This is a genomic window from Helicobacter sp. WB40 (assembly GCF_027859275.1).
In the GTDB taxonomy this organism is placed as follows: domain Bacteria; phylum Campylobacterota; class Campylobacteria; order Campylobacterales; family Helicobacteraceae; genus Helicobacter_D; species Helicobacter_D ibis.
Map to the genome: position 1 here is coordinate 229297 of NZ_JAQHXS010000001.1, position 45760 is coordinate 275056.

Consider the following 45760-nt stretch of genomic DNA (forward strand, 5'->3'; position numbering starts at 1 on the left):
CGTATTTGCAATTTTTCTTATACCTTTTTTATTTTTTATAAACAATCTTATGAGTAATTATTCTGATGACTTATTAAATCAAAGGTTAAATCAAATAGCACAAATAACAAATAAGAGTTTTCAAGTTTTTTCAAACCAAATAATTAGTGAAACAAAATCTGCTAATAATGTATTTGAGGAAGTAATATCACAAAATTTTGGAACATATCATACCGGAAGTTATACTTTGGGTGATAAAAGTGATACTACTTATGTGGGAAGCAAAGAAGTAAGGAATCTTTATTATAATGGACATGCATTAGCTGGCAGTATAGGTGTTGTGGATAGATTTTCTACTTTGATAGCTGGTGTTGCTACTATTTTTGTAAAGAGTGATGATGGAGATTTTGTGAGGATTTCTACATCCTTAAGGGATACAAAAGGAAATAGGGTAATAGGAACTAATCTTGGCACAAGCCACCCTGCATTTAGTGTTGTAAATAATAAGCAGACATTTTATGGGAGGGTTTTGCTATTTGGTAAAGAATATATGTCAAGTTACAAACCAATTATAGATTCTAAAGGAATTGTTATAGGAATCTTATTTGTAGCATATGATCTATCACCACTTTATAATTTATTCACAAAAGATATAGAAAATATCAAAATAGGTGAGCATGGCAGAATTTTGATTGTTGATAAAGTATATGATAAGTTTATTACTGGAAATTCAAATAAAAAGCCTAGCGAGTTTGAGATATTTAATAATTTACCTTCAGATTCATCTATAACATACGATATTGAAAATAAGAAATACAATACATATAGTATATATAATGAACAATTAAATGTGTATGTATTAGTAGAGGCTTTACAAGATGATTTTGTTGGTGCTACAAATTATATAAAAAATGTAATCTTGTTTGGAATTATTGTATTATTAATATTTGTCTTAATTGCTTTATCTATAGCTATAAAGAGTATTATAATAAATCGTCTTGAATCTATTTCTAAGTCTGTGCTTACATTTTTATCATATATAAACTATGAAACTCAAAATAGACCAGATCTAATCAAAAATAATGGCTATGAAGATGAATTAGGAAAAATGGCAAATGGTCTTAATGTATCTATCAAAAAAATAAGCCATAGTTTTGAAAAAGATGAAGAAACAATAAAAGATGCTATAAAAGTTAGTGAATCTTTGGAGAAGGGATATTTACATACGAAAATATTAGCAGAGCCACATAGTCCCGGATTAATAAGACTAAAAGATGTAATTAATAATGCATTAACTCATATTGAAAACAATATCGGAAGCGTTTTAGAAGTATTGAAAAACTATGCCAATAATGACTTTAGAAATAAGCTTGATACCAATGAAGTGCAAGGTGATATTTTAAGTCTTTATGAATCTTTAAATACTCTAAGAGATTCTATTGCAAGAACGGTTAATACTAGGATTAATACAAGTGATAAGCTAAAAAATATATCAATTGGCATGCTAGATTCTGTGCAAAAAATATCCGATGGTGCGACTTCTCAAGCTTCACAACTATCGCAAACAAGCTCTATTTTAGAGGAGATTAGTAGCCAAATTGGTGGAGTATCAGATAAAACATTAGAAGTAACCAAACAAGCAGAAGATATTAAAAACATAGTAGGTGTAATTAAAGATATAGCAGATCAAACAAATCTACTAGCACTTAATGCTGCAATAGAAGCTGCAAGAGCAGGAGAACATGGTAGAGGATTTGCAGTTGTTGCAGATGAAGTAAGAAAGTTAGCAGAGAGAACTCAAAAGTCTCTAGGGGAGATAGAAGCAAACACAAATGTGCTTGTTCAAGGAATAAATGAGGTAGCAGAATCAATAAGAGAGCAATCAAGTGGAATCTCTCAAATTAATGAATCTGTAAGTTCGCTAGAGTGTGTAACTAGAGAAAATGTTGATATTGCACATAATTCTCATGAGATTAGCGAAGATTTAAAGAGTATATCAATTGGTATTAGCGAAGATGCAAGGAAGAATCTAATTTAGATTTTTCTCTTGCTTTTGCAAATGTGGTTTAAGAAGCATTCATTGCATTTTGGGTTTATAGCCTTACATATATATCTACCAAATAGAACCATTGCTTGATGTAAGATTCCTAAATTATCCTTAAAAATTTTTGATAAGTCTTCTTCTGTTTTTAGAGGTGTTTGTGCCCTACTTAGCCCAAGCCTATGAGATACGCGAAAGACATGTGTATCAACTGCTATATAATTTGCACCTTTAGATTCTATTAACACAACATTTGCAGTCTTTTGACCAACTCCGGGCAAGTCTTTTAGTTTGTCCCTGTCTAGTGGTATTTCTCCGTTATGTTTTTTATAAACTTCATTTGCCATTGCTAGAAGATTCTTAGCTTTATTATTAAAAAAAGAGCAGGTTTTTATTAGTTCTTTTATGTCTTCTAGGTTTGCTTTTTTTAGTGCTTTTATATCTGGGTATTCTGCAAATAATGCTGGAGTTATTATATTTACCCTTTTATCTGTGCATTGGGCTGATAGCATTACGGCAATTAGTAGTTCATAGTCGTTTTTGTATTGTAATTCGGTTTTTGCTTCTTTGTAGTTTTTCAGGAATACTTCTTTTATTTCATTTATTTCTTTTTTGGTTGCTTTTTTTGGTAGTTTTTCCATGTTTATGCCTTATTTTTTAAATATATCAAATGGGCTTGTTATAGTTCTTTTTAGAATATTAAATGGGGCTATTAGTGCATCTTGTGTGGCTTGGGTATGGATTTTTGGATCTCCTATTGTGCCTCCGATTCTGAAGCTTGTTGATATATTTCCATCTTCTCCTAATAATATATAATTTACCCCCGGAATCTTGTTTATTATCCCACTTAAATTTTTAGCAGTGATTAGTTGAGCATGAAAATCTATGCTTTTATCATTTAGTGCAACTATTCCTTTACCTTTTATATCCATAGATGAACCATTGAAGTTTAGAGATTCAATTGCTACATATTCTTTGTCTATACCGAATTTTACCTTGCCACTCTCTACATAGTATCCTTTATCATTAAAGCCCGGCATTTTAAGAGATAGCAAAGAAGGCACAGAATCTATAAAGGTAAAAATATTATGCAAGGTTGCAAGATTGTTTATAGAGGTGCTTGCAAGGCTAAATTCACCGATGATAACGCCATTATCATCTGTATTTGCCTCAAGGTAGAATCTACCATTATGAAATATCTTTTTGTTTCCTAAAGTATTTAAGAAGTCATCACCAAATTCAGAAGCCTTTATCATTAGGTATTCATCTTTTTTCTTTAGGTTTAGCACACCATTTTTGTGTTGCAAGTTTGCTACTATTAGCCCATTATTTATTGATATATTAAAGTTATCGCTAAGTAGATAAAAATCATCATTTACGATTATATCTGCGTTTGTGCCTTTTATAATTATATTTGTTTGATTGTTACTATCATTTGCTAGTGTGCTTTTGTTTGCATTTAAAATTGCATTGTGCAGATTTATTTCTTGGCTTTCTTTTGTGCCTACTATTCTTAGCTTGCTATCGCTTGATCTTATTGTGTATTTTGTTGGTGTATATGATAGAGATAGTTGTGTTGTTTGGATTGGTGCTTTATTTTGTTTGTCTAGTAGGATTTCTTGTTGTGTTTGCAAATCAAAGACTGCGTGATATTCTATAAAATCTTTTGTTATTATTTGTGCATTACCGCTTGTTACTTTATAATCATTTAGAATTTTTGAAAAATGTTTTAGGTTTTCTAGTGAATTTAGTGTTATTTTAGATTCCAAATCTCCAAAGATACCTGTAATTTGTAATGTTGGTAGGTTTAAAATTAAGCTGTCGTTAAAGTCTATATTAAATGGTATGTTGCTATTTTGTATTAATAATATATCTTTGTTTTCTTGTGAGAGTGTGGATTCTATTACTTCAAGTTCACCACTTATTATTTTATTGTCTAGTTCTATTGTAAAATTAGCATTAGCATTTAGCATATCTTTGTATTTTGCTTCTTTTATGTGTGTTGTTACTATATTATTGTCTAGTTGTATTTCGGCGGTTTTTGTTTGTATTGGTATATTGTTTATTAGAATTTCATTGTCTGCTGTTTTAAAGATCCCATTAGTAAGCACTTTGTGATTTTTTAAGTTTATATATAGGTGTAAATTTGATTTTATGTTTGAGTGTTTTGCAATTATTGGTAAGTTTATCTCATATGCTTGTAGTAGAGAGATTATTTCAGAATCTAGCTTTGTGTTTGCATTTATGTTTATTTTTAGCAATGTTGGTCTATCTAGGTGTGAAAGGTCTTCAAGTATCACGCTTGAATCTTCAAGTGCATGGTTTTTGTATGTTGCATTTTTGGGGTAGAACTCTAAGTTGTGATTTTGGAAGATTAGTTTTACTGATTGTGCATTTATTGTTTGTAGAGATTCGTGGAACTTTACTTCTGCATTTCTTGCTTCACCTATTATGTATAGGCTATCTATGGATTCTTGAATTATATTTTTGCTCTTTAGTGGTATATTTATATAGAAGTCTTGTATTATGGCGTCTTTTACTTGGTAATTATCATAAATCCATGAATCTACGAGTTTGTCTTTTGCAGTTGGAAGTATGTTGCGTAAAAACTTTATGTCTTTAAATTCGCTACTATTTCCTTTTAGTGTGATGTTTTCTAAGTCACTATTTATATCTAGGTTTATTGTTATGAATTCTTTATTGTTATCTTTATCCCAAAACTTTAGAGTTCCATTGGTATTTAGGATTTTGCTATTTATGTCATATTCTCCATTTGCTTGATAGTATATTGCATATGGCTTTATAAAGAAATCTTCAACAAAGATTTTTATTTTTGAGTTTTGTTCTTGCAGTTTTGCTTTTGTGTATAGCAAATTTGAATCTAAAGAAAAGTTCTCTCCATCATATGCGAGTTTAGCCTTGTAATTCTCAAACGAAATTGTATTTATTTCTATTTGCTGGAAATATTGTAATGTTAGATGTATGTTTTTTATATGATGTAAGTTTGATTTTAAGTCAAAATCAGAATCTTTTTTGCTTTGCGTAAAATCTATGTCATTTATTTTTAAAATTAATTTTTTATCTAAGCTTAGATAAAATCCGCTAATTTTGATTCCATTGATGTTGAATCTATCAATTGCAATACCATTATAAAGGACAATATAAAACGATATGAGTATAGATGATAAGAGAGTAAAAAATATAAATATTTTTAGTAATCTTACAGATGTTTTTTTCATTTTGTTAATTGCTTTATGTTTTTATCTACAAACGCCTATGAGCTCTAGTAAGGTTGTCTATATACCTCAAGGCGGTATTAATGAGATTATAACATACCTTAAGAAAAATAATTTCGATCTTACCTATATAGATAAATATTTATTGCGAATTTTTGGTTATCCTCAAAGTGGTTGGCTTGATATTAAAAAAACAAGGCTTAGTAAGGGAGATTTTTTATATTCATTAACGAGTGCTAAAGCTGCCTTAGAAGATATAAAGCTAATTCCGGGAGAGACTTTGTATTTTTTTATAAAAGATATAGCAAAGCAAATGAATCTAAATGAAGAGAAATTATATATCGCATATTATAAATATGCTCCATATATCGATGGTGTAATACTTGCAGATACATATAAAATACCAAAAGGCATAAGCGAAAATCATCTTATGTATTATTTGGTAAATAATTCGCTAAAAGAACATAGAAAATGGGCTATCAAATTTCTAGGAGAGTATGATGAAAAGCAGTGGTTTAGGTATGTAACTATAGCCTCTATTATCCAAAAAGAATCTGCAAACGAAGAGGAGATGCCACTTGTCTCTGCTGTGATACATAATAGATTGAAATTAAAAATGAAATTACAGATGGACGGGACTTTGAATTATGGCAAATACTCTCACACTAAGGTAACTCCTAAAATGATACAAAATGACACAAGCCCATATAACACATATAAAAAAGAAGGAATCCCAGAAGCACCTGTTGGCAGTGTTAGCTTCAAAGCTATCTTATCAGCCATTTTTCCGGCAAATGTGGATTATTTGTATTTTGTAAGAAACAAACAAGGTGTTCATTCTTTCTCAAAAACTTATAAAGAACACATTAATAATTTCGATAAATAGATATGAATTTAATTTTTTATGTGAATCTAAGACTTATTTAAGAAAAAATAATCGAAAATATCTCATAAGAAGTTAAAAATATCTTTAATTTTTTGAGATATTTTTGACTTGCTATGTCAAGGAAAACATATGGAAAGAGTTAAAAAGGTTGGTATTATTGGTGCTGGGCATGTTGGTTCTACTCTTGCATTTATCTTATCATCAAGCACACCTTATGAAATAGTTTTGCAAGATAAGGATAAAGATAGAGCTAGAGGTATGTTGCTTGATATGTTTCAGGCTTCTTGTATTGGGACAAAATTTACAAAGCTTGGAGTTATCACAAATCCAAAAGATCTTAAAGGCTGTGATTTAATTGTTATTGCTGCTGGTTCTCCTAGATTGCCGGGCATGAGCAGAAATGATTTATTATTTGCAAATGCTAAGGTAATAAGCGAAATATGCAAAGATATTAAAGAAAATTCCCCTGAATCTATTTTGCTTTTAGTAACAAATCCGCTTGATGCAATGGTATATACTGCATTAAAAGAGACCGGATTTAAAAACAATCAAATACTTGGAATGGCTGGTGTGCTAGATAGTGCAAGAATGGCTAGTTTTATATATGAGAAGTTACAATGTGCCCCAGGGCAAATTGTAGCACCAGTTATGGGTGGTCATGGAGATGATATGGTGCCACTAGCTAGATTTAGTAGCGTTAATGGTGTTCCGCTAAGCGAGTTACTAAGTGAGCAAGAAATAGAAGAAGTAGTGCTTCGAACTAGAAATGCAGGAGCTGAGATAGTATCATGCCTAAAGAAAGGCTCTGCATATTTTGCACCTGCTAGAGCTACTGCAGAGATGGTAATTGCAATTATGAGTGATAGTCATAAGATTCTGCCAAGTGCGGTGTATTTAAATGGCGAGTATGGATATAGAGATGTTGTTGCAGGTGTGCCAGTTGAGCTAGGTAGGAATGGGGTTGAGAGAATTGTTGAATTAACTCTAAATGAAAAAGAAAGTAGTCAATTTGCAAATTCAGTAAATTCTGTAAAAACTCTAATTGATGAATTAAATAGCAATTATTTTAAATAGTCTTCCAAAAGGAGTGCATTGGTTAAAACTAAATATTTTATCGTTTTTAAAATAAATTCTAAAAGGAGAAAGAAATGGGATTGTTAAAAGCACCAGAAAATACACCAGTTTGGATAAATGAGGATCGCTGTAAAGCATGTGATTTATGTGTTTCTGTATGTCCTAGTGGCACTTTAGCTATGAAGTTTGATGAACATAAGGTCTTAGGAAAAATGGCTAAAGTCATTAATCCTGAAAGTTGCATTGGTTGTCAAGATTGTGAGTTGCATTGTCCTGATTTTGCCATTGCTGTTGCAGATAGAAAAGAATATAAGTTTGCAAAGCTAACAGACGAATCTAAGCAAAGAGCACAAGCCATTAAAGAGAATGGCTATATGGCTTTATAAGGGAGGTTTTATGAGTAGAGAGTTTATATCAAATGGAAATGAATTGGTTGCACATGCTGCAATTGATGCTGGCTGTAGGTTTTTTGGTGGTTATCCAATTACTCCTTCAAGTGAAGTGGCACATGAAATGAGTGTGCTATTGCCTAGGGAGAATGGTAGCTTTATCCAAATGGAAGATGAAATAGGTGGAATCTCTGTTGCATTAGGTGCTTCAATGAGTGGTGTAAAATCTATGACTGCTACTTCAGGTCCCGGAATATCACTAAAAGCAGAACAAATAGGACTTAGCTTTATGGCAGAGATTCCTCTTGTTATTGTTAATGTTATGAGGGGAGGACCTTCAACTGGGCTTCCAACAAGGGTAGCACAAGGAGATATAGCACAAGTTGCACACCCAACTCATGGTGATTATCAATCAATAGCATTGTGTCCAGGTAGCTTAGAAGAGGCATATACAGAGACAATTAGAGCGTTTAATTTAGCAGAAAAGTTTATGACGCCTGTATTTTTGCTACTTGATGAGACTTTAGGTCATATGCATGGAAAGGCTATAGTTCCAGATGTAAATGAGCTACAAATTATAAATAGAAGAGTTTATAGTGGAGATGCAAGTTCTTATAAACCTTATGATGTGCCAGATGATGAACCAGCTATTTTAAATCCATTCTTTAAAGGTTATAGATACCATATAACAGGGCTTCATCATGGACCTACTGGATTCCCTACAGAAGATGCTGTTCTTTCTCAAAAGCTAATAGATAGATTATTTAACAAGATTCTTAGCAAGAAAAATGAAATAATCTCTTATGAGGAATATAAATTAGATGATGCAGAGATATTGCTAATTGCTTATGGTTCTACTTCAAGGAGTACTAAAGAGGCAGTTGATAGATTGAGAGATGAGGGTGTTAAGGTTGGTTTGTTTAGACCTATTACAATATGGCCAGCACCAAAAGAGGAGTTAGCAAAATTAGGTGCTAGATTTAGCAAGATTCTTGTAGCGGAGTTAAATAAAGGACAATTCGCAAAAGAAGTTGAACACTCAATGAAAAAAGAAGTTTCGCTTTTAGCTAAGGCTAATGGTCGTCCGCTCTCACCAATTGAAGTTATAAATAAGATTAAGGAGTTGTAATATGGCATTTAATTATGATGAATATTTAAGAGTAGATAAAATGCCGACACTTTGGTGTTGGGGTTGTGGTGATGGCGTAATCTTAAAAGCTATAGTTAGAGCCATAGATAAACTTGGTTGGGATATGAATGATGTGTGTTTAGTTAGTGGTATTGGCTGTAGTGGTCGCGTGTCATCTTATGTAAATTGCAATACTGTGCATACTACACATGGTAGAACTCTTGCTTATGCAACTGGAATCAAACTTGCAAATCCAACAAAGAAAGTTATTGTAGTAGGTGGTGATGGAGATGGGTTGGCAATTGGTGGGAATCATACGATTCATGCTTGTAGGAGAAATATAGATATTAATTATATTTTAATTAACAACTTTATCTATGGGCTTACAAACTCTCAAACTTCACCTACAACTCCTAAAGGAATGTGGACTGTAACGGCTCAATATGGAAATATAGACCCAACATTTGATGCAGCTAAATTAGCTGAAGCTGCTGGAGCTAGTTTTGTCGCTAGAGAATCTGTGTTAGATCCTAAAAAAATGGAGAAAGTATTAGTGGAAGGCTTATCGCATGAAGGCTTTAGTTTCTTTGATATGTTTAGTAATTGTCATATAAACTTAGGTAGAAAAAACAAAATGGGTGAAGCAGTAGATACATTATCATGGATTGAGAACATGATTGTTTCTAAGAAGAAATATGACGAGCTAAGCCTTGATGAGAGAGTTGGTAAATATCCTACTGGAATTTTGGTGCATGATACTAATAAAATAGAGTATTGTAAGGCATATAGTGAAGTTCAGAAAAAAGCTCAAGCTAAAAAAGGGGGTGCAAAATGAGAAGACAACTTCGTTTTACAGGCGTTGGAGGTCAGGGTGTTTTGCTAGCAGGGGAGATTTTAGCAGAAGCACAGATAAGAAGTGGTGGCTTTGGGGTTAAAGCTGCTACTTATACTTCTCAAGTTCGTGGAGGACCTACTAAGGTTGATATACTGCTTGATAAGAATGAAATCTTATATCCTTATGCAAATGAAGGTGAAGTAGAGTTTATGCTATCAACTGCACAAATTAGCTACGATCAGTTCAAAAGTGGCTTAAAAGAGGGGGCTACAATTGTAGTAGAGCCAAATTTGGTAACTCCTAGTGAAGAAGATAAAAAAAGATTCAAGATATATCCAATACCTATTATTTCAATAGCAAAAGAAGAAGTAGGGAATGTGGTTACACAATCAGTTGTGGCATTGGCTGTTACCGTTACTTTAACAGAGTGTATAAATAGAGATTTGGTATATGAGACAATGATTAGCAAAGTTCCTGCTAAAGTTGTTGAGTTAAACAAAAAGGCATTTGAATTGGGTGAAAAATATGCAAAAGAAGCAAAAGCATAAAATTGTGCTTTTGTGATACTTAATGTCAGTGTATTTTTAGAAAATTATAGATACAATCACTTTTATGCAAAGACAAACGTGGACAAATAGATTTACTTATATTTTAACTGTTGCTGGTGCTACTATAGGCTTTGGAGCCACTTGGCGTTTTCCATATTTAGTTGGCGAAAATGGTGGTGGTGCTTATGTGCTTACATTTATTTTAGCTATGATTTTGGTTGGGATTCCTATAATCTTGGTTGAAAATGTCATAGGAAGAATGTCTCACAAGAACTCTGTAGATGCTTTTAGTGTAAATAAGAAGGATATTAGCAAATATTGGAAAATTTTTGGATACATGGGACTTATAGGCTCATTTGGTATTTTGGCTTATTATATGGTTCTTGGTGGTTGGGTTATATCATATATTGTAAATATCTTCACTTCATTTTTTAATTCAAATATCGGACTTGACTTATCAAAGGCTATTACAAGTGAAGCTACTTCTAAATTTTATACAGATAATATAGAAAATTCACCGCTTCTAATAGGTATATATACATTTTTGTTTGTTGTGATAAATTGGTTTATTTTACGAAAGGGAATTATTGAGGGGATAGAGAGGTCAGTTAAGTGGCTTATGCCATTATTATTTGTATGTCTTTTATTAATGATTGCTAGGAATTTTACACTTGATGGAGCTTTAGAAGGGATTAAGTTTTATTTGATTCCAGATTTCTCTGCCATTACGCCACAATTATTTTTATATGTTTTAGGACAAGTATTTTTTGCTTTATCTTTAGGGTTTGGTGTGATTATTACACTATCTTCGCATTTGAGCAAAGAGGAAAATTTAGTAAAAACTGCCACAATAACAGGCGTTGTAAATACTTTAATAGCTTTTTTGGCTGGTTTTATGATTTTTCCTTCACTCTTTAGTGTTGGCTTATCGCCTGATTCTGGTCCTTCATTGGTGTTTAAGAGTTTGCCTATTGCATTTTCTCATATGCATTTTGGAGGATTCTTTGCGGTATTGTTTTTTGTGCTATTGTTGTTAGCTGCACTTACGACTTCTATTACTATCTATCAGGTAATAATTAGTGTATTAGAAGAAAAGTTTAAAATGCGACATAAAAATGCTGTGAATCTAACACTTATTGCGGTTTTTATTGCTGGTAATATCCCATGTGTCTTAACTTATGGACCTTGGAGTGATATTATTATTTTTGGCAGAAATATATTTGATACATTTGATTTTGTAAGTGGAAATATATTTTTTGTATTGACTGCACTTGGTTCTGTGATTTTTGTAGGTTGGGTTATAGGTGAAGATTCTATTGATGAGCTCAATAATTATAATGGTAGAAGCAAGTTTAGCCTATTGTGGTTTGGGTATATAAAATATTTTGTCCCATTTATAATTATTGTCATTTTTGTTAGTGGCTTTGTTCTGAAAGTTTGAAGCTATTTTTTAAGATTCTTATCGATATAAGCATTACTAAAATTTCAGCAACAAAAGAAGTTATTAAAACACCATTTATGCCTAGCAATTGACTTAATATTAACAACACAATAAAAGGAGATATTAAGTTGTTTAACAATGAGATGGCGAGTGATTTTTTGACTTCATTACATGCGGTTAGATATGAACCAATAAAAAGATTAAACCATGCAACTAAAAAATTGAATGAAAAAATCAATAAAGCACTAACTCCAAGCGGTATTAGAAATTCTTCGCCTTTTTTTATAAATACAGAGAAAATTTCTTCTCCAAATATTGTTACTATGATAAACGCTATAAGAGATACTAAAAATGCAAGAATCATAGTGTATTTTGCAATCCACTTTAATCTTGCTTTATTCTTTGTAGCGTAATTATAACTGAAGCTTGGTTGCATTGAATCGTAAATGCTGATTATAGCTGACATTATAAATGTATCGATATAAGAAATAATGGAAAATATTGCAACATATTCTATGGTTGATATTTTTAGGATTATATAATTTACCAAAATGGCTAAGGCTTGACTTGAGATATTGCTTAGAAATTCTGATGAACCATTTAAAATAATATTTTGAAAAGAAGCAAGGCTTATATAGAATTTTGTAAATTTTAAAGTTAGCTTATTGGTTAGAAATGGATATAAGCCTATTATCGCTCCAAGTGTAAAACCAATGCAAGTTGCAAGTGCAGCACCTGCTAAACCTAAAGATAATTCCACAATAAACAAATAATCTAGCACTATATTTGTTATAGAAATTATTATATTGTTAGCCATACTATATATATTTTTGCCACAGATTCTAAGATAGCTATCAATGGCAAAAGGTATGGCAACAAAAGGATAAAAATAACAAAAAATATTTAGGTATTCTAAGCTCATGCTTTTTATATTTTCATTCGTGTTAAAAATATCCAAAGCTAATGGCACTAGAAAATACCCTATAAAAGCCATTATAGATGAGATTACAATAATAATACAAATGCTTGCACTAAATATATTGTTTGCTTTTAAGTGTTTTGCTTTGCCAAGTAACATGGATATCTGCACTGAAGAACCAATAGCTATCATGTCTGATAAGCCAAATGATATGATGATAAATGGCATTACAAGTGCCATTGAAGCTAGTGCATCTTTACCCAAGAAAAATCCAACAAAAATAGAATCTACAATAAAATAAATGGAAAAAAATATAGCACTAACCATATTTGGCATAGCATATTTTGATAGAAGTTTAATTGGATGTAAACTCTTAAAATCACTCATAGAGTTGAATCTCCGATATATTTAAATAATTTTTAGATGTTTAATGAGAGTGCATGTATCTAGTTAGTCCATTTGTGTATTGTATCATATTATGTTGTGATTCGTCCGCTGTGAGTATATACATTAGCATTATTGCCTCTAGCAAACCCTATTAGAGTTACTCCTGTTTCTTGGGCTGCTTTTACTCCCATGTAAGTTGCTGCAGCTTTTGAAACCACTATTGGTATATTATGCATCACTGCTTTTATTACCATCTCTAGTGATAGCCTACCACTTACAAATAATATTGAATCTGTTTTATCTAATTTATTTAATGCAGCTTTTCCCATTACTTTATCTATTGCGTTGTGTCTTCCTATATCTTCGCTTATTAGTGTTTGGTATTCTAAAACAAGCATAGCCTTATGGACGCAACCTGTAAGGTTAAAAAGTTCGCTACTTTGTTCAAATTGTCTTAATAATTCAAAGATTCTATTTGTTGATACTTTATAATTTGTATTTACAAATTTTTCAATGACATTTTCCTCTAAGTTACCAGCTACGCCGACGCAACACCCAGAAGTTAGAGTTTTTTCCTTAAATAATCCATCTAGTTTAGATTTATCTATGTTTGCCTCTATATTTACAGATAGCCCATTTTCACTAACTTTTATAGATGATATTTGATCTACATTGTCAATCACACCTTCACTCAATAAGAATCCTACTATATGAGATTCTTGGTCTTTTGGTAGAGACATTACTGATAGTAGTTTTTGATTATTTAAAAAAAAAGCAATTCTTTCTTCTTGTATGACGCTATCTTCTCTAGTGGCTGTATAGCCACTAGGAGATATGGTTTGTATATTTAGGACTTTATGCAGCATTTATTTCTTTGTAGTAGTAGCTATGTAGTATAGCTATTTCTTCTTCGCCCATATGTCCGTCTATTATTGAGTTTAATGCACCTTCAATCGCAAATACTGCCATATATATGTGTGTAATTAATAGTGCAATCACTAAAAATCCAAGCACATTATGCAATAACGCCATCATTCTTAATGTCTCAATATCTGCAAATTGAAAATACATATAAGCACCAGATATAGCCATAATAAAGCCACCAACTGTGCAAACCCAAAACCACATTTTTTGACCAGCATTAAATTTGCCAGCTGGAACTGGTTTTTTCTCCTTACTTAAGTATCCGCCCATTATCATTAGCCATTGTATGTCGTATGCTCTAAATAGTGCGTGTTTAATCCACATTAAAAACATCAATACACCAAATATTACAAACAATATAGTAGCAATACCATGAACATCTCTAGCAAATCTTACAAAAGAGCCACCACCAAGTTTATCCCCAAAAATCATAACAAGACCAGTTAAGCATAGCACTACAAAAGGCACAGCAGCACACCAGTGAACTATTATGTTGTAGTTAGAAAATACTCTTATTTTCTTGCCATGCTCAAACTTTTTTTGACCAACAACCATAAAATGTGTTAGAAATGCAAGAGGCACTAAAATTACTATAATGGCAAATATAGTTGAGAAATAATTACCTTGTAAAATAGTAAATATATTTCCCCAACCAACCGCATTAGGAGAATGAATCCCCCAATTTTTGATTGCTTCTACTTCTGGACCACCATATAAATTTTTATTCATAGGATTTACCATTAAAGTATCATTGCCCTTTATTACTTCAGCATATTGCTTACCTCCCTCTTGTGGAACACTAGGGTTTGCTGCAAATGCTAAGTTGCTAAAAGCTATAAATAACATTAATAAGAAAGTTTTAATTGTTTTCATAAAACCCTCCTTAGTTACCATAGGCAGTTTTCCACACATTTGGCACAGCATTTGGAATATTTTCTCCCCTCATTGTTGCACGATGAGTGATTATATTGGCTACTTCTTCGCTACTTCCAGCTAGTAGAGCTTTAGTTGAACACATACTAGCACACATAGGCACTTTACCTTCTGCTATTCTGTTTTGTCCATATAGTTCATATTCTTCTTTACTATTTGTCTCTTCAGGACCACCAGCACAGAATGTACATTTATCCATTGAACCACGACTTTCAAATACTCCATTTTTAGGGAATTGTGGTGCACCAAACGGACAAGCATAAAGGCAGTAAGCACAACCTATGCAAGTCTTTTTGTCGTGTAATACAATCCCATCTGCTCTAATATAGAAGCAATCTACAGGACACACTTGAGCACAAGGTGCATCAGAGCAGTGCATACAAGCAATTGAAACAGCACTTTCTTTGCCTACTTGACCTTCATTTAGCACAACAACTCTTCTTCTATTTACTCCAACAGGCAAGTGATGAGCCTCTTTACAAGCTACATCACACCCATGACATTCTATACATCTGTTTGTATCACAATAAAATTTGATTCTTGAGAAATTATCTAAAATATTTGTTGTATTACTCATAGTTTATCCTTTATTGTGCTTTTTCGATTCTGCATAGACCGCATTTTGTCTCTGGACAAGCAGAGTTGTAATCAAAGCCATAACTTGAAATCATATTAGCAGATTCACCAATTACATAAGGCTTTGTGCCTTCAGGATACTTATCAAGTCTAGATTCTCCTTGATCTAAACCAGAGAAGTTTTGAGGTAGCCAAACGCTATTGTAATCCACTCTTGTTGATATTTTTGCAGGAACTAGAATCTTAGCACCATTTGTTCCGTGCAACCATACTTGATCGCCATTTTTAATATTTAGCTCTGAAGCTTTATCAGGGTGGATTTCTACAAACATTTCACCTTCAACTTCAGCTAGATATTTTGCACTTCTAGTCTCAGCACCAGTTCCCATATGAGCAACAAGTCTTCCACTTAGCATATTTACAGGGAATTCTTTTACCCAATCTCTTTCTTTTTGTCTAGATTCATATTGGATATTTGCTCTAAAGTGATCTTTTTTATCTGGGAAGCTAGGATATTTGCTTACCAAATCACCTCTTACTGAATGCAGTGGCTCTCTATGTAGTGGTATTTGGTCATACCAATTCCATACCTTTGCTCTAGCCTTACCATTACCATAAGGACATAGACCAGCTTCTAGTGCTTTTTCTACTAGTATGTTATTACCGATTCCTAACGCAAAAGTGCTTCCAGCTACCGCTTTCTTTTCTTCTTCTGTTAGTTTTATACCTAGAGATTCAGCATTAGCTGCAGTTACAGGTGCATGTCCTCCAATATGTTTAGAGTTAGGCAATGATCTATTTGTTAGCATACTCTTACCATCAGGGCTTGTTGTTCCCCAATTCACACGGAATCCCATACCTCCACGCATAACAGGGATACTATCATTATACATTACAGGAGTTCCGGGGTGCTTATCACTCCAGCAAGGCCATGGTAATCCATAATAATCTCCCTTAAATGGTCCAGTTCCTTCTAGTGTTACTTTATCGAACATATGCCAATTTTCTTGGTGAGCTTTTAGTCTTTCTGGACTCATACCTTGAAGACCTATGCTTCTTATGCTTTGTGTTAATTCTGTTGTTGCATCATCAGGCCAAATAAATTCTGTTCTACCTTTTGACTTTGCAATATCATATAATCTCCACTGCATTTCCTTTAAGAATCCTAATCTATCAGCTAATCCAAATAAGAATTCTTCATCTGGACGACACTCAAATAGAGGTTCCATAACCTTACTTCTCCACTGATAGCTTCTATTAGTTGCAGCAACTGAACCGGCAGTTTCCATTTGTGAAGCAGCAGGTAACATAAATAGATTATCGCTTCTATCGCTATATATTGCCAGGTCATTTACATAAGGATCTACAAATACTACTAAATCTAGCATATCCGTAGCTTTCTTTTGTAAATTTAAAAGTGATACAGTAGTCATACCAGAGCCAATAACAACCAATGCCCTAAGCTTAGTCCCGCCATTGTTTGCTGCATTTTCATCATCTAAAACACCAAACTTCCATGTAGAGTGTGCAAAGCCTGTTTTTTCCATCATTTTTTTATCTTTAAATCTGTTTAGCATCCAGTCATACTCTACACCCCAGTGCTTACAGAAATGTCTCCATGCAGGCTCTCCAAGACCATAATAACCAGGTAGAGAATCTGATAGATTGTTCATATCAGAAGCACCTTGAACATTATCATGTCCTCTTAGAATATTCACACCACCACCATTTTTACCAATATTACCCAAGAACATTTGTAAAATAGGCATTATTCTTGTGTTGCTAGTTCCTACTGTGTGTTGTGTTAAACCTTGATTCCAAATAAGGCTTGCAGGTTTTGCACTAGCCATTTCTTCAGCTATATGACGGATTGCATCAGCTGGGATTCCACAGATATCAGCTGCTACTTCTGGTGGGAATTTTTTTGCTTCTGCAATAATTTCTTCATAACCATAAACACGCTCTTGTAGGAACTTTTCATCATATAGCTTGTTTTCGATTATGTGATTTAATAAACCATAAGCAAAAGCTATATCAGTTCCGCTTCTTATTCTATGGAACTCATCACATTTAGCTGCTGTTTTTGTAAATCTTGGATCAATACAAACAAGTTTAGCACCTTGTTCTTTTGCTCTTAAGATATGCACCATTGATACAGGGTGATTAACAGCTGGATTTGCACCAATAACTAAAATATATTTTGAAAACATCATATCGCCAAGGTGATTAGTCATTCCACCATACCCAAATGTATTCGCTACACCAGCGACTGTCGGGCTGTGTCAAACTCTAGCACAATGGTCTATGTTATTTGTTCCAAAAAATGCTGCAAATTTTCTTATATAGTAGCTTTGTTCATTAGAACATTTAGCACTACCTAAGAACATAACTGCATCAGGTCCACTTTCTTCTCTAATTTGCTTAAGTTTTTCAGCAATTTTATCCATTGCTTCATCGTATTTTACTCTAGCCCATTTTCCATCTTTTTTCTCTAATGGATATCTAAGTCTAGTTTCACTTCTTGCTCTATCAATCAAGTCTGCACCTTTACAGCAGTGCCCACCTTGAGAAACTGGGTGATCTTGTGCAACTTCTTGTCTAACCCAAACTCCATCTACAACTTCAGCAATTACACCGCAACCTACAGAGCAGTGAGTGCAAATTGTTTTGATTTTTTGTGAATTTGGATATCTTTCTTTTAACTCTTGAGCTGTGGCTGGACGCATAGTTTTTTGACTATCTGCACCAAGTGCTACACTAGCACTAGCCAAGCTTCCAAGAGCAGTCATCTTTAAAAACGCACGCCTAGTGTTGCGTCTTTTGATCGCTTCGCTCATTTTAGCCTCCTTAATTTAGAATTATTTTGCAACAGAATAATACATATCCCATTGTTGTGTTTTTTGATAAAGAATCTCTTCTTTAGGAGATTTCCCCCTTACAAGATTCTCACTTGTGCCTTTCTTGCTACAACCTGCTAATGCTATACTAACACCAGCTACTGCCACTGAAGTTTTAGTGGCGGTTTTTAGAAATTCACGCCTACTTTTCTCCATAGTGTCTCCTTGTTTTGAGATTTGGGATAATCCCACAAAAGCCTTCCATAAAAGACTTTTGTGAGATTACTTAATAATCTCACTTTCAAATTTTAAAAAAGATTCTAAAATAAGTGCTATATCTAAATATAAATCAGAATCTCTTCTTTCTTGCAACTCTTTACATAGACCAAAAAACGCATCTTTTGCTAGTAAAAAAACTTCTTTTGCTAATTCATCTTGGTTGTTCTTTAGTAGATATGATATAAACCCACAAATAAAGCCTAAATGCTCTTCTGTTTCTTTGAAAAGAGATGTATCTACTCTAACATCGCTTTGCTTTACTAAGGCTTTTATTTTTAAAAGACTATCACCACCTACGCAATTTTCATAATAATGAGATAAATGCATTCCAACTTGTTTTGCACCAAATGGTAATGCAAACATTTTTGAGTGCTCTTCTATGAATCTTTTTGTGTTATTTGTGGATACTTCATTTTGTAGGTGTTGTATATTTTCTAGTAGATTTTCATCGATTAGTGCTTGTGAGATAACTTGTAATTGTTGCTTTAAAACTTCTCCTCTATTATCTAGCATTTCAAAAACAAATAATCCATAAAAGAAGTCATAATATAAGATTCTTGCATTTGTCAGATTTTCTCTCTCAATTGGTGTTAAGTCTTGAATCATGTATTTCCTTTAGTTGGTTGCAAACATTACTTTAACTTTGCAATCAGAGCAACATTGCAATGTCTTTAGCTTTTTAGGATCGTTAGCAAATGCTACACTCATCATCGTTGCAATCTTGTCTATTGATTTTTTAGTAGAGAATACTTTTCCGCACTCTACACATTTAAATGGCTCATCTTTGGTTAATTCTTTACTTTTGAAGTAGTTTGAGTTTAGTTCCATTCCATTTCTATGCAATTCAATTACCTTTTCAGGGCATGAATCTACACAATATCCACAGGTAGTGCATATAGAAGGATTAAATCTTAAAGAGAAATCATCACTTCTAGCAAAAATAGCATTTACATTACAAGCACCTACGCATGATAGACATAATGTACATTTTTCTTTATTTATACTTATGTTTCCATAGTATGTAGGTGCTATGCTTTGTGCCATTCCGTAATCTTTGTCTTTTATCATGTATTGAATTCTTTGTGAAAAGGATTCTCTATATGGTTTAGAATATCTATTTTTATACAGATATTCTGCGAATTTTTGGGCTTTGTTTGATAGTTCGTTTATATTGTGTATATCAGCTATTAGTAGAGAATCTCTATTGTAAATTTGATTTGTTATATTGTTAATGAATGATACTACAGATTCTAAAATGCTATTTTTGTTATAGATTACAACATCATATCCGCTTGTTTGGAGGATTGTTAGATAGTCATTTTCATTTAGCATTTTTATATTTGGTAATACCATTGGAGTTAGGGATTCGTCTAGTATTATATTGTTATTTACAAGTTCTTCATACCCGCTATAATCACATAAAAATACTTTAGTATCTTTATATAAATCTATTATTTCTTCTAACCCTTCTTTTGGTAGTTCTTCATATTCTAAGCAGTTTGTAGGACACACGCCTATACATGCTCCACAAGATATACAGTCTATATGAGAGAATACTAGTTTCATAATGCTATCATCTCCGCCAACTCCAAAAGTAGGGCATATATCTACGCATTTTGCACAATGCTTCTCTCTTCTTTCATTGTATTGGCAATAATCATCTTTATACGAAATCACCTCTTTATATGTGTATGTGCCTATATTTTTACCTAGACATTCTATCAATGCAGGTGGAGATTCAAAGTCAGCAACGCTATATACTCCATTAAATCTAATTAAATTATCATCATGGACAAATAGCACCGCTTGAGAAAAAGTAGCTGATGAATCATCGCTAAATGTAGCTGTGAAATTACCAAAACTACCACTAAAAAGAGTGATATTATTTATATCAAGTAATGAGGCATTAAATTTATGCTCACTTTCCTCTAGGCTTTCTTTAAAGTTTGTAATAATACTTGGAATTTCATCATTATCTGCAGAGTAAAGTAGTGCGACTTTATTATCTATATCAGCACTTTTTGTTGAATCAAGCAAAAAGCTATCTATTATTTCTTGTGTTTCTTCTATTATTTTTAGCTTTGTATTATAGTTTGGCAGGGTTTTATCTATTAGTTCTGTTTTTATATGTTTATTTATTATCATACTCTTTCTTTAAAAATAATTTTACTTAATGCTATAAAGAACGCCCTAATTCTAGTTGATTTTATAGAAAAAGTCAATTAATTTTTAACATTTTATTGCCGAAAATATGATGTAATTCTGTTGTCCATTTACTTGTGTTGTTTAGTATTTTAAGTGAATTTTGTGATAGTTCTTCTCTTGTTTTTTGATTTTTTATGTTTTTTAAATGCTCTAAAAGCATATTTTGTATTTCATCTTTATTTAACTTCCATGCTTCTTTTATGTAGAAAATAGAATCTTTAAAGCCCTCTAGGTTACCTCTTTGGTTTTGTGCTACTTCTAGTGCTATACATGGTCTCCCACAAGCTAGAATCTCGCCTAGACTCTGACCGCATGCAGATATGCATAAATCCATGCTTGATATTAGTGCTACCATTTCTTTGGGACTTAGATTATAGAGGCAGTTTTTTTCTTTTAGATTCTTATGTATGCAATATATTTTAAGGTTTTCATTTACGCTATTTATTACATCTATTATAAATTGTGTTAGGTTTAATATATCATCTCCACCTAGTGTTATTAGAATCTTTTTTATTTGCTTATTTATTTTTGGTTGGTTTTTTAGGTTTTGTTGCAAGGCTTGTAAGAATTCTGCTTGCAGAAGCATGAAATTTCTGCCTATTAGCAATGAATGATTTTTATATTTTGCTTTATAATTGTCTATATTTTGGTTAAAGGCGTTATTTACAATTATGCCACTTGGATAATCAAGCCTAAAATAATCATCAAAAAACATACATTTTTTTGCTACTTTTGAAGCTAGAGTATATAAAGAAAGTGGGAGAGTGTAAGAATCTATAACTAATAGCTCTTTACTCCAAGTATTAGATTCATTTTCTACAAAACTCTCTAGTAGAGTTGAATCTAAAAGTAGAGATTCTATATTAAGAAGTTCTAGCTGATATTTTAGTGCCTTAGCCCTTGAGATATGTCCTAGTCCAACCCCGCATTTGCCATCGGCAAAAATTACTGCTCTAAGCATATATTTTTTTTAATGATTGAATTGTGCTACTTGCATTTAAAAGTAGCATATCAGCTAAGATTAAAGAAAGCATAGATTCTCCTACAACACTCCCTCTAATGGCGATACATGGATCATGTCTGCCTTTTATATGACATATTGTTTCTTTGTTATTTTTATCTATGCTTTTTTGTGGGATAAATATACTTGGTGTTGGTTTGAAATGTAGTTTAATAATAATTTCTTCTCCATTGCTTATCCCTCCTAACATACCACCTGCATTATTTGTTAGAAATCCATTTGTATCTATTTCATCATTATTTTCTTTTCCTGTTTTTTTAGAGGATTCTACTCCACTTCCTATTTCTACTGCTTTTACACCATTTAGTCCAAGTATGCTTCCTATTGCAGAATCTAGCTTATAATATAGCCCCTCTCCAAGCCCCTTTGGGACATTACTAGCCTTAAGTAGTGCAACACCGCCTATACTATCGTGGTTATTTTTATGTTTTAGTATTTCTTGTTTTTGTAGTTCTTCTATATTTTTATCAAGGGAATATATCTCGCTTTTAAGTGCATTATTAAAGTCTATATCTTTGCATTCTATGTTTCCTATGCTAAGAATCCCACTTTGCACTTGTATGTTAAACTCCCTTAAAAGCATTTTAGCAAATGCGCCACCAGCAACCCTAATAGCACTTTCTCTAGCACTAGCCCTGCCACCACCTCTATAATCATAGATACCATATTTGTTATAGTATGTAATATCAGCATGACCGGGACGAAAAATATCTTTTATATTATCGTAGTGATTTGATTTTGTGTTGTTGTTTTTTATTATAAACCCTATTGGAGTGCCTAGAGTAGTATCATCAAATACCCCACTTAGAATCTCTACTATATCATCTTCTTTTCTTTGTGTTGAGTATAGATTCCTGCCTCCTTGTCGTCTTGTTATTTCTTGTTTTAATAATTTTCTATCTATCTTAAGTCCTGCTGGGAATCCATCTAAGATTCCACCTATTGCTTCTCCATGACTTTCTCCAAATGTGCTAAGTCTTAATCTAACCCCAAAAGTGTTCATCTATCACCTTTTTTAGAATTACTTTCTATCATCTCTAGTGCTATTTTTGCACAGCTTTGTTCAGCTACTTTCTTGCTTTTTCCGCTTGCAATTGCATATTCTTTATTATCTATATACACAGCCATTATGAATTCTTTATTATGATCTGGTCCTTTTGAATCTATTAATTTATATTCAGGTATTACCCCAAATAGTGCTTGAGTGATTTCTTGCAGACTTGTTTTGTGGTCGTAAAATAAGTGTTTTAAGTCTATTTTGGGGAATATTTTTTCAAAAAGCGGTATTGCAATTTCTCTTACTTCTTCTAAATTACTCTCTAAATATATCGCACCAAGCACAGCTTCAAACGCATTTGATAGTATTGAATCTTTTTCTCTTCCTAAGTTTGCTTCCTCGCTTTGTGATATATATAGCACTTCACCCATTTGTAGGTATCTTGCGATTTTTGAGAGGGATTTTTCATTTACCATAGCAGCACGCATTTTTGATAGCTCACCTTCAGGTGAGGTTGGGAATTTATAAAATAAATATTCTCCAATTATTAAATCAAGCACAGCATCACCTAAGAATTCTAGCCTTTCATTATGAGTGCTTTTTTTAAGGCTTTTGTGAGTTAGTGCTTCTTTTAGGATAGTCATGTTTTTGAACTTATAATTAATTGCTTTTTGAAACTGCATTAGATTCATTATGTTCTCCAAGTTTGTATTTTAATGCTTCTTCTTTTGCGATATTATCGCACATTTCATTTTCTTTATGTCCATTATGTCCTTTTACCCACATCACATCTATTTTGTGCATTTTTGAGACTTCTATGTATTCTTTCCAAAGGTCAGGATTTTTAATTTTACTGAAGTTTTTCTCTATCCAGTTAGGTAGCCACTTTGAGATTCCATCTAGCACATATTTAGAATCGCTTACAATAAGCACATTACATGGTTCTTTTAGTGCTTTTAGTGATTGTATTAGGGCAGTTAGTTCCATTCTATTATTTGTAGTGTGAGATTCTCCACCGCTTATTATTTTGCGTTTGCCCTTATAATCTAGGATTCCGCACCAGCCACCAGCACCGGGATTCCCAAGTGAAGAGCCATCACAAAAAAGAGTAACGCATTTCATTTTCTTTCTCCTTTAGTGTGGCTATACATTTTATGCTTAAAATCTCTCCACAATGCGGACATCTATCAAAGCTAAGTGGGGAGATTGCATTGCAAATATTACATTTATAGCTAAATTTTAGGTCGCCAAAATAATGACCTTCTCTTTGCAAGAGACATATAGATTCTAGTTCAAAAGTTTCTTTTTTGAAGTTATCATCATCATAATAACCCTTTGTTTTATATATATCATTTAGTATTTTTGATTTTAGAGGATTGCTTGGGAGTTCTTGCATTTGTGTATTCCATAAAATATCAAGTATATTTAATATGTCCTTATTTTCTAGTTCTTCAACGCACTGCCAAAATAGTGTTGGATAAAAGTCTTTAAAAAAGCTCAAAATAATCCTTGATAGATTTTTTTCTTTTTTTAGTATTTCTAGGAGTTTTTTTTCTTTGTTGGATTCTTTGCTGGTTATTAGAATCTTAGCTTGTAGATATAGTTCTTCTTTTGTCATGTTGCCTTTTATTTCTTTTAAGCATTTTAAGGCTTCTAGTGCTTCTTGATAGAGGCTTAGCTCCTCATTTATTTTAATTAGCTTTCTTAATGCTTCTTCATCTCTTGGGAAATGCTTTAGAATCTCTAAGCATATTTCTTTTGAACGCAATGGGAATCCTGCTTTATAATACACATCACTTAGAGATTCTAAAATTGGGACTTTATCTATTGGGTTTTTTATGTTGTTTAGTAGCGTTAGATATAGTCTTATTGCTTTTTCATAATTTGCACTTTTGCTATACATTTTAGCCATAAACAATATTGAAGGCATTGGATTTGGGCTTAGTGCTAGAAACTCTTTTATTTCATTATCAAACCCAACATAGTCGAAGTTTTTCATAAACTTCAAAATACCATTTTGTTTTTGTTTGCTTGTTATGTAGTTCCAATAATATGCAAGAATACTAATAACCCCTATGCAAAATATTAAAATTACTATGCTAAAGAGAGGATCTCTGTATTGAAATTCCAAAATATACCCCAAGTGCTAGATTTATGACTAATATTTTAATTATTTAAAAGTATAATAAATCTTAAAAATATATTTAGGTTTTGTTGTGATAACGCAAGAGAGTGTAGAAAGATTAAAAGCAAGTATAGATATTGTAGATGTAATTTCAAGGTATATCGAAGTAAAAAAGGCAGGTGCTACATATAAGGCATGTTGTCCATTCCATGATGAAAAAACTCCTAGCTTTGTTATAAATCATAATAAGGGATATTATCATTGTTTTGGTTGTGGGGTTAGTGGGGATTCAATTAAGTTTGTCATGGAGTATGAAAAGATAGATTTTCAAAGTGCTTTAGAATCTCTAGCAAAGATGTTTAATGTATCGCTAGATTATACAGATAGCAGATATAAGCCAAATGAAGATTATAGAATTTTAGAGAAATTAAATGTATTTTATATGCAAAACCTAAGTCCAAGCATTAGAGAGTATATAAAAAGTAGAGGCATAACAGATAGTCTAAGGGATAGATTCGAGCTAGGATATGCACCAAAGAGCCATGAAGTTGTAAAGTTTATGCAAGATAATTTTTTGAATCTAAATGCAGTAGCAGAAGCAAAAATGCTATGGAGAGATGATAAAAATCGATATGTAGCATATTTAAGTGAGAGACTTACATTTCCAATACGAAATGAAAACAATAAGTTAGTAGCCTTTGGAGGCAGAATCCTAACTAATTCTACAACTCAAGCAAAATATAAAAATACAAGCAATACAGAGCTTTTTAATAAATCAAGGATTCTGTATGGATATAATGTAGCAAAAGATTCCATATATAAAAAAGAAGAAATAATTATAACCGAAGGCTATATGGATACAATCATGCTTCATCAAGCAGGTTTTACAAATGCGGTTGGAACTTTAGGAACTGCACTTACAAAAGAGCATTTACCCCTTATATCTAAAGGTAATCCAAAAGTAATAGTAGCCTATGATGGAGATAGAGCAGGGATTAGTGCGGCACTAAAAGCTGCAAATTTATTATCTCTAGCTAGAAAAGATGGTGGAGTTGTTATCTTTAAAGATGGGCTAGATCCAGCAGATATGGTGCAAGGTGGTAAGATAAAGGAATTAAAAGAGTTATTTTCAAATCCAATTCCACTAATAGAATTTGTGCTTGTGGATATTTTAAACAAATATGATTTACAAAATCCAATGCAAAAAGATTCTTGTCTAAATGAATCTATATCGTTTTTAAAGCAGTTATCCGTAGTTGTCTTTGAGGAGTATAAGTCGTGGTTGTCATATAGGTTAAATATCCCTCAACATTTAATTAAAATAAATAAACCATTTGAAGTATTACAAAGTAAAATAAGAAACGATTCTTTTTATGGAATTGCTGAAAAATGCGTTATTAAAAGTATTTTGGAAGATGAATCTCTGCTTGATTTGGCATTGAATTATCTTGATATAGATATGTTCAAATCACAAAGAGGTGCGTATTTAAAGCTACTAAATGGAGAGCTAGAAGATAGTGAGCTAATAGCTATTATGTGCGATGAAAATGTAATTGCATTAAATAAAAAGGAGCTAAAAGAACAAATAATTATGATTATTGCTAAGCATTATGATGATAAGATAGCGTTAGTAAAGCAAGATTCTACTATTGATATTACAACAAAACTTGCTTTGCTTGATAATTATCAAAAATATTTAAAAATTTTAAAAACAGGAGAATTAGTAATATATGAAAGCATTAGCTCTATTTAGTGGCGGACTTGATAGTTTATTGTCTATTAAGATTATAAAAGATTTAGGGATTGATGTATTGGCGGTTCATTTTAACATAGGCTTTGGAGCAAGAAAAGATAAAAGTGAGATTTTAAGAAACACACTAAAACAGGTTGGAGTTGAGTTAAAAATAGTAGATATTAAAAAGCAATTCTTTGAAGATGTGCTTTTTAAGCCAAAATATGGCTATGGGAGATTCTTTAATCCATGTATTGATTGCCATGCTAATATGTTCTCTCATGCTTTATCCATGATGAAAGAAGAGGGTGCCAGTTTTGTAATTAGTGGTGAGGTATTAGGTCAAAGACCAAAGAGTCAAAGAAGTGAAGCTTTAGGGCAGGTTGAGAGGTTATGTGGCGGAGAGGGGCTTATTTTGCGTCCTATGTGTGCTAAGTTGCTTCCTCCAACAATACCAGAGATAAATGGCTGGGTAGATAGAGAAAAATTACTTGATATACATGGTAGGGGTAGAGATAGGCAATTGCAACTTGTAAAAGATTATGGCATTGAAGTGTTTGAGAAGCCTGGTGGTGGTTGTTTATTAACAGATACAAGCATAGCAAACAAAATAAAAGACTTGCATGGTCATAGAGAAGTTATTTTTGAAGATATGGAGCTTGTAAAGTATGGCAGGTATTTTGTGCTTCCAAATGGTGCTAGATGTGTGATAGCTAGAAATCAAGATGAGAATGAAAAGCTATCATTTAATCACCCTAAAATGAGCAAAATAGAGCTTGTAGATTGCAAAGGACCATTAGGACTCATAGAAAAAGAAGCAACAAATGAGGATAAAGAATTAGCAATTGCAATTACTCTAGCATATGGAAAGACTGAAGCTGGTAGTTTATATAAGGTGAATTTTGAAGGCAATACAATAGAGAGAAGCCCAATAGATAATAAAGATAGTGCTAGAGAGTATTTATTGAATCTATAAAAATAAGGAGGGGTATAATGGAGGATACATTTAAAAAAATAATTGAGCAAAGATATGCTTGTAGAGAGTTTGGTGATGAAAGTATCCCAAAAGAACAATTAGATTATATTTTAGAAGCAGGTAGATTATCTCCTAGTTCATTGGGGTTAGAGCCTTGGAGATTCTATGTGACAACCAACAAAGAAAGAAAACAAGAAATATGTAAAATTGCAAAAAATCAAAATCATGTAGGTGCTTGTGGAGCAATTATTATACTTGTTGCTAGACTCGACTTTGGCGAATACTTTGTAGAAAAGTTACAAAAAAGAAATATGTCGCAAGAAGAATTAGATAAAAGAATAAAAGTATATAAGCCCTTTATAGATTCTATGGATATTAACCAAAAATACGCATATGCAAGAGAACAGACATTTTTGGCATTGGGGAATTTGGCAAATGCAACAAAGGCTATTGGTTTAGATTCTTGTATTATAGGTGGATTTGATAATGATTTGTTGGATAGTTATTTAAAGCTTGATGTAACTAAAGAGAGATCATCAATAATATTGGTGGTAGGTAAGGCTAAAATTTGTGATATAACCAAAAAGACAAGGTTTGCTAAAGAGGAAATAATTAGAAGATTGGACTAAGAAATTGGATATTGTATCAGTGTATTTTACAATACTAAAATTTTTATTGTAAAATCTGTGAAAATATAAATGAGGAGAGACTGATGTTTGGTAACAGTAAAAGAGAAGAAGAGTTATTGCAAGAAAACAAACTATTAAGACAAAAAGTAGAATCTTTAGAAAATAATTTAAGAACTTACAATACAAAAAATGAAGAATTGCAAGAACAATTAGATAGTTTTGGTTGTTTTAGTGAGGCAAATAAGAATAAATTATGTGGTGAGATGCTAAATATGATTATTTCTTCATGTGCTAAGAATCTTAAAATATTACAAGATAATTTTTCTGTATCAGTTGATATGTTAAAACATGCAGAGCATGATTCTTTGAAAAATTACGAACAAACAAGAACACTAGAAACAAATATAAGTGAGACTATATCTGGAGTAAGCGAGAAACTAGTTGGTTTTCAGGCTATGATCACTCAAGTATATCAAGATTTAGATTCGATTAGCAATGTGATAAATTTAATTACAGATGTAAGCGATCAAACAAATCTACTAGCACTTAATGCAGCTATTGAAGCTGCAAGAGCAGGAGAACATGGTAGAGGATTTGCAGTAGTAGCAGATGAAGTAAGAAAATTAGCAGAGAGAGCTCAAAAGGCTACAAAAGAAATAGAAATGAATATTCAAGTTTTAAGACAAAATTTCTCTGAAGTTCAAAGCACAACAGAAGATATAGTAGATGAAATGGAAAATGTAAATGGAGAGGTTGCTAGATTCTCTGAAGTTGCTCAAACATCAATGAATGTTAGAAAAGATTCTGAAAATGTGCTTGATACTACATTTATAGGACTTGTAAAATTAGATCACTTATTGTTTAAAATGAATGGTTATAAAGCTATCATAGATGATAATAGAGAAATAAAACTTGCAAATCATCATGAGTGTAGGCTTGGAAAGTGGTATGAAGAAGGTGCAGGTAAGCAATTTTTTAGTAAATTGCCTGATTATGCTTCATTAGAACAAGTTCATGCTGGTGTGCATGATAACTTCAATAATGCGTTAGATATATTTAGAGCAAATGGTATTGAGAATGAAAAATCTTGTGCTGATATTATGTCTGCATTTAAAAGTGGTGAGATTGCATCCGATGGAGTTGTAGAAGTGCTTGATAAACTTCTTGCTTCAAAGCTAGAAGAAAGGAAGTAGTATGACCATATATATATATATATATATCATAGAAAGGCACAATAAATATAAAGGTATTATTTATGTGTAATAGTGATGCCTTTGTTTATAGCTTTTGGTATGATAAAACAGGAAGTGTAGATAGAGTTAGCATAAATGAAGTTTTATGTATAGCCTCCTATATAGCAAATAATAATAAATTTATCTTATATACTTACAATCCAAAAGATCCTTATATGCTATTTTTGCGAGACTGCATAAGCTATGTGGATAATTCTAAATTATTTGAAATAAGAGATGCTAATGAAATTATAAATAAAAGAGAAATGTTTTTTGATACTGGTGCTGGTGGCGGGATAGCAGCATTTAGCGATTATTTTAGATATTCATTATTGTGTAAGTTTGGTGGTTGGTGGGTTGATATGGATACCATATGCCTTAGAGATTTTAGTGTTATTAGAGATAATATTGTTTTTGCTAGTGAAAGGAAACTTTATTCTAGTGGAATTCAAGCTGCCACTTGTGTGATAAAGTCAAATAAAGATAGTGAAGTAATGAATAGTATAAATTTTATTGCTAAAAATAAAATAGATTCTTATTTTTCGAATAGAAATACAAAAATAGACAAAATACCATGGGGTGTTATTGGTCCTGTTTTTTTGAGCGAGTTTATAAATTTAAACAATCTACAAAGTCATGTAGCTGGTCCAAATGTATTTTGTGAAATTGATTGGTTTTGTATCGAAAAATTCATTTCTCCATATGCTATAGTAGATTTTAGCAATGCTTATTGTCTCCATATGTGGAATGCCATGTGGGAGAGAAATGGATTGCCTAAAAATCATACATATCCGAAAGGTAGCATTATCGAGTATTTTAAAGAAAGATATTTGCCAAAAGATGTTATATCTAAATTTCAAAATATAGAAATTGATTTCCATTCTATAATAGATATGAAATTTAGAAATAAATAGAATCTTTAGATTCTATTTATTTAAATAAATCTTTAAATGTATTGGCATCAAAGTTTTCAAAGTCGTAATTTCCGCTATTATTAGAAATAGGAAGACTGGCTTTTTCTATTAGTCTGCTAATTGCAGTCATCTTTTCTATTATTTCATCATGTTTTTCGCTTAGTTTGTTTGGCAGGAATTCACCAAGCTGACTAGGAAGAGGTAGGCTAACAGATATGTTCTCTCCTGCTAATTGTAAATTTAGCTCTTTACCAAACAATGGCTCATTTTTAAATTGTGCTGCTTTTGCCGTTGAATCTAGAGCACTTACATTTGTTGTACCACTTTTTAGTTGATTGCTTATGGCATTTATCGTTATATCTGCTATCTGCATTGCACCTATCATTTCATTGGCACCTTTGATACCATCTGTGAATTTACGAATCTCTAAAGTTTGATTTGATACATTTGGCAATTCTTGAATCTCAACTGGAGAGTTTTCGCTATTAGATTCTGGTTGTGCTACTTGTGTTGCTTCTTTTGGTTGTGTAGTTTGATATACATTCCCTGTATTAAATTGGTTTATAGAAGATACCATCTAAACTCCTTATTTATGGTTTAAATGGTGTTAAAGCATTTTTTATTCCACTTTTTGATTTTGCTCTAATAGCTCTACTTTTTTTTGTAATTCTCTGTGTTCTTTTACTAGATTTGCAGTGGCGGTTATTTGATTTAGCATAATCCATAAACTTATAAATGCAAAAATTGTAGTAATTACACATGAGATAATTGCAATTTTTATTGCTCTTTTTGCGATGTTTTCTATATATTCCATATCTTCTCCTAAATTTAGGATTCTACTTTGCTTTTTCTAAAAGTTTTGCATAATGTTTCCATTTTTCTATAATATCTTTCCTATTGTTTTTAAGTAGTGGTTTTTTATAGTGTTCTATAGTGCTTAAAAAGTATTCAAGTGTCGTTTTATTCTCTAATAAATAATCTATTATGGTGTCTAAATCCACTTTTTTACTATCTTCTATTTTTTGTTGTTCTAGTATTAGGTTTATGAATTTATGTAAGAAACCATGTGCTACTTTTATTATTTGTTGATTTTGTATAAACTTTTTATAGTGCTCATAAGTAGTGCTTATTGTGATGCCTTTTATTGTTTCTTTTTTAAAAAACATTTCTGTAATGTTGCATTCTTTTTGGTGTAAATCATTTTGTATAGAAATTATAATACTATCTTTATGGTTAATCGTTTCATTGTCCATGCAGTTTATTTTCTTATGTATGTCAATATCATTTATGTGTAAATTAAAGCCAATCAAGGATAGGTATTTTGTCTTTTGATTTGTAAGCCTATCTTTATTTAACTCTAAAGCTTGGCTATCTAGTGGAAAATTAAATTTACTAGATAATCTTTTTAAAACTTCAATAATACCTTCTCCTACTATCTCGCTAGTATCAATAAATAGCATATTGCTCATATCTAAATTTATTAATTTTTCTAAAAAGTTTGTGGTATTAAAATGCATATATCTAAATGCGACATAAAAAGGGATTAAATCTAAATTTGGAAATTTATTAAAGTTGTATCCACAGCCATATGCAACAGCATTCTTTATAATTTCGTCTATATTGTAAGTTAAGTTTATATCTCTTGGTATATTTGGGTTGTTTAGTTGTATATTAATACATGAAGAAAGCAAAGATATAGGATCTCTAAAGAGACAGAATGCGTCTTTATATGGCATTAGAGCATATAATTTATCTGCATTTTCATCATTAACAACAAAATTATTTAGTGATATATATGTAAATTTGTATTTATTATTATATTTTAAGATTGTTTGATAGAGATAAGAGTATTGTTCAAATGCTTGCCCACTTTGAGAAGAGATTATTTCTGCCCCCCCCCCGCCACTTTTAGGGCATCCCACATAGCATTATTTCCAGTAGCGTGTGAGGCTATCATATAGAAGCTGAAGTATGGAGGTAGTGGCATATTTAATGTCCATGCTAACTCTGGTGATACATTTAGATAGTTAAAAGTGTCTGGATTGAACATTGGAGCATATTTATTGTTTTTATATGTTTTTTTAAATGTATCAGAGGTTATCCATTCTAATATTTGAGTTTTGTTTTGCAAAAGTATTAAATTAAAAACATCAATAGATATTGTCTCTGGATTAATTTTTGTGTATTTTAAAAGCGATTCTACTAGTTCCTTCATTCATACCCTTTGTATTAATTTACTATAAACATATTTAGATAAGAACATTATTGCTGATATTATACTTAAAACTAGAACAATGCTAGAACCTGCTTGTAGATTATAAAAGTACGCAAGAACAATACCAAGTATTGAGGATATAAATGAAATAACACTTGATAGTAACATCATTGTATAAAGATTCTTGCAAAATAGCTCTGAAATATATGCAGGTATGCTAAGTAAGGCTACTATTAGTATAATTCCAACTGATTGCATACTAAGCACAATTCCCAAAGCGATTAAAACCATCAAAATAGTGCTAAAAAGATTTGTATTTATACCTCTTAAATAAGCAAAATCACTATCATACATAACGGCTATTATTGCTTTATAGAACAAAAATATAAATAGCACCAAGCATACGCTAAAGCTGGACATATAGTAAATATCATGCAAACTAATGCTTAAAATGTTACCAAAAAGAAAACTCATAAAATCTTTGCTATATCCAGGCGTTAGCTCTACTAGTATAATCCCCAATGCCATGCCAAAAGCCCATAGAGAGCCAATTATTGAATCTATCCTTTCTTTGGATCTTAATAGCATATAAGACAAGATTAATGCACATATAACGCTAAAGAGTGTAGAACCAAGCAAAATTGGTAATCCAAAAAACACAGAAATCCCAACCCCACCATATACACTATGTGCTATTCCACCAGCTAGAAATACAATTCTATTTGCTACTACAAGAGTGCCTATGATTCCGCAAATTACGCTTGTAAAAAAAGAGCCAATTATTGCATTATGTATAAAGCTATAACTTAAAAGATCAATCAATAAGCCACTCCAAGCTATCCTCTTTTAATTCTTTATTTACTTTTTCCATATTTATTTTAGCACCTAGATATTCTGTTATCTCCATCATATCTACTAGTGCATTTTTTAGACAGCTAGTTGCACCCGGACTTGGCGTCATGTTAAAGGTTATTCCTTTGTTGCTTTTAATCTTTTTTTCTCCAAGTATTAGTTTCTTTTCTTTTTTATCCAACACTTGAGGTCTTATGCCTCCAAAACCACTTGCATATGATAGATCTTCTAGTCTTATTGAAGGTATTATTTTTTTGGCTTCTTGTAGGAAATATTTTTTGCCAATACTTGGAATTTCATATAAGAAATTTCTAAAAATATAGCTTCTAATCTCTGAATCTGATAGTAGATCAAACATAATATTCAGAGTTCCACTTGCAATACCAGAGATTTTTAAGAAATCTAAAAAAGTTCCACTCTTAAATCTCTCTAGCTTAGGTAGTGCTAGTGCAGTAGGTCCAAGTCTTGTTTTATCCTTTGCGACTATATCTGGATCTCCATGTATTGCTGCAAAAGGGAGCTTTGGGTTTTGAACTGTATATACCTTACCATTTAACTTATTTCCAGGTATAAAATAAAAGCTACCAGACACAGGCAAACAACCAAGTTCTAGGCCATACCCCATATTGTGTGCCAAAAATAAAGAATGTGCTCCTGCATTTACAAGCACAAATTTTGCGCTAATTGGTGAGTGCCCATCTGCTTGTAATGTATATCCACCATCACCTTGTTCTACTATGTTTTTGACTTTGAAGTTAAAAATTGCTTTATGTTCATTAAAAATACTAGTTTCTATCATATGATTTGCAGTTACGCAAAAGTTCATAGCACAAAAACTCTTTTTTATACCAGAGCCAACTACATTATCGCTTCTATTGCTACCATTTTCAGTCTTTATTATATTTGGTTCTATCTCTCTTAGAGTATCTTTGTTAAATAATTCTAATTCAGGATATATCTCGCTAAATTCATTATGTCTAGATTTTATAAATTCTACTTCCTTGTCGCCAACTCCAAACGCCATTTTTTGGCATTCAAAAATACTTTTATTTTGCAAATTATGGAATAGTGCGTAATTTTCTATAAGTTTTGCTGCTCTTCTTACTTTTTTTGCTTTTTCTTTTGTGTAGTTTGTTTCTATATCACCTGCGTGAATCGTTTGAGAGTTATTATTAGCGCTTGAGCTTAAAGTTGCTGGCCTATCATATTTTTCTAGCAGTACCACCTTTTTTATATCAGTGTAATGTGTTAATGTGTAAAATAAAGCACTACCAGAGATTCCGCCACCTATAATTGCTACATCATAAGAGTTATTCATATTGTTCTCCCATCATCATTTCTATTTCGCAGAAATGTTTGCCGTTTTGATTTTGATTAATTTGTGGAAGTTTGTGAATTGTAACTTCCTTATTTACATATAACGCATTTTTAGCATAGCCATATAATATAGATATATCATGGCTTATTATGACTATTGTCTTATCTTTATTGTTTTGCTTAAGTATCTCATATATGTCCTTTTGGTGTTTTTTATCTATGCTTGAAGTTGGTTCATCTAAGATTAGTATATCAGGTTTGCTGCATAATGCTCTTGCTATTAATACTCTTTGTCTAAGACCGCCTGATAGTTCTCCTATTTTTTTGTTTGCATGAGATTCTAGGTCTAGCTCTTTTATATATTTATTAGCTTTGTCTTTTTGTGTTTTGGTGTAACTAAACATATTTAAACTGCTTTCCTTGTCTAAAAATCCCATCATTACAACTTCTTTGGCTGTAACTGGAAAATGACGATTAAAAAAAGTATTTTGCGGGACATAGCCTATTTTTAGTTTTGAATCTCTTATTATCTCTCCACTACTTGGTTTTAAAAGATTTACCAATAGCTTTGCTAGAGTGCTTTTACCGCCACCATTTGGTCCTATGATAGCCCAAAAATCTCCTTTATTAATCGTCCAATTCACATTATACAAAATATGCTCTTTAGTTAAATAAAAATTAACATTTTTGCATTCTATTATTTTATTTTGTTCATTCATGTTCTTGTATTTTGCCATTTTCAAATAAGTTTAGCATTCCATATATTCTATTTATAAATAAAGAATCTTGCGGTATATTACTATTATTTTTTCCTATATCTATTTGTGTTATAGCTATTTTACCTATTATGTGTCTCATCTCTTTACTAGTGCTATTTGTTTCTTTTTGTATCATTTTTAGTCCCCAAACATCATGCAAGACCAGCATTTCCCCATTATGCTCACCTATATATAGCATGATATGACCTTTAAGCCCCAGTAGTGTTGCAAATGGAATTGCATTTTTCTTTATAAAATCTAGTTTTTCTTGTGGATTTAATTTATCTAGTGGATAGTATTTGCTTCCTTGTGTATCTGCTTTTATCTGTGCTTGTGAATTTCTTGGCAGATAGATTCCAAAATTACTAAATGTATCCCTTAAAAACATAGAGCAATCTCTATTGCCAAACATACCCCCCCAGCCATATTTTTCGCCAACAATGCTATTTGCAATTAGTGCATAGTTGTGTTCGCTAAAGTTAAGAGGGAAGTTTAAAAATTCATCTCTGTTGATTTTTATTAGCTTTTCTTTTGCATTTCCATTTTCATCTCTAACAAATAGCAATATTTTATTTTTATACACAGGCAAGATCATGCCAACCCTTGCATATTCTAGGAATCTATCGTTAGATTTAAGCTCTATATAGTCATTTTTTGGAATTATGAAATTTTTTATATTTTTATATTTTTCTAGTTGTGCTTTATTTAGGTAGGCTATATTTTTGCTCTCTATCCAGCCACTTACAAAGCCACTTTCAACAAATGCCCATGCTTTGCTTTGTGAATAATGTTTAATTATTATTGGAGTATTTGCATAGATATATGAGTTTTGGAAGTAATCAAATGGGAATCCTTCTCCTGCTTTATTTGGATTTTTAAAAAACGGCTTATTAGTTGGCAGTGCTCTTAGGTTGCTCGAGTGTGCTATTATTGCGTATTTTAGCTTTGAGTTTGGAAAGTTATTGTAGTTTGCTTCAGATTCTAGCAGTTGTATTTCTTCTTTTTTGAGTGGCAAGAGATTTTCTCCATAGCCTTGTGTGCTATATGCCATATCTAACGCCCAAGCGATATGCTTTGTTTTTGTGTTTTCTTTTATTTTAAATGGTGCAAAGAAGCTCTCTAGGTATGAATCTTTTAAATTCTTAGTATTAATTAGTAAAGATTCTTGCGTGTAAAGATTTATATCTTGTGGTGGAAGAGTTATATCTTTAGTGCTACAAGCACTAAAAAGCAAGAACGCTAATGAAAATAGAATAATTTTTAATGCCATTTTGTGTTCTTATATATTTCTTCATCAAATCCAACAATAACTGAATCTTTTGTAGCTATCACAGGTCGCTTTATAAGCAATGGTTCTTGTAGTAAATAATTAAAAATTTCTTCATCACTTAGTGATAGTTTTGATAGTCCTAGCTTTTTATAAGTCATGCCTTTATTATTTAATAATACCTTTAAAGATATGTATTTTAGCCAAGATTCTAGCTCTTCCTTGCTTGGCTTTTGCTTTTTAAAATCAATAAATTCAAACTCAATACCATTTTCTTCAAGGTAGTTAATCGCTTTTTTCACACTACCGCAAGTTTTAATTCCATAAACTTTAATCATAAAAAAATCCTTGTAGCTAAAATATAAAAAACAATCCCTGCAAGTATGCTTAAAATAGGGTTTTTGAATCTAATAAAGAATATTACTGATATAAAGATTCCTATTAATTCTGGTATCCCATAAGTTATGTTCCATTTTACATCTTTGATACTAAAAAATACCAGTAAAGTCATAATCAAAAGTGGCATAGTGTTTTGTAGGTATTTTAGGTATTTGTTGTTATTGTAATTTCTTAGTAACCAAAATGGCAAGAATCTAGTAAGCATAGTCCCAAATGAAGCTGCTAAAATTGCTAAAATCAAATAAAACTCATTTGTTATTTCGTGCATATATTTTTTCTTTCTATGAAATTTTTGCCAATTATTAAAAGCAAGATCCCAAAAATCATGCTAAATAGTAAAAAATGCTCACTAGGGAAGACTATTAACCCAAAGATTCCAATAGCTAATCCTATAAAGAATGGGATTTTGTTGTCTGAAGTTTGCAAGAGTGCTAGAGTTAGAACACTAAAGAGTGCTGTTAGGGCAAACTCGACACCTTGTGGTTGGAATCCTAATCCTTGCCCCATAAAGATTCCTAATGCACCACCTAATATCCAATACATGTGGTTTAGGAGTGTAATTAAGAAGAATCTATTTTCCTTGCTGTATTGTGTATCTTGCAAATGGCTAGTTTTTAGCGTGGCAAATGTCTCATCAGTAAGACCAAATAGTATGTAGTATTTTTTAATTCCAAACTCTTTTATATCATCTAGTATTGCAAGAGAGTAGAAAATATGCCTTATATTTAGCATAAAAGAAGCAAATGCAATTTCTAGGTAACCGCTTTTTAACGCCAATAGAGAAACAAGTAAAAATTGTCCAGCACCTGTGAAAATAAGTAAAGAACATAAAATCCCATAATACCATTCTATATTTAGCGTTGAAAACAAGATTCCAAATGCCATTCCAAGTGGTAAATATCCCATTAAAACGGGTAATGTTTGTATTAAAATCTTTATAAAAGAACCTTGCATAAATACTCCAAGTGCCAAAAGTCCAAAAAGGAACGCAAATTATAAAAATAACATTATAAATTAATGATAAAAATATTTAATTTTTTAATTATTTTAAGTGATATAATAACTTCATTTTTTATATTAAGGATTTAAATGAAGTTTTTTAGGATTTTGCTTGCACCTTTGGACTTTATTATGAAGTATTTTAAAGCATTAGTGTTTCTGTTGGTTTTATTTTTAATTTTTGCTCCAAGTGGCGAATCTAGTTCTAAAGTAGCTAACTTGGCAAGAATAGATCTAAATGGACCAATATTGCGAAGTGATACTTTTTTAGAAAAATTGGCACTCTTAGAGAGTAATGAAAACATAAAAGGAATCTTGCTTGTTGTGGATTCTCCAGGGGGTGCTATTGCACCTAGTGTTGAGATAAGTGAGGCAATTAAAAGAGTAGCAGCCAAAAAACCAGTTGTGGCTTATGCCCAAGGCTCTATGGCTAGTGGTAGTTATCTATCAAGCATATGGGCTAGTTATATAGTTGCTAATAAAGGTTCTTTGATTGGTTCAATAGGGGTTATTATAAATGGTGCTAATGTAGAAGAACTGCTAAATAAAATAGGTATAAAATCTCAAAGCCTAAAAGCAGGTATATACAAAGAAGCAGGGACATTTGCTAGAGCATGGACGAAAGATGAGGAATCTATGTTAAAAGGGCTAGTAGATGAGCAGTATTATATGTTTGTAAGTGAAGTGGCAACTGCAAGAGGGTTAAATTTGAGCGATGAGAAATATTTTGCTCAAGGGAGAGTATTTAGTGCTAATAATGCATTAAAATTAAGGCTTGTAGATAGCGTTGGTAGCATATATGATGCAGAAATTGCATTAATGAAACTTGCAAATATACAAAATGCTATATGGCTTAAGAAGGATAAAATTGATTTGTATTTAGAAAAGCTAATAGGAGAGAATATATCATTAGGTATAGAGAGGGGTATTTATTCTATCTTTGGGGCGTTGAAGGGACAATGATGCAGTATGTATTAAAAATAACCACAAAAGATGAAAAGGGCTTAATATCAAAAATAACAGCAAAAGTCTTGGAGTTTGAGCTTAATATTTTGCAAAATGATGAGTTTGTTGATAAAGAGTGTAATTTATTTTTTATGCGTTCTTTACTAGAGGGTGGATTATGCGAGGATTCAAAAAATAAATTAAAAGAATCTCTAGTTTTGATTCTCGGTAATAATGCTTGTGTGGAAATAATAGATAAAGTAAAGAAAGATATTGTTATTTTAGGGACAAAGGAAAACCACTGCTTGGGGGATTTGCTTATAAGATATGATAGTGGGGAGCTAAATTGTAATATAAAAGCAATTATTTCAAATCACCAAATATTAGAAACTTTAAGCGAGAAATTTAATATACCTTATATCTTTATATCTAGTGATAATATAAGTAGAGAAGAACATGAATTAAAAGTTATTGAATCTATACTAAAGTATCCTTGTAATTACATTGTTTTAGCTAAATATATGCGTGTTTTAACCCCAAATTTTGTCAAAAGATTTGAAGGAAAAATAATAAATATACATCATAGCTTTTTACCTGCCTTTGTGGGTGCTAATCCATACAAACAAGCATATAATCGTGGTGTAAAGATAATCGGTGCAACGGCACACTTTGTAAATAATGAGCTTGATGAGGGTCCAATTATTGAACAAGATACTATAAAAGTAAATCATACAATGTCGTGGCAGGATATGCAAAGACATGGCAGAGATGTAGAAAAGGTCGTTTTAGCAAGAGCGCTTAACTTGGTATTAGAAGAAAGGGTGTTTGTATATAACAATAAAACAATAGTATTTTAGGAATGCAAAATGGAGTTAGAATCTAAAAGGCAAAGTGGCTTATGGTTTGCAGCTCTTATGGTTATAGCCATGATATTTTGGGGTAGTTCGTGGCCTGCAAGCAAGATTCTAACTAGCTATACAAGTGCAGATATTGTTACATTTTGGAGATTCTTTTTTGCATTTGTTGCTTCAATACCAATTGTAGTTATTTTGCGTATAAATTTAAAATTAGATTCTCACTCTTTTAAGCTATTGCTACTTTCATCTTTATGCAATGGTTTATATTCAATTTTGTATTTTTTTGCATTAAACTTAGGATCTGCTGGTAGAGGTGGAGTGCTGGTTACTACGCTTACACCAGTGTTTGCTTATTTAATATTTTTTATGCTATCAAAAAACCATAGAAATCCAAAGACTAATGAAATGCTAGGATTAATGCTTGGGATAATTGCTGGGATTTGTTTGCTTGATTTGCCAAATAGCCATGCTTTTAGTGCATTTAATGTTATCTTTGTTATATGTGCTATTGATTGGGCGATTTTAAGCATTATATGTCAAAAGGTGAGAATCCACCCAATAGCTATAAATTCCTATAACTCTCTATTTAGTTGTATTTTGTATATTCCTATTTTTATTTTTAGAGATAATGTGCTCTTTATTTTTGATTATGATGTGCAGTTTTGGGTTATGATGTTTGTTGTATCCATTCTTTCTACTGCAATAGGCACAAGCATTTATTATATGGGGATTTTATATGTTGGAGCTACTAAGGCTTCCACTTTTCCTCTTTTAGTGCCATTTACTGCATTGCTTAGTAGTTACTTTATATTGGGTGAGATTCCTAGTGTTTTAACCTTGTTTGGTGGGACTTTAGCTATAGTGGCAATATATCTTATAAATTTATATAAGCCATACCACATAGCACAAGTCTTTAAGAAGTTTAGAAACTAGCTTATTTTTCTTTTGTAATTAGTTTGTGACCATTGTAGATTCCATATAGTTCATGCGTTCCGTCTTCTTTTAGTAATACAACTGGATAATCTTCAGTAGTATCTCCTTGTTCCATACCTGGACTTCCTATTGGCATTCCAGGAGTTGAGATTCCTATTATTCCTTTTGGCTTATTATCAAGTAGCCATCTTAGTGCATCTTCTGGCACATGTCCTTCAACTACATAACCATCTATTAGTCCTGTATGACAACTTTGATACTTTGGAGCTATATTATGCTTTTCTTTAAAACTTGCAATATTATCATCATACACACTATTTACTTTATAACCCTTATTTACCATGTATTTTTCCCATTCTTTGCAACAACCACAAAATGGACTATTATGTAACTCTATAATATCTGCAAAGAGGCACATTGAAAATATTGAGCTTAAAAGCAATGTTTTTTTCATTACTATCCTTTAGTTTAAAGTAATTGTTATTTTAACATATTGTATAATTTTCGCTAAAAATGGATTTACATGAGTAATAAAAGGCCAACATTATCATTATCGCTACTTCGTAAAATATTTATTGCAGCAAATATTAGACGCTGGAATGACCAAGCAACACCAGTTGAGTTTATAGAGCTAGATAAACAAGCACACAAAATTGTAATAGCTTATTTTTTAGCTTATTTTGAAATTATTGAGCATAAAAAAGAAGTTGATTTTTATAGGCTTATTTTGCAATTTTGTTATGAATTCTTTGAGAGAATAATACTAACCGATATAAAGCCACCTGTCTTTCATAGATTATCTGAAAAGCACAATAAAGAACTTGTTGATTTTGTGTGCAATGAGCTTAGTAGCGATTTATCATCTTTTGCATTTTTTGATGAGATGAGAGAGTATTTGTATGGAAATATAAATAATATAGAAAAAGAGATTTTAAAAGCTTCGCATTATTATGCGTCAAAATGGGAGTTTGATATAATCTATAACTTCAATCCAAAAATGTATGATGTAGAAAATATAAAATCAATAATAGATAGTCAAGTTGAGAGCTTTTATTCTCTAGCAGGTATTAGAAACTTGGTGTTGTATCATAATATTAGGGAAGTTATAGGAATGTTTGGGCAGTTAAGATTCCAAAAAAGATGGAGTCAAACTCCACGAATCCCAGCTACTTCTGTTTTAGGTCATACGCTTGTAGTTGCACTAGTTGCGTTTTTGCTAGGATATGATTTGAAGTGCTGTAGAACTATGCAAATTAACCATTTCTTTTGTGGTCTATTCCATGATTTACCAGAGATTCTAACTAGAGATATAATCTCTCCAATAAAGCGTGGTGTAGAGGGTTTAGATAAATTTATAAAACAAATTGAAGATGAATTAGTATCTGAAAAAATACTTACAAAAATCCCAAAAGAAATAGCAGTGGCAATAGTTTATTTTATACAAGATGAGTTTGCAAATAGATATAAAGATTCCAATGGAGAGGTAAGAATATTCAGCAGTGGAGATGAAATATTGCAAAAATTCAACGACGATGAATCTAATGCCATTTTTGGTGAATTTTTAAAGTATTGCGATCATTTAAGTGCTTTTTTGGAAGCTAAAATTTCAATAGCACATGGAATCTCGAGCCCAGAATTAGTTGAAGGCGCTAAGGCTTTAGAGTATAAATATAATAGTAAAGTTATTAAGGATATTGATTTGGGAGTTTTTTATAGGGAGTTTGGTAATTAATGCTATTAACAACATTGTATATTATAGGTATAACAGCTGAAGGAATGACTGGAGCATTAGCGGCAGGTAGGCACAATATGGATTGGTTTGGAGTTATGTTTATAGCTTGTGTTACAGCTATTGGTGGGGGTTCTATAAGAGATGTTTTATTTGGACATTATCCTCTAACTTGGGTTAAGCACCCAGAGTATTTATTGATTGTATGCACAGCAGCATTATTAACCACAAAGATTCCATATCTTGTAGAGAGATTTGAGAAAGCTTTCTTGGTGCTTGATGCATTAGGGTTGGCGGTTTTTAGTATTATAGGTGCAAGAATTGGAATGGAATTTTTAGGAAGTCCTTCTATGGCGGTAGCTGGAGCGGTTATTACTGGCGTGTTTGGTGGGATTTTAAGAGATATTTTTTGCGCTAGGATTCCGCTTGTTTTTCAAAAGGAGCTATATGCAAGTATTGCGCTTATAATAGGTAGCTTGTATGTTGTCTTAGAGTTTATAAGCCAAAACTATTTTCCTCTTAATGAAGATTTGATTATTATAGGCTCTTTGCTTGTAGGGTTTGCAATTAGAATGATTGCAATTAGATATCATTTGGGATTGCCACATTTTATGTATATTCCAAAATCAAAATAAAATCATTTACCAATCATTTACCTTTGTATTTAAATTGTGTATAATTTCTCTCGCAAATTCCATAATTTGCAGAGTGCTATATAAAGGAGCGTAATGTGAAATCAAAAAATGCGTCTCTTTCACTTATGGCAGTTATTCTTGGGTGTTTAGTTTGTTTAATTATTGGGGTTGGATTTTATACTTTTTATAATGCAAAAGGTATGTCTTACTTTAGTAACGATAGCGAAGCATGCAATAATTGCCATATTATGAATGATGTGTATAATGATTGGTCTAGGGGGACACACTCTCAAAAGATTGCAGGTAAGCCTAGAGCTACATGTAATGATTGTCATTTGCCACATCAATTTTTAGAAAAATGGGTTGCAAAGGCAGAGAGTGGTTTGGGTCATGCTTATTCTTTTACTTTTAAGCTTGATGTCTTACCTACACATTTAAGTGCTACACAAAAATCAAAAGACATGATTCAAGATAACTGCATAAGATGTCATGGGGATATGGCGTCAAATTCAGTTAATGCAACTATGAATCCACATGCAAATCAAGCATTAAGTTGTGTGTCATGTCATGCTGGTGTTGGACATAAAAGAGGATTTTAATTTTAGGAGGTATTATGCAGAAAAAATCACCATTGTTACCAATTTTGGTAGTTGTTGCTGTGATTGTTTTGGCGGGGTTGCTATGGCTTAATTCTGATATCACAAAGAAGCAAAATGATAGTGTTGGAGGTATTGCCTCTAAGGGCTTTGTTGAGATGAGCGATGATAATCCTACTTTTGATCATTGGGGAAAAAATTTTCCTGATTATTTAGATATGTATCTAACAGTTGAAAATGAGACACCAATTTCTACAGAGTTTGGTGGTAATTTAGCTTATTCAAAGCTTATTCGCTATCCTCAACTTACGATTCTTTGGGCTGGTTATCCATTCTCAATTGATGCCAATGAAGAAAGAGGGCATTTTTGGGTGCAAGTAGATCAAATGGATACTGCTAGAAACAATAAAGATTTTTTAAATGCTCATGGGTTTGCTGGGTTTGGCGGGCAACCAACAGCATGTATGAATTGTCATAGTGGTTGGTCTCCATGGCTTTTGGAAAATGTTGGTATTGGAGACACTCCAAGAGAGAAGTGGGTTTCTTTTAACTCTACTAAATATTGGACTATGATTAAAAATATCCCCGCAGTAGAAGGGATAGAGGAAGGTTCTCCTGCTCATAGTGGTCCTCATGGAGGAAAGAGAATGGGGGTTACATGTGCTGATTGTCATAATCCAAATGATATGCAATTAAGATTAACTAGACAAGCTGCTATTAATGCTTTGGTTGATTTTAGAGGTTATGAGCCAGATCCTGTAACTGGTGTAAAAGCTAGTAGAGAAGAGATGAGAACTTTAGTTTGCTCTCAATGCCATGTTGAATACTACTTCAAGCCAACAGGTGAGAAAGTAAAAGTAATGGGCGAATCTATAGCAAATGACGCTAGTAAAAAATGGTGGAATGGAACTCAAAAAACTTATGATGAATTTGATTCATGGAGAGATGGTAATAAGCCTACCGAAATAGAAGTTGATGGTATAGAGCTTGTGTTTCCATGGAGTGCTTGGGAGAAGAATAAACCATTTAGAATCGAAATGTTTGATGACCATTACGAGGGCGTTAGAGCTATATTTGATAAAGATTGGGAGCATAAAATAACAAAAGCACCTATGCTAAAGATTCAACATCCTGAATCTGAATTGTATAGTGGTGGTGTCCATGCTGCAAATGGTGTTAGTTGCGCTGATTGCCATATGCCATATTTAAGAAAGGGTGCTAAAAAAGTTACGCAACACAACATAACTTCTCCTTTGCAAGATATAAATGCTGCTTGTAAGTCATGTCACACTCAAAGCGAAAGTTATTTAAAAGCACAGATTTTAGATATTCAAAAATCAATTGCTTATGATTTAAGAAGTGCAGAATATGCAACGGTTAGCCTTATTAATGATATTAAGATTCTAAGAGAGGAATTAGCAAAATTACCAGAATATCAAAGTAATGGTAAAGTGGATGATAAAAAAATATCAGAAACTCTAAAAGAACCTTTAGAATTACATAGAAAGGGACAAATGAGAGGAGATTTTGTTGGTGCTGAAAACTCAACTGGATTCCATAATCCTAGAGAAGCTAGCAGAATGCTACTTCAAGCAGTAGAAATGGCAAAAGAAGGGCAAATTAAGCTAGTAGAAATCGCAAATGAAAAAGGTATAAAAAACTTTAAAACTTCTAATTTAGGATTTGAAGATATTCAAAAATTAAATCCGGGAGAAATAAAGTATAATATTGATCTAAATGGCAATAAAGCTGGTGATAGATACTACAAACATGAAGAAATCAATGGTCCAGCTCCTAAAGAATTGCTAGATTTGGACAAAAACATAAAACCTTATAATTATAAGGAAGTAGATAGCAAAACTTCTTCTTATTAATATTATTTGTCATTAAGCTAGGCTTAATGACAAATAGCTACAAGTTTTTATTATAGGATCTACATGCTCTTTAGCTCATACATATTTATCTTTGCATTTCTTCCAATTATGCTAATTGGTTTTTATATATTGCGTTTTTA

The 45760-nt window shown here is 32.0% G+C and carries 47 protein-coding genes and 2 pseudogenes; 22 read left to right on the plus strand and 27 right to left on the minus strand.

Annotation, left to right across the window (positions count from 1 at the left end; genetic code table 11):
- Window positions 1–49 precede the first annotated feature (49 nt).
- Together PF022_RS08870 and PF022_RS08875 are read left to right on the plus strand one after the other, a co-directional pair.
- Window positions 50–880 (plus strand): annotated as a pseudogene (locus tag PF022_RS08870) (Cache 3/Cache 2 fusion domain-containing protein); the annotation flags it as partial.
- A 600-nt stretch (window positions 881–1480) separates the two neighbouring features.
- Window positions 1481–2017: a methyl-accepting chemotaxis protein gene (locus PF022_RS08875; protein WP_442908568.1), complete on the plus strand. Its 537-nt coding sequence runs from the start codon at window positions 1481–1483 to the stop codon at window positions 2015–2017.
- Here the strand turns inward: PF022_RS08875 and nth are convergent.
- Together nth and PF022_RS01220 are read right to left on the minus strand one after the other, a co-directional pair.
- Window positions 2014–2661, minus strand: coding sequence for an endonuclease III (nth, locus tag PF022_RS01215; RefSeq protein ID WP_271022512.1), 648 nt, complete (start codon window positions 2659–2661; stop codon window positions 2014–2016). The genes PF022_RS08875 and nth overlap by 4 nt on opposite strands.
- Before the next feature lie 9 nt (window positions 2662–2670).
- Window positions 2671–5259, minus strand: coding sequence for a YhdP family protein (locus PF022_RS01220; protein ID WP_271022514.1), 2589 nt, complete (start codon window positions 5257–5259; stop codon window positions 2671–2673).
- Between PF022_RS01220 and mltG the strand changes: the two genes are divergently transcribed.
- The 7 genes from mltG to PF022_RS01255 all read left to right on the plus strand — a co-directional run bounded on the left by mltG (window position 5192) and on the right by PF022_RS01255 (window position 11558).
- Window positions 5192–6142, plus strand: a complete 951-nt coding sequence (gene mltG, locus PF022_RS01225; RefSeq protein WP_271021095.1) for an endolytic transglycosylase MltG — start codon at window positions 5192–5194, stop codon at window positions 6140–6142. The two genes, PF022_RS01220 and mltG, sit on opposite strands and share 68 nt — an antisense overlap.
- Before the next feature lie 129 nt (window positions 6143–6271).
- Entirely contained in the window at window positions 6272–7216 is a 945-nt protein-coding gene (locus tag PF022_RS01230) for a malate dehydrogenase (protein WP_271022516.1), read from the plus strand.
- Between the two features lie 74 nt (window positions 7217–7290).
- Window positions 7291–7602: a 4Fe-4S dicluster domain-containing protein gene (locus tag PF022_RS01235; protein ID WP_271021093.1), complete on the plus strand. Its 312-nt coding sequence runs from the start codon at window positions 7291–7293 to the stop codon at window positions 7600–7602.
- Between the two features lie 10 nt (window positions 7603–7612).
- Window positions 7613–8734, plus strand: coding sequence for a 2-oxoglutarate synthase subunit alpha (locus tag PF022_RS01240; RefSeq protein ID WP_271022518.1), 1122 nt, complete (start codon window positions 7613–7615; stop codon window positions 8732–8734).
- 1 nt (window position 8735) lies between these two features.
- Entirely contained in the window at window positions 8736–9569 is an 834-nt protein-coding gene (locus tag PF022_RS01245; protein WP_271021091.1) for a 2-oxoglutarate ferredoxin oxidoreductase subunit beta, read from the plus strand.
- On the plus strand, window positions 9566–10117 hold the full coding sequence (locus PF022_RS01250; protein WP_271021090.1) for a 2-oxoacid:acceptor oxidoreductase family protein: 552 nt from the start codon (window positions 9566–9568) through the stop codon (window positions 10115–10117). The genes PF022_RS01245 and PF022_RS01250 overlap by 4 nt, the downstream gene beginning before the upstream one ends.
- A 64-nt stretch (window positions 10118–10181) precedes the next feature.
- Window positions 10182–11558 (plus strand): sodium-dependent transporter, encoded by a 1377-nt coding sequence (locus tag PF022_RS01255; RefSeq protein ID WP_271021089.1) that lies wholly within the window; start codon window positions 10182–10184, stop codon window positions 11556–11558.
- Here the strand turns inward: PF022_RS01255 and PF022_RS01260 are convergent.
- The 13 genes from PF022_RS01260 to PF022_RS01320 form a co-directional block, all read right to left on the minus strand.
- The gene (locus PF022_RS01260) at window positions 11533–12864 is read right to left on the minus strand and encodes an MATE family efflux transporter (RefSeq protein ID WP_271021088.1); all 1332 of its coding nucleotides are present in this window, start codon (window positions 12862–12864) and stop codon (window positions 11533–11535) included. The two genes, PF022_RS01255 and PF022_RS01260, sit on opposite strands and share 26 nt — an antisense overlap.
- An 89-nt stretch (window positions 12865–12953) precedes the next feature.
- The gene (gene fdhD / locus PF022_RS01265; protein WP_271022520.1) at window positions 12954–13730 is read right to left on the minus strand and encodes a formate dehydrogenase accessory sulfurtransferase FdhD; all 777 of its coding nucleotides are present in this window, start codon (window positions 13728–13730) and stop codon (window positions 12954–12956) included.
- Complete coding sequence (locus tag PF022_RS01270; RefSeq protein ID WP_271021086.1) at window positions 13720–14661, minus strand: formate dehydrogenase subunit gamma; 942 nt, start codon at window positions 14659–14661, stop codon at window positions 13720–13722. Before PF022_RS01270 ends, fdhD begins: the two co-directional genes overlap by 11 nt.
- A 10-nt stretch (window positions 14662–14671) precedes the next feature.
- Window positions 14672–15298 (minus strand): formate dehydrogenase FDH3 subunit beta, encoded by a 627-nt coding sequence (fdh3B, locus tag PF022_RS01275; RefSeq protein ID WP_271021085.1) that lies wholly within the window; start codon window positions 15296–15298, stop codon window positions 14672–14674.
- A 10-nt stretch (window positions 15299–15308) separates the two neighbouring features.
- Entirely contained in the window at window positions 15309–18134 is a 2826-nt protein-coding gene (locus tag PF022_RS01280; RefSeq protein WP_271022522.1) for a molybdopterin-dependent oxidoreductase, read from the minus strand.
- 21 nt (window positions 18135–18155) lie between these two features.
- Window positions 18156–18350, minus strand: coding sequence for a twin-arginine translocation signal domain-containing protein (locus tag PF022_RS01285; RefSeq protein WP_271021083.1), 195 nt, complete (start codon window positions 18348–18350; stop codon window positions 18156–18158).
- A 66-nt stretch (window positions 18351–18416) separates the two neighbouring features.
- Window positions 18417–19019 carry a molecular chaperone TorD family protein gene (locus PF022_RS01290; protein ID WP_271021082.1) on the minus strand — a complete coding sequence of 201 codons (603 nt, stop codon included), beginning with the start codon at window positions 19017–19019 and terminating at the stop codon, window positions 18417–18419.
- 9 nt (window positions 19020–19028) lie between these two features.
- Entirely contained in the window at window positions 19029–20558 is a 1530-nt protein-coding gene (locus PF022_RS01295) for a 4Fe-4S binding protein (protein ID WP_271021081.1), read from the minus strand.
- A gap of 73 nt (window positions 20559–20631) precedes the next feature.
- On the minus strand, window positions 20632–21579 hold the full coding sequence (locus PF022_RS01300; protein WP_271021080.1) for a hypothetical protein: 948 nt from the start codon (window positions 21577–21579) through the stop codon (window positions 20632–20634).
- Window positions 21572–22642 carry a chorismate synthase gene (gene aroC / locus PF022_RS01305; RefSeq protein ID WP_271022523.1) on the minus strand — a complete coding sequence of 357 codons (1071 nt, stop codon included), beginning with the start codon at window positions 22640–22642 and terminating at the stop codon, window positions 21572–21574. Before aroC ends, PF022_RS01300 begins: the two co-directional genes overlap by 8 nt.
- Window positions 22639–23328: a ribonuclease III gene (rnc, locus tag PF022_RS01310; RefSeq protein ID WP_271021078.1), complete on the minus strand. Its 690-nt coding sequence runs from the start codon at window positions 23326–23328 to the stop codon at window positions 22639–22641. The genes aroC and rnc overlap by 4 nt, the downstream gene beginning before the upstream one ends.
- Window positions 23297–23758, minus strand: coding sequence for a ribonuclease HI (gene rnhA / locus PF022_RS01315; protein WP_271022524.1), 462 nt, complete (start codon window positions 23756–23758; stop codon window positions 23297–23299). The genes rnc and rnhA overlap by 32 nt, the downstream gene beginning before the upstream one ends.
- A complete protein-coding gene (locus PF022_RS01320; RefSeq protein ID WP_271022527.1) occupies window positions 23733–24767 on the minus strand; it encodes a tetratricopeptide repeat protein in 1035 nt (344 codons plus the stop codon). Before PF022_RS01320 ends, rnhA begins: the two co-directional genes overlap by 26 nt.
- An 85-nt stretch (window positions 24768–24852) precedes the next feature.
- Here PF022_RS01320 and dnaG point away from each other — a divergent pair, with 85 nt between their 5' ends.
- The 6 genes and pseudogenes from dnaG to PF022_RS01345 all read left to right on the plus strand — a co-directional run bounded on the left by dnaG (window position 24853) and on the right by PF022_RS01345 (window position 30244).
- On the plus strand, window positions 24853–26514 hold the full coding sequence (gene dnaG / locus PF022_RS01325; protein WP_271022529.1) for a DNA primase: 1662 nt from the start codon (window positions 24853–24855) through the stop codon (window positions 26512–26514).
- Window positions 26492–27469 (plus strand): argininosuccinate synthase domain-containing protein, encoded by a 978-nt coding sequence (locus PF022_RS01330; protein ID WP_271021074.1) that lies wholly within the window; start codon window positions 26492–26494, stop codon window positions 27467–27469. The genes dnaG and PF022_RS01330 overlap by 23 nt, the downstream gene beginning before the upstream one ends.
- A 17-nt stretch (window positions 27470–27486) precedes the next feature.
- Window positions 27487–28098: a nitroreductase family protein gene (locus tag PF022_RS01335; protein ID WP_271021073.1), complete on the plus strand. Its 612-nt coding sequence runs from the start codon at window positions 27487–27489 to the stop codon at window positions 28096–28098.
- Window positions 28099–28436: 338 nt separating this feature from the next.
- Window positions 28437–28808: pseudogene (locus PF022_RS08880) on the plus strand (methyl-accepting chemotaxis protein); the annotation flags it as partial.
- A 75-nt stretch (window positions 28809–28883) separates the two neighbouring features.
- Window positions 28884–29291, plus strand: a complete 408-nt coding sequence (locus tag PF022_RS08885; RefSeq protein WP_442908569.1) for a CZB domain-containing protein — start codon at window positions 28884–28886, stop codon at window positions 29289–29291.
- A gap of 62 nt (window positions 29292–29353) precedes the next feature.
- Window positions 29354–30244, plus strand: a complete 891-nt coding sequence (locus PF022_RS01345; protein ID WP_271021071.1) for a glycosyltransferase — start codon at window positions 29354–29356, stop codon at window positions 30242–30244.
- 16 nt (window positions 30245–30260) lie between these two features.
- Here PF022_RS01345 and PF022_RS01350 read toward each other — a convergent pair whose 3' ends face one another.
- Genes PF022_RS01350 through PF022_RS01400 form a run of 11 tightly spaced genes read right to left on the minus strand, consistent with a single transcriptional unit; the run spans window position 30261 to window position 38006 of the window.
- Window positions 30261–30821 (minus strand): flagellar FLiS export co-chaperone, encoded by a 561-nt coding sequence (locus tag PF022_RS01350; protein ID WP_271022533.1) that lies wholly within the window; start codon window positions 30819–30821, stop codon window positions 30261–30263.
- 42 nt (window positions 30822–30863) lie between these two features.
- Window positions 30864–31058 (minus strand): DUF5408 family protein, encoded by a 195-nt coding sequence (locus tag PF022_RS01355; RefSeq protein ID WP_271021069.1) that lies wholly within the window; start codon window positions 31056–31058, stop codon window positions 30864–30866.
- A gap of 22 nt (window positions 31059–31080) precedes the next feature.
- Window positions 31081–32166: a DUF2972 domain-containing protein gene (locus PF022_RS01360; RefSeq protein ID WP_271022535.1), complete on the minus strand. Its 1086-nt coding sequence runs from the start codon at window positions 32164–32166 to the stop codon at window positions 31081–31083.
- The gene (locus tag PF022_RS01365) at window positions 32127–32459 is read right to left on the minus strand and encodes a hypothetical protein (RefSeq protein WP_271022537.1); all 333 of its coding nucleotides are present in this window, start codon (window positions 32457–32459) and stop codon (window positions 32127–32129) included. Before PF022_RS01365 ends, PF022_RS01360 begins: the two co-directional genes overlap by 40 nt.
- Window positions 32460–33281: a metal ABC transporter permease gene (locus PF022_RS01370; protein ID WP_271022539.1), complete on the minus strand. Its 822-nt coding sequence runs from the start codon at window positions 33279–33281 to the stop codon at window positions 32460–32462.
- Complete coding sequence (locus PF022_RS01375; protein WP_271021066.1) at window positions 33274–34629, minus strand: FAD-dependent oxidoreductase; 1356 nt, start codon at window positions 34627–34629, stop codon at window positions 33274–33276. The genes PF022_RS01370 and PF022_RS01375 overlap by 8 nt, the downstream gene beginning before the upstream one ends.
- The gene (locus PF022_RS01380) at window positions 34622–35347 is read right to left on the minus strand and encodes a metal ABC transporter ATP-binding protein (protein ID WP_271021065.1); all 726 of its coding nucleotides are present in this window, start codon (window positions 35345–35347) and stop codon (window positions 34622–34624) included. The genes PF022_RS01375 and PF022_RS01380 overlap by 8 nt, the downstream gene beginning before the upstream one ends.
- Window positions 35340–36656 (minus strand): SH3 domain-containing C40 family peptidase, encoded by a 1317-nt coding sequence (locus PF022_RS01385; protein WP_271022541.1) that lies wholly within the window; start codon window positions 36654–36656, stop codon window positions 35340–35342. Before PF022_RS01385 ends, PF022_RS01380 begins: the two co-directional genes overlap by 8 nt.
- On the minus strand, window positions 36647–36991 hold the full coding sequence (locus PF022_RS01390; protein WP_271021063.1) for an arsenate reductase family protein: 345 nt from the start codon (window positions 36989–36991) through the stop codon (window positions 36647–36649). The genes PF022_RS01385 and PF022_RS01390 overlap by 10 nt, the downstream gene beginning before the upstream one ends.
- Window positions 36988–37320 (minus strand): branched-chain amino acid transporter permease, encoded by a 333-nt coding sequence (locus tag PF022_RS01395; protein WP_271022543.1) that lies wholly within the window; start codon window positions 37318–37320, stop codon window positions 36988–36990. Before PF022_RS01395 ends, PF022_RS01390 begins: the two co-directional genes overlap by 4 nt.
- Window positions 37308–38006 carry an AzlC family ABC transporter permease gene (locus PF022_RS01400; protein ID WP_271021061.1) on the minus strand — a complete coding sequence of 233 codons (699 nt, stop codon included), beginning with the start codon at window positions 38004–38006 and terminating at the stop codon, window positions 37308–37310. Before PF022_RS01400 ends, PF022_RS01395 begins: the two co-directional genes overlap by 13 nt.
- 135 nt (window positions 38007–38141) lie before the next feature.
- Here PF022_RS01400 and sppA point away from each other — a divergent pair, with 135 nt between their 5' ends.
- The 3 genes from sppA to PF022_RS01415 are packed head-to-tail and all read left to right on the plus strand — an operon-like array spanning window position 38142 to window position 40786.
- Window positions 38142–39014 (plus strand): signal peptide peptidase SppA, encoded by an 873-nt coding sequence (sppA, locus tag PF022_RS01405; protein WP_271021060.1) that lies wholly within the window; start codon window positions 38142–38144, stop codon window positions 39012–39014.
- Window positions 39014–39853 carry a formyltetrahydrofolate deformylase gene (gene purU, locus PF022_RS01410; protein WP_271021059.1) on the plus strand — a complete coding sequence of 280 codons (840 nt, stop codon included), beginning with the start codon at window positions 39014–39016 and terminating at the stop codon, window positions 39851–39853. The genes sppA and purU overlap by 1 nt, the downstream gene beginning before the upstream one ends.
- 9 nt (window positions 39854–39862) lie before the next feature.
- Window positions 39863–40786 (plus strand): DMT family transporter, encoded by a 924-nt coding sequence (locus tag PF022_RS01415; protein WP_271022545.1) that lies wholly within the window; start codon window positions 39863–39865, stop codon window positions 40784–40786.
- Between the two features lies 1 nt (window position 40787).
- Here the strand turns inward: PF022_RS01415 and PF022_RS01420 are convergent, their stop codons facing one another.
- Window positions 40788–41240, minus strand: a complete 453-nt coding sequence (locus tag PF022_RS01420; protein ID WP_271021057.1) for a DUF411 domain-containing protein — start codon at window positions 41238–41240, stop codon at window positions 40788–40790.
- 69 nt (window positions 41241–41309) lie between these two features.
- Here PF022_RS01420 and PF022_RS01425 point away from each other — a divergent pair, with 69 nt between their 5' ends.
- The 4 genes from PF022_RS01425 to PF022_RS01440 all read left to right on the plus strand — a co-directional run bounded on the left by PF022_RS01425 (window position 41310) and on the right by PF022_RS01440 (window position 45620).
- Window positions 41310–42518: an HD domain-containing protein gene (locus tag PF022_RS01425; protein ID WP_271022547.1), complete on the plus strand. Its 1209-nt coding sequence runs from the start codon at window positions 41310–41312 to the stop codon at window positions 42516–42518.
- A complete protein-coding gene (locus PF022_RS01430) occupies window positions 42518–43150 on the plus strand; it encodes a trimeric intracellular cation channel family protein (protein WP_271021055.1) in 633 nt (210 codons plus the stop codon). The genes PF022_RS01425 and PF022_RS01430 overlap by 1 nt, the downstream gene beginning before the upstream one ends.
- Window positions 43151–43275: 125 nt before the next feature.
- Window positions 43276–43749 (plus strand): cytochrome c nitrite reductase small subunit, encoded by a 474-nt coding sequence (nrfH, locus tag PF022_RS01435; protein WP_271021480.1) that lies wholly within the window; start codon window positions 43276–43278, stop codon window positions 43747–43749.
- A 14-nt stretch (window positions 43750–43763) separates the two neighbouring features.
- Window positions 43764–45620, plus strand: coding sequence for an ammonia-forming cytochrome c nitrite reductase subunit c552 (locus PF022_RS01440; RefSeq protein ID WP_271021054.1), 1857 nt, complete (start codon window positions 43764–43766; stop codon window positions 45618–45620).
- Window positions 45621–45760 lie beyond the last annotated feature (140 nt).

What these genes read in the sequence shown, in the direction of transcription:
- PF022_RS01440 (WP_271021054.1), top strand. Translation starts at nt 43,764, where the DNA reads ATGCAGAAAAAATCACCATTGTTACCAATTTTGGTAGTTGTTGCTGTG.
- PF022_RS01415 (WP_271022545.1), top strand. Translation starts at nt 39,863, where the DNA reads ATGGAGTTAGAATCTAAAAGGCAAAGTGGCTTATGGTTTGCAGCTCTT.
- nrfH (WP_271021480.1), top strand. Translation starts at nt 43,276, where the DNA reads ATGGCAGTTATTCTTGGGTGTTTAGTTTGTTTAATTATTGGGGTTGGA.
- PF022_RS01425 (WP_271022547.1), top strand. Translation starts at nt 41,310, where the DNA reads ATGAGTAATAAAAGGCCAACATTATCATTATCGCTACTTCGTAAAATA.
- PF022_RS01345 (WP_271021071.1), top strand. Translation starts at nt 29,354, where the DNA reads ATGTGTAATAGTGATGCCTTTGTTTATAGCTTTTGGTATGATAAAACA.
- PF022_RS08885 (WP_442908569.1), top strand. Translation starts at nt 28,884, where the DNA reads ATGAATGTTAGAAAAGATTCTGAAAATGTGCTTGATACTACATTTATA.
- PF022_RS01270 (WP_271021086.1), bottom strand. Translation starts at nt 14,661, where the DNA reads ATGAAAACAATTAAAACTTTCTTATTAATGTTATTTATAGCTTTTAGC.
- PF022_RS01330 (WP_271021074.1), top strand. Translation starts at nt 26,492, where the DNA reads ATGAAAGCATTAGCTCTATTTAGTGGCGGACTTGATAGTTTATTGTCT.
- PF022_RS01245 (WP_271021091.1), top strand. Translation starts at nt 8,736, where the DNA reads ATGGCATTTAATTATGATGAATATTTAAGAGTAGATAAAATGCCGACA.
- fdh3B (WP_271021085.1), bottom strand. Translation starts at nt 15,298, where the DNA reads ATGAGTAATACAACAAATATTTTAGATAATTTCTCAAGAATCAAATTT.
- PF022_RS01250 (WP_271021090.1), top strand. Translation starts at nt 9,566, where the DNA reads ATGAGAAGACAACTTCGTTTTACAGGCGTTGGAGGTCAGGGTGTTTTG.
- PF022_RS01395 (WP_271022543.1), bottom strand. Translation starts at nt 37,320, where the DNA reads ATGCACGAAATAACAAATGAGTTTTATTTGATTTTAGCAATTTTAGCA.
- PF022_RS01255 (WP_271021089.1), top strand. Translation starts at nt 10,182, where the DNA reads ATGCAAAGACAAACGTGGACAAATAGATTTACTTATATTTTAACTGTT.
- fdhD (WP_271022520.1), bottom strand. Translation starts at nt 13,730, where the DNA reads ATGCTGCATAAAGTCCTAAATATACAAACCATATCTCCTAGTGGCTAT.
- rnhA (WP_271022524.1), bottom strand. Translation starts at nt 23,758, where the DNA reads ATGAAATGCGTTACTCTTTTTTGTGATGGCTCTTCACTTGGGAATCCC.
- PF022_RS01380 (WP_271021065.1), bottom strand. Translation starts at nt 35,347, where the DNA reads ATGAATGAACAAAATAAAATAATAGAATGCAAAAATGTTAATTTTTAT.
- mltG (WP_271021095.1), top strand. Translation starts at nt 5,192, where the DNA reads ATGAGTATAGATGATAAGAGAGTAAAAAATATAAATATTTTTAGTAAT.
- rnc (WP_271021078.1), bottom strand. Translation starts at nt 23,328, where the DNA reads ATGAATCTAATGCAGTTTCAAAAAGCAATTAATTATAAGTTCAAAAAC.
- PF022_RS01220 (WP_271022514.1), bottom strand. Translation starts at nt 5,259, where the DNA reads ATGAAAAAAACATCTGTAAGATTACTAAAAATATTTATATTTTTTACT.
- PF022_RS01385 (WP_271022541.1), bottom strand. Translation starts at nt 36,656, where the DNA reads ATGGCATTAAAAATTATTCTATTTTCATTAGCGTTCTTGCTTTTTAGT.
- PF022_RS01420 (WP_271021057.1), bottom strand. Translation starts at nt 41,240, where the DNA reads ATGAAAAAAACATTGCTTTTAAGCTCAATATTTTCAATGTGCCTCTTT.
- PF022_RS01300 (WP_271021080.1), bottom strand. Translation starts at nt 21,579, where the DNA reads ATGCTTAGAGCAGTAATTTTTGCCGATGGCAAATGCGGGGTTGGACTA.
- PF022_RS01350 (WP_271022533.1), bottom strand. Translation starts at nt 30,821, where the DNA reads ATGGTATCTTCTATAAACCAATTTAATACAGGGAATGTATATCAAACT.
- PF022_RS01400 (WP_271021061.1), bottom strand. Translation starts at nt 38,006, where the DNA reads ATGCAAGGTTCTTTTATAAAGATTTTAATACAAACATTACCCGTTTTA.
- PF022_RS01335 (WP_271021073.1), top strand. Translation starts at nt 27,487, where the DNA reads ATGGAGGATACATTTAAAAAAATAATTGAGCAAAGATATGCTTGTAGA.
- PF022_RS01240 (WP_271022518.1), top strand. Translation starts at nt 7,613, where the DNA reads ATGAGTAGAGAGTTTATATCAAATGGAAATGAATTGGTTGCACATGCT.
- purU (WP_271021059.1), top strand. Translation starts at nt 39,014, where the DNA reads ATGCAGTATGTATTAAAAATAACCACAAAAGATGAAAAGGGCTTAATA.
- PF022_RS01390 (WP_271021063.1), bottom strand. Translation starts at nt 36,991, where the DNA reads ATGATTAAAGTTTATGGAATTAAAACTTGCGGTAGTGTGAAAAAAGCG.
- PF022_RS01295 (WP_271021081.1), bottom strand. Translation starts at nt 20,558, where the DNA reads ATGATAATAAATAAACATATAAAAACAGAACTAATAGATAAAACCCTG.
- PF022_RS01285 (WP_271021083.1), bottom strand. Translation starts at nt 18,350, where the DNA reads ATGGAGAAAAGTAGGCGTGAATTTCTAAAAACCGCCACTAAAACTTCA.
- nth (WP_271022512.1), bottom strand. Translation starts at nt 2,661, where the DNA reads ATGGAAAAACTACCAAAAAAAGCAACCAAAAAAGAAATAAATGAAATA.
- PF022_RS08875 (WP_442908568.1), top strand. Translation starts at nt 1,481, where the DNA reads ATGCTAGATTCTGTGCAAAAAATATCCGATGGTGCGACTTCTCAAGCT.
- sppA (WP_271021060.1), top strand. Translation starts at nt 38,142, where the DNA reads ATGAAGTTTTTTAGGATTTTGCTTGCACCTTTGGACTTTATTATGAAG.
- PF022_RS01290 (WP_271021082.1), bottom strand. Translation starts at nt 19,019, where the DNA reads ATGATTCAAGACTTAACACCAATTGAGAGAGAAAATCTGACAAATGCA.
- PF022_RS01355 (WP_271021069.1), bottom strand. Translation starts at nt 31,058, where the DNA reads ATGGAATATATAGAAAACATCGCAAAAAGAGCAATAAAAATTGCAATT.
- PF022_RS01365 (WP_271022537.1), bottom strand. Translation starts at nt 32,459, where the DNA reads ATGAAGGAACTAGTAGAATCGCTTTTAAAATACACAAAAATTAATCCA.
- aroC (WP_271022523.1), bottom strand. Translation starts at nt 22,642, where the DNA reads ATGAACACTTTTGGGGTTAGATTAAGACTTAGCACATTTGGAGAAAGT.
- PF022_RS01235 (WP_271021093.1), top strand. Translation starts at nt 7,291, where the DNA reads ATGGGATTGTTAAAAGCACCAGAAAATACACCAGTTTGGATAAATGAG.
- PF022_RS01260 (WP_271021088.1), bottom strand. Translation starts at nt 12,864, where the DNA reads ATGAGTGATTTTAAGAGTTTACATCCAATTAAACTTCTATCAAAATAT.
- PF022_RS01430 (WP_271021055.1), top strand. Translation starts at nt 42,518, where the DNA reads ATGCTATTAACAACATTGTATATTATAGGTATAACAGCTGAAGGAATG.
- PF022_RS01375 (WP_271021066.1), bottom strand. Translation starts at nt 34,629, where the DNA reads ATGAATAACTCTTATGATGTAGCAATTATAGGTGGCGGAATCTCTGGT.
- PF022_RS01230 (WP_271022516.1), top strand. Translation starts at nt 6,272, where the DNA reads ATGGAAAGAGTTAAAAAGGTTGGTATTATTGGTGCTGGGCATGTTGGT.